Origin of the sequence: Paracoccus sediminilitoris (genome assembly GCF_003259195.1) — a bacterium.
Classification (GTDB): Bacteria; Pseudomonadota; Alphaproteobacteria; order Rhodobacterales; family Rhodobacteraceae; genus Paracoccus; species Paracoccus sediminilitoris.
On sequence record NZ_QJPK01000007.1, the window covers coordinates 1 to 55,458 of the forward strand.

A 55,458-nucleotide genomic window follows, 5' to 3' on the forward strand; every position below is an offset into this window, starting at 1 on the left:
TGTGCACCGGGCAGCAGGCCGACAGTGGAACGATGAGTAGGGCGCGTCAAATTGCACTGCCGTATTAAGCGTCCGATGAAACGTGGATCAGCTCAGCACCTATATCGCTTGTAACCATCTGGGGTGATGGGTCGTCTGGAGCCGTGGTCGTGGCGCTTCCGCGAAGATCCTTGCTCCCGCAGTCCCCCTTCTTTGAGAAAACGGGTCGCACCATCAAACCGTGGTGTCATACACCTCAGCATCCCACGGCTTCTGGGCTTTGGCTGAGTAATTAACCGCAGTATTTATTATGCCAATACTGGACAAGAAATGGTCTATCTACGGGGACGTTTTCGCGAACTTCTTGTTCCAGAGATATTTGGATCGAGAAGCGGAATGCGAGATGGGGAACTGTCTGATCCGGTCGAAAGTTATTCTGCCAGTTTGATACTGATGCAAAACAGAGAAAATTGTGAGAACGTCATGAAAAAACTGGCTGTTAGTACTACATTTGCTGCTTTGATGATTTCCGGAGCGGCATTTGCGCAAACGTCTGCGACCGTTTCCACCGATCTGAACGTCCGTTCCGGTCCCGGTGTTCAGCATGAGGTGATCGGTGCCATTACGACCGATGCAGATGTCATGGTCGAGGGATGTATCGATAGCGCGAATTGGTGCAAAGTGAGCTCGGGTGACCTGCAGGGTTGGGCCTATGGCGACTACCTGAACGTCAAGGCCGGAGATGAAGTGCTATCCCTTTACCCGAACCGCGAAACGGTAGGCGTCGCTGTGATCGAAGCACCGGTCGAAGAGAGCGATACCGGCCAGGATGTGGCCGTCGGCAGCATTGGCGGCGCAGCGATGGGTGCATTGATCGGTGGGCCGGTCGGCGCCGTGGCAGGGGCTGCCATCGGTGGAACCAGTGCATCGGCCGCCAATGTCGAGCCGACCGAAGAGGTGACAACTTATGTCACCACCAACTCTGTTGACCCCGTTTACTTGGAAGGTGAAGTAGTCGTCGGAGCGGGAGTTCCGGAGACTGTGACGGTCTACGATATTCCCGAGCAGCCTGACTATCGGTATGCCCAGATCAACGGGCAAACCGTTCTGATCAATCCCGAGAACCGCAATATCGTATATATTTACCGCTAAATCGCACGCTCAAAATTTGAGCTGAGGCGCAATCGCTCTCGCTCGGCGTTATTCGATCCTGTCAAATGGGATCTGAACGCCGGGCGTTTCCACACGTAGATCCAAATGGAAACCTGTGCTTTATCACCGTTCGAGCGGGTGCAAATTGCCCCGCCGCGAAAGGTTTGTTGTCCAGTGGTTTTTGCATAGTGAGCAGCGGGATTTTCTGTGACGATGTTTTCTTTTGGAAGCATCCTTCATTAGCCCAGCTCTCCTGGTCGGGCTTTTGTCGTTGCGAGGCCCATGCATGTTCGCACACCTCTCCGCCTACCTGATTTAGGTCCATTGCGGAAGGCTGTCTTCGACAAGCCGCGGCCTTCTTCCCGATCAGTCAAATGCGCTGTGTTTGCGGGGTCATCCAGAACGGCTTCTTCGCTTGGCAGAACCGCCCAGCCTGTGGTCGCCAGCAGCAGGACATAGCTTATCTTGCGCAAATCCGCACCATAACACCCCTTTACGATGCATGATCGGCGCCAAAGCTTTTACGCGCAGTGTCGGATGCTTCGGTGCTGACCCGCCAAGGTGAAGGCTCGGTCAGGATATCCCGATGATCGATGGACGATCTGGGAAAGGTCCGTGGCGGAACGTCGCGACCTGTCTTGACGTTACCTTGGCAAACAAAGGGTGGCTGACATGAAATCAATCTTGATGAGCGGTGCCTTGGCACTGTCACTGACCTCGGCTCCGGCGCTGGCAAATTCCTTTCACGTGCAGGCCGGATCGATATATGCCGGTAGCGGGCAGGGGCCGCAGCTTTGGCTGGTTCAAGGCAACGGGAACGGAAAGGGCAACGGTCAGAATGCTGGCAAGGGCAACGGCCATAAGCCCAAAAATGCCAAGGGAAACGGCCATGGCAAGTCCAACGCTGGCGGTGGCAAAAGTAAAGGCAAGCCAGGGAAGGGCCATGATCGCGCGGGCAACGGTGGTAAGCCTGAACACGCTGGCGGACCCAAAAGCATCAAAAAAGCAGCGACCGGCAACTCCGCCAAGGGCAATGGGCGTCGCGCCTTTACCGACGACGAGCGCAGAGCTGAGGTAAAACGCATTTCCTCCATCTCTGCACCTTCAGGGCGTGATATGGCATTGATCTTGGGAGGATCGGCCTTGGGTCTGGCCACACCGCAGTTGCTGATTGCCGAAACACCGCAAGACGAGCTGATCACCTATCGCAACTGCCCACCGGGCCTGGCCAAGAAGGACCCACCCTGCGTGCCGCCGGGTCTGGCAAAGAACGGTGTAGGTTATGACGAATGGGCGTCCTATGACGATGACCGCTATGACGATCTTTGGATTGAACGGCGAGAAGAATGGCTGCGCCGCGATCGTGAGATCGATCCGAACCCCAATCTGCTGTTATTGCAATCGGACGAGATCGAGATGCTCTATGGTCTGGACCCTGCACCCGAAGGCCAGCGCTATGGGCTGATCGACGGGATGCCCGTATTGCTGGATGATCAAGATTACAGATCACTTCTGTTGGTCAATCAAATGGCCAGGGTGACGGATGGCATGGTTGGTGCCCCGGTCGCTCCGACGGCGGCGCTGACACAAGATGAATTGGTGGAACTCTACCGCCTGCCTCGTCCCGGTGCGGATCAAAATTATGCGGTTGTGAACGGCCAGCTGGTCGAGTTGGACGACTCGGACTATGAACTTCTTCAATTGATCCGCGTCGCGCGGGCCATCTTGTAACGGTCGAGTTGCCCCAAGAACTGGCAGCCGCCGCGCGATGCGGCGGCTGTACCATTTCCCAATCGTTGTGTTCGCAATTCCAATATGAAAAATACTATTATCTTTCCCTGCAAATATGTCTGCTGCATGAAAACCCTTGCCGGGAACAACGGAATACCACCATTTATAGCAATGGCGGGCCTTCATAAATCCTGTTGCGAGGGGCTTTCTTGCAAGTCACTTGCTAGCTACGAGACATTATCATCGACGGGATGTCGCAAAGGGACGCAATTGTTTATGATTCCCAGCATGTCAGGGTCCGGTATTTTGGGGTGATAATTGCCAGCCACTACGCTCTGGTTGAAATAAATCAAAACTCCCGCCGACCTGAGACTTAGCCGCCCGATACCCAAGGCCCGCAGGTTTGACGCATATAACAGCGTTTCGCTATCAGATTTTGGAGGTTGCAATAGGCCAGCACCCCTCCATAACCAACGCGCCTGCGCATCTGACAAAGCTGTGCCAGCCCTGAAAGCTGACATTCTGCGCCTTTTTCCCTGCAGGCTTACGGATCAAATATGCTGATCTGGCGAGCCTACCAACCCCTGCATTCAGCAATCAAATGATGTCTGGTACGTGCAGGCTTGACTGGCCTACAACCCGACGAGGAACCAAATCTCTAGATCGGATTTGTTCAAGACAGAGTTTGGGCCTGGCATGGAAAAGCAGAAGGACGACTGGACACTGACCGAGGCCCTGCATTACGAGCATGGCCGCGGCGATCCGTTCGCTGCCGCAGTCCGTTCGACCCGTATGCCGATGATCATTACCGATCCCAATCAGCCCGACAATCCCATCGTCTTTGCCAATATGTCCTTTCAAGACCTGACCGGCTACGGACGTGACGAACTGATCGGCCGAAACTGTCGCTTCTTGCAGGGACCGGGAACGGATCGCCAAACCGTTGCGTCGGTTCGGAAAGCGATAGCGCAGGGCAACGATGCCTCGGTCGATCTGCTCAACTATCGAAAGGACGGCACACCCTTCTGGAATGCGCTTTATGTCAGTCCGGTGCGTGACACGGCGGGGACCATCCGATTTTTCTTTGCTTCGCAGATGGATATCACCGATCGCATCGATCGGCAGGATCGCGTTTCGCGAGAAAAGGCGGTTGTCGAGGCCGAGGTCGCAAAGCGGGTTTCCGAATTGCGAGAGGCAGTCGAGGCGCAGCAGTTGCTCTTGCACGAAGTTGACCACCGGGTGAAGAACAACATGACAATGATCGGCTCGATCCTGCGAATGGAGCTGAGGGCTGCCGGTGATGCCAAAACCGCGCGAATGCTGCGCCTGATGATGTCACGGGTTGATGCGATCTCGACTGTTCACCGCAATCTTTATCAAGACATCGATGTGACACGCTTCGACATAGGATCCTATGCCGTGGGTATCGCATCTGATCTGGCACAGCACTCTGCCGGATCGCACCTGCGGGTCCGGGCGGATCTTCATCGAGCCGAAATTCCGGCAGGACAGGCGTCGGCCTTGGGACTTGTCGTCAACGAGATCCTCAACCACATGGTTCAGGCCCGAAGTGAAGCGTCGGACAGATGTCTGGACGTGAGTGCCCAAGCCGAGGGCAGCCGAGTGCAGTTGACGTTTCGAATCTCGAATGCACAACTGGAACACACCGAAGATAGCTATTCACCAAGTGGCGTGGCCGAGCAGATCATCACGCGGCTGGCATCGCAGTCACATACCAGCGTCGATTGGAAGAAATCTGACGCGGGCGATCTTCAGGTTACGCTTTCCATTACCAGAGACCTCTCATGAACCTTCCCAATCGGCAGCTTTCAATCCTTGTAGTCGAGGATGAATTGATCATCGCGATGGATGTCGAGATGATCATCGAGGATGCCGGCCACCGAGTCGTGGCAAGCTGTACCTCGCTGAAAGATGTCCGCGCCCTTCCGATGGGTGACGTGCCAGACTTGGCATTGGTCGACATGCAGCTGGCAGGGGGGGCGACCGGACTGGAGGTCGGGCACGAAATTCGATCACGCTGGCCGCAGGCCGCCATCGTCTTCGTGACTGCCAATGCCAAAAAGGTTCCCGAGGAGTATGACGGCCTGCTTGGTACCATCGGCAAGCCTTTTTCAGCTTCGGGCTTCACAGCGGCGCTTGGCTTCATTCACGACCTGCTCTCAGGCCGGACAGAGGGGCAGATACCGTCCGAATTCACACCCGCTCGGCGCAGCGCTGACCGTCCAAGCCGCGGCTGAATTTTCTTATTCTCAGATCGGCCCGAAGATGGAAACACGCAGACCGGGATTGTTTTCCTCGACAGAGATGGTTCCGCCAAGCTGCGATGCCAGCGCCTCGATCATCCGCGTGCCGAAACCGGTGCCTTGCACCGTGCCGTCCGATCCGACCCCTCGATCGGTGACCTGAAGACGGAAGCCATCCCGCCATGTGGCCAAGGTGATGGAGATCGGCCCCGGTTCGCCAAGATAGGCGTATTTGATGGCATTCGCGACGATTTCGTTCGCCAGCAGCCCGATCGTCACCGCTGCATCCGCCGAGACAAGGATGGGCGCGAACTCGCCCTCGATCAATGTCCTCCAGCGCGCATCCAATGATGAACGCATGTCGCGCAAGAGATCGTCGAGATAGATCGACAGATCCACGATTTCCGCACGATCATCCTGATAGAGCCGACGATGCACCAGACTGACCGCCGTCAGGCGACCCTGAGCCTCCTCGAGCTGCGCGCGGACATCGGGTTGCGCACCGCGCGCCTGCAGCCGAAGGAACGATCCCACCAGAGAAAGGCTGTTCTGGACGCGGTGATTGACCTCCTTCAGCAGGAAATCCTTTTGTCGAAGCAGGCTTTCATTCTCCCGAATGACAAGCGACAGTTCGGCGTTCAGACGGCGGATGCGCAATGAGCTTCTGGCTTCCAGCAGCAGCCTGACCAGACGTCCGGCTGCTTCGATCTCGCCCGCGCTCCATGTGCGGGACCGGCCGCGCACCTGTTCTGACCAAGCCTCGAAAGAGACGCGTGGCTCCAGTTCGGCTCCGGGTTTGAGGGTGACATCCTTGTGTGGATTGCCGGCCCAAGTCAGCATCTGCAATTCCTCGGCCCGCAACCAGATCAGGACGGTCGGTATTTCAGTGGACATGGTCGCGGCCAGGACACCCGAAGCAATATCCTGCCTGATGGTCAGGCCGGGTTGATCAACCCCCAGACGGGACGTCGCATAGGGGCGCGCAGCCGCCGTTTCGCGAAGCTTGTCGGCAATGGCGCGCAGATCCTGAGGAGGAGGGCATTCGCCATGCGTAAACACCTCGGTCCCCTGAATTGCGGCAAATCCCGTGGCCCCGACCAGATCCGCCAGCACCGGTGCCGCGTTGGCGAAGAAGACAGGCAGATCCTCCTCGGGACCCAGTTTGGCCATGATCGCATCTTCGGCAGACCGCAGGCGAATCCGCTCACGGTAGAGAAGAGTTTCTTCACGCAGACGGATCTGGCGCGACAGGTTTTCCGCCAGACTGACACAGGCCAGTCGGGTGACGACCGAGAGGTTGCGCGGTTCGGGATCGTGGCATGCGATCAGTCCCCACAGCATCCCGTCCTGCACGATGGACATGGAAGCCGACGATCGAACCCCCATGTTTCCCAGATAACGCAGATGGATGGGCGACACGCTGCGCAGCATGGAGTCGCTGAGATCCACCGTCGCGATGCCGGGATCTTCTCCGGTGATCGGCTGCACGGGCGATTGCGCATCCGCAATCACCCTGATGCGGTTGCGAACATACAGGGCACGCGCCTGAACGGGAATATCGCTCGCTGGAAAATGGTGGTTCATGAAGCTGTCCGAATTCGCCGCCCGGCTTTCGCCGACGACCACTCCGGCATCTCCTTCGATGAAGCGATAAACCAGAACACGTGCATGTCCGGTCAACTGACGGAAAGCCTCTGCGGCGTTGCGATAAAGATCGGACAGGGATGCTGAACGCTCCAGCATGCTGTCGAGCGTCTGCATCCGGCTCAGGAATTTCGCGTCCAGCTGTCCGGAGTCGCTTGCCGGAACAAGCTCGAGCATCACGTAAGGTCCACTGAGATAGGCCAGCACGTCCCAGTGCTTTTCAAAGGCCTGCAGGCTTTGAATGGCTTGGGCGCCCGTACCGAATTCCATGTCGCCCAAGGGCAGGTCGGCAAACTTGCCGCCCAGGATCGCCTTCAGCGGAGTGTCAGGTGCGATCTCCGCAAGACCGGGTTCGCTGCTGGCAACGCCCTTCACGAGCAGATCGCGATCAAGGATCAGCAGATGGCCGTAAGACTGAATGGATCCGGGAATATGAATCGGTTCGCGATCACAGGCGGTCAATTCGAGGCTGGAGGCAGAGGCGCCGTGAACGGGGTTTTTTTCGATCATGCCAGATTATTTACGCAAATGGGAGAGCTGTGTCTAATTGCTAAAAGATGCTTGTCAGCCGGGGTTGGCAAGCGCGGGGTGCGGCACACGGAACGCGGTCAAAGCCAGGCTGAATACAGCGCGCGCTGCTTTGCAGGCAGCATCGGCATCAATGCCCGGCTGCTGCAAAAACGCCTGAAATCTGCTCCAGCGCCGCGGGTCGGATGTCTGGCGAGCAAGGTGCTTTGCTCCACTTTCAGGGTCGAAGCCCAAGGCTGCAGCTCTGCGCGCCAAGAGCACGGCCCCTAGCGACGATCCCTCCAACACATAAAGGGCCCCAAGCATGGAGGCGCAATCGCCAAGCTTTGGAGCCGTTGGCGGTGCCGATGCAGTCAAACCAAGCTGACGCATGTCCTGCGTCAGTTCTTTTGCCAAAAACAACGGCTGCCATCCTGTCAGAGCCTCGGCTTCGGCCATAGCCGGTTCCAGGGCAGAGCGGAAACAATGGCTTCCCGTGACATAGGCCTGATATGCCCTATGATCGGTCAAGGAGCCTATGCCGGTGTCCAGCGCCCAATGCAGATCAGCGCTTCTATTGCGCATAAGGGTCCGCAGATCTGAATGTGTCATCAAAATAGTCTCTGTATCGATCTGCATCCAATCATGTCCTTCCTAGCATCTTCCAAATTGCTTGGGCATCCTTGCCGGGGAAGCATGCAGTCTAACGGCATCGGCTCTGCGAACTTTCTACGGAGAGAGCGGGCATGTACTGGCTGAACGCGCGGTTCGCGATGCCTTTTATGGCCATGCTCGCGCATCGGGTCGTTTTGGTGCCATGCGCCTCAGGATATTCCGGGATGAGCGTTTTCCCATTCGCTCAGCTGCAGGCCCAACTGCATCGTGTAGCGGGCCACCGGACTGTTGATGTCATCCGATTGAAGGGATCTGTCCACTGCGACATAGGTGGCCTTGGCGATACGATAGTGGGCTTCTGAGGTGATCGGCGGTACGACATCGTGGATCAGAAATTGCTGCACTGCCTGATCGACCTGGGCCTCCGGGACACCTGCCGACAGGAACAGGCGTCGCAACACGATTGTCATCATTGGGCATCTGAAGCGGGCGGGGCATGTAAGTGCCTTTCGGCTTTCAGCCTTTCTTGCCGTGAGAAAAAGTAAAGTCTGCAGCTTCCAACCGTGACAAGGTCAAGCGGCTTTTGAGCTGCGCCGTGACCAATCGGTTCGCAGTTCCCGTCGCCCAGAACTGCATCCAAAGATTGATATGTGCATACATGACTCTTGTGTAGCGTGTCCATTTGGACAAGTTGTCGGGATTTGTTGCACAGGGCAGAAGGATACGGTCAGCTGGGCGGCTTTTTGATGTTTCCTGTTTTTTGTGGTCCGCCGCTCTGCTGTAACCCTGCCTACCGGCACTCGGCCAATTGCGCCCGGGATGTTGGATCGGGACAATGCTGATTCCTGCTTCGATGAAATCAGGCCATTGTCGTAGTGGTATTGCAGGCTCTGTAATTGTGGTGAAATCTGGTCTGCCCTTAGGCTCCAGCCTCATTGAGTCTCAGAGCCAGAAGAGGATTGTTGCTGCGAGAGCTATTGTGGAGAGGAAGGTCTCGGGGCATCGGTTGTATCGTGTTGCGTCGCGTCTGCAGTCTTTCAGGCGGCCGAACATGATCTTGATCCGGTTGCGTCGTTTGTACCGTCGCCTGTCATGTTTCACGGCTTTCTTGCGTGACTTTCGACCGGGGATGCAAACCTTTATCCCGTTGTCTTTCAACGCCTGTCGTCGCCAATCGGCATCCTATCCACGATCCCCCAAGAACCAATCCGCCTTCGGCAGGCTACTCAGCAGCGCGGCTGCACCGGTGTCATCGCTCACCTGTCCGGCCGACATGAAGACCTGGATCGGGCGGCCTTTCGCATCAGTGACGGCATGTAACTTCGTGTTCATGCCGCCCTTCGTGCGCCCGATTTGGCGAGCACGCCCCCCTTTTTGACTCGCAGGCTGGAGGCCGTGCGGTGCGCTTTCAAACAGGTCGCGTCGATGATGATGGTCTTGTGATCGGCGCCTTCGGCGGCCAGGCCCGCCATGATTCGGGCGAAGTCGCCCTTTTCACTCCAGCGTTTCCAGCGGTTGCAGAGAGTTTTGGCCGGACCATACTCCCCAGGCGCGTCGTACCAACGCAAACCATTGCGATTGATGAAGATTATGCCACGCAGAACCCTTCGATCGTCAACCCGGGGCTTGCCATGGCTCTTGGAGAAAACGGTTTCAAGCGCTCAATCCGCGCCTCGGCCAGCCAGTAAAGATTGCTCATAGATCAGGTCTCCTTGCGAAGCCTGAATCACCGCAACGGACTGAAATCAATGGGTCTGGAGCCTAGATAATGTCGTGCGTCGGGCGGGGGCCGTCTGCGGAGAATGGACTAACTAGGCTTCGGACACATTCAGGTTCAAAGTCGGAACAAGACGGTTGCGGTGAACACGGCTGCGGCCTTCTACGCGCAAGGAGGAAGTCGATGACCTTCGACTTCATCGAGGTGGAAAAGGCCAGCTTCCCGATCAGCCGGATGTGCCGCGTTCTTGGGGTCAGACAGAGCAGCTTCTCCGCCTAGCAGGACCATCGGCCTCTCGCCGCCAGCAGCAGGACATGGTTTATTTCGCGCATATCCGCACCGCATTCGCGCTATCGAACGGCACCTATGGCAGCCCGTGCTTGCAACCTGCAATTTCGTCAGTGAAGACCATGAGATCGGGCTGCATCGCAGGGTGCGGCCAATGCGTGAGAACCGTTTGATCCCGCGGTCCGACGCGGCGCTTCAAGAGCACGACGGACAGCGAACATGCCTGTCCCGTCGCGACCAACCTCGTGGCGCAGGACTCCACGGCAGATGGCCCTGACCGGAAATGGGGGGCCGACATCCTTTATATTTGGACGGTCGAGGGCTGGCTCCCCCTTGCCATCGTCTTGGACCTGTTGTCGCGACGCGTCGTCGGTTGGGCCACGAGTGATCGCCTGAAGCGTGATCTCGTTGCAGAGGCCCTGCGACGCGCCTTGGTGGCTCGCAACCCTGCGTCGGGACTGGTTCGCCATTCCGACCGCGGATCGCAATATTGCTCTGTCAACTATCAGGCCCTGCTCCGGAAAAGGGGCATTCTGATCTCGATGAGCGGGCGCGGGAACTGTTAGGACAATGCGATGGTCGAGATGTTCTTCAAGACCCTCAAGTCCGAGTTCGTTTGACCGGTCATCTGGCAACCCCGCCACCAGGCTAAAAACACCGTCGCCAGATACATCGACGGGTTCCATAACCCCGTCAGGCGATATTCATCGCTCGGCTTCCAAACCTTGATCGCCTTCGTGCGAAAGGCCCGGGAACTGAGCTAAACGCTCTCCACAAAAACCGGGCAGGTCCAATCATATTGCCGCTTGAAGTCGAAGCGGTCATCGGCACCCTGCGTCTCGACGCATAATTTGTGTCCCTGCCGCGCGTAGATGAGGGTTTGAGCCCGCCGGACGCGGGCGGGCGGCACCCCGCGCCGGCGCCGATGGATCCCTGCGCATCAGCTTGGCCGGCGCGGTGATCGCCGCCGCGCCGGGCCCGAACCGTGGCAGCGCGCCCTCCGCAAAATCTTTTCTACCGTATCTTCTGTGCACTGCCATTTCATCCCATCCTGCCGTATGACGGGGGAAACGGCAAAGGACTGACAATGCGACCTTATCTTGCAGCGCTCTGCTCCCTCGTGATCGCGACCGCGTGCACGGTCGGCTCGGGCGCGGTGGTCAAAGGTGTCGGAGCGGACGATCTTCTGAAACTTCGCAAGGGACCGGGGCTGGATCATGAGATCATCATCGGTCTTCCCGATGGTACGCGCCTGACCCGGCAGAACTGCGTGACGAATGCCGGAAAGGTCTGGTGCTGGGTGTACCTGACGGACCGGCCAAGCGTCGCGGGCTATGTCGCTGCGGATTATCTGGCGCATCGCTGAGGCGTCGGCAGATCGCCAGGCGACCGGGGCGCGCCTCAGGTCTGCCCGGCCGTAAAGGATTGCCGCGCCCAGAAGGGTTCAACCGCGCGCGTGGGGCGAGATGGCATTCGCCGTGTCCAGCAGCATCGGCAGGATCTTGCGTCGGATGCGCTCATCGTCCCAGGCATAGGCCGAGACCGAGCATTGCACCGCCGCCAGCGCCCGCCCGTCCGGCCCCATGATCGGCGCGGCAATGCCGATCTCGTTTAGGATCATCTGATCTCGCGAGATCGCGAAGCCCTGCGCGGCCGCGTCGGCGATGTTTGCGCGGATCTGGTCGCGATCCTGCGTGGTGCGCGGGGTGAAGACCTTCAGCGGCCAGGTCGTGATGGCAATCTCGCGTTCCTCCTCGGACCAAGTCGAGATCATCGCCCGCCCGACTGATGTCGACAGGGCCGGCAATCGCCGCCCGATGATCGACGCCGCGAAATAGGTACGGTGGCAGGGCAGGCGCGAGACATAGAGGATGTGATCGCCGGATATTTCTGCAAGGTTGATCGTCTCGCCCAGACTGCGCGACAATTCGATCAGCTTGGGCATGGCCGCGCCGACCAGCGGGTCGGACCAGTAATAGGCATAGGCCAGCTCCAGCCAGGCATGGGACGGCCGGAAGCGGCGCGTCGCCGGATCCTTGTTCAGCCATCCTTCGACATGCAGCGTGTTGGCAAGGCGCTGGACCGCGCTCTTGTCCATGCCCGTTCGCTCGGCCAAGGCGCCGAGGCTCATCTCGGTATTGCTCTCGTCAAAGGCGCGCAGCACCCGCAGCCCCTTGGCCAAGGTGCCCACGAAAAGCGAGTCACGTTTTTCAGCATCGGCCAATTTCTTCATCCCCTTCGTGACAGCAGGCTTGACGGATCGTTGATTCGCCTGATTACCTAAGTGCAATTCAATTAAGTGTATCGCATTGCGATACGACAAATAAGAAAAATCGGGGAGAAGATGATGAAACAAGGTTTTCTGACCGGAACGGTCGCGACGTTGGCCATCCTTGCCGCAGGCATGGCCCATGCCGACAAATCCGACGACACGCTGCGCGCCGCCTTCACCAAGGAGCTGGAAAGCGTCGACAGCTATTTCAACTCGGCCCGCGAAGGGGTGGTGCTGCAACGCGCGATCTGGGACGGGCTGATCTATGCCGATCCGCAGACCGGCGAATACAAGGGCAATCTTGCGACCGAATGGAGCTGGATCGACGACACCACGTTGGAGCTGAAGCTGCGCGAGGGCGTGAAATTCCACGACGGCAGCGATTTCACCGCCGATGACGTCGTCTATACCGTCGATTTCGTCGCGGATGAAAGCAACGGCGCCGTCACGCAGCGCAATGTCAACTGGATGGACCACGCCGAGAAGGTCGACGATTACACGGTGCGCATCATCACCAAGGAGCCTTTCCCCGCGGCGCTGGAATACCTCTCGGGTCCGGTCTCGATCTATCCGTCGGACTACTATGCCCAGGTCGGGCCCTCGGGAATGGGTCTCAAGCCCATCGGCACCGGCCCCTACAAGGTCGTCAGCGTCGATCCCGGCAAGCACTTCGTGCTGGAGGCGAACAAAGACTATTTCGACGGCCCCAAGGGCAAGCCGCAGATCGGCAATATCGATGTGCGCACCATTCCGGACGTGAACACCCAGATCGCCGAGCTGTTCAGCGGCCAGCTGGACCTGATCTGGCAGGTTCCCTCGGATCAGGCCGAACGCATGGCCCAGATGGACGGCTTCAACGTCTCGAACGAAAGCACGATGCGGGTGGGCTATCTGGCCATGGATGCCGCCGGTCGATCGGGCGAAGACAACCCTTTCACCAAGCTCGAGGTGCGCCAGGCCGTCAATCACGCCATCAACCGCGAGGAGCTGGTCAACCAGCTGCTGAAGGGCAAGTCGATCCCGATTCACACCGCCTGCTTTCCCAGCCAGTTCGGCTGCGCGCAGGACGTGACCGAATACGAGTACGACCCTGAAAAGGCGCGCGAACTGATGGCCGAGGCGGGCTATCCCGACGGCTTCACGACCGAGTTCTATGCCTATCGCGACCGTGAATACGCCGAGGCGATCACCAGCTATCTGAACGCCATCGGCATCCGGACCGATTTCAAGATGCTGCAATATTCCGCGCTGCGCGACCTGAACATGAAGGGCGAGGTGCCGATCTCGTTCCAGACCTGGGGGTCCTTCTCGGTCAATGACGCCTCGGCCATGGTCAGCCAGTACTTCAAGCATGGCGAACTGGACGACGCCCGTGACGATCAGGTCTTGGCCGATCTGGACATCGCCGACAGCTCGACCGATCCCGAGGTACGCAAGGAACATTACCGCACGGCCCTGCAGCGGATTGCGGATCAGGCCTATTGGGCGCCGATGTTCTCGTACAACACGAATTATGTCACCACGGACGAGGTCGCCTATACCCCGACCGCCGACGAGGTCCTGCGCTTCCACGCGATGACCTGGAACTGAGGCCACCAATCCGGCCCGACCGGGGCGGCATTCCTGCCGCCCCTTCCTGCCCGCAAGGAACCGACCCATGCTTCGCTTCATCCTCAGACGATCGGGCCTGGCGCTGCTTGTCGCGCTGACCGTATCCTTCATCAGCTTCAGCCTGCTGTTCCTCTCGGGCGATCCGGCCATCGCCATCGCGGGCGAAAGCGCCAATGCGCAGGATGTCGCCGCCATCCGCGAGCTTTACGGCTTCGACCGGCCCATGCTGGTTCAATACGGCGACTGGCTGTGGAGCGCGCTGCAGCTTGATTTCGGCGACAGTTACTATTTCCGCCTGCCCGTGGCCGATCTGATCGCAGATCGTCTGTCGGTCACCATGACGCTTGGCGTTTGCGGCATCCTCTTCGCGCTGCTGACCGCCGTGCCCTTGGGCGTCATTGCCGCGATCCGCCCCAATTCCATTATCGACCGGATCGCGCTGTTCCTCTCGGTCGCGGGGCAGGCCATGCCCAGCTTCTGGTTCGGGCTGATCCTGATCGTGGTCTTCGCCATCAAGTTCCGCATCTTGCCCGCATCGGGTGCTGACAGCTGGCGTCATTTCATCCTGCCGACCATCGTGCTGGGCTATTACGCCATGCCTGCCATCATGCGCCTGACCCGCGCCGGCATGCTCGAGGTACTGTCGGCCGATTACATCCGCACCGCCCGCGCCAAGGGCGCATCCGAGGGCAGGGTGCTGTTCAAGCACGCGCTGCGCAACGCGATCATCCCGGTGGTGTCGCTTGCCGCGGTCCAGATGGGCTTCATGCTGGGCGGCTCGATCGTGGTGGAATCGGTCTTCGCGCTGCATGGCGCGGGCTATCTGGCGTGGGAATCCATCGGGCGCAACGACCTGCCGACGGTGCAGGCGCTGATCCTGGTCTTCGCGCTCTTCTACATCGTCTTCACCTTCCTGTCGGACGTGCTGAACGCCTGGCTTGACCCCCGCATGCGGAGCAGCTGAGATGACCGCCATTCCCGATGCCTTCGAGATCGTTGGCCCCACGCCTGCCCAGCAGCTGCGCAAGCGCATGTTCGGCCATCAGGGCTTCCTGATCGGCGCGGTCATCCTGGTGGTGCTGGTGGCGATCGCGCTTTTGGCGCCCGTCCTGGCCCCCCACGACCCCTATGCCCAAAGCTTGGGCGACCGGATGCTGCGCCCGGTCTTCATGGGTGGTACCTGGGACCACCCGCTTGGCACCGACCATCTGGGCCGAGATTACCTGTCGCGGCTGATCTACGGCGCGCGGGTCTCGCTGCTGATCGGGGCGGTGGCGGCGGTGATCTCGGGGGTGATCGGCACCGCGCTCGGAGTTGCGGCCGGGTATTTCGGTGGGCGGGTTGATACGGTGGTGACCTTCCTGATCAACGTGCGCCTTGCCATGCCCGTGGTGCTGGTCGCGCTGGCCGTGGTGGCGATCCTCGGCGGGTCGCTGTCGGTTGTGATCGGGGTGCTGGGCCTGTTGCTGTGGGACCGTTTCGCGGTGGTGATGCGGGCCTCGACCTTGCAGATCCGGGGCCGCGAATTCGTGGCTGCCGCGCGGGCGGTGGGCTGTTCCACCCCGCGCATCCTCTTGTCCGAGATCATGCCGAACATCGTCAACAACCTGATCGTCGTCGTCACGCTGGAAATGGCCCACGCCATCCTGCTGGAGGCCGCACTGTCCTTTCTGGGCGTCGGCGTCCAGCCCCCCACCCCCAGCTGGGGTCTGATGGTGTCCGAGGGCAAGAACATGATGCTGTTCGAGCCATGGCTGGTCCTGATCCCCGGCGCGGTGCTGTTCGTGCTGGTGCTGGCCATCAACCTGATGGGCGATGGTCTGCGCGACGTGACCGCCCCCGAAAACCGCAACTGAGAGGCCCCTGATGACCGACGACCCCCTTCTGTCCGTCCGCGGCCTGACGCTGGACATCCCCACGGGCGGCGGCATGCTGCATGCCGTGCGCGGCATCGACTTTGACCTGAACCGCGGCGAGACGCTGTGCATCGTGGGCGAATCCGGCTCGGGCAAATCGCTGACCTCGCTGGCGCTGATGGGGCTTCTGGGTCCGAAGATCCAGCGCCGCGCGACGCGCATGAGTTTCGACGGCACCGATCTGCAGACCGCCTCGCGCCGCAGGCTGCGCCAGTTGCGCGGCGATCGCATGTCGATGATCTTCCAGGAACCGATGACCTCGCTGAACCCGGCCTATACCATCGGCGACCAGCTGGCCGAGACGCTGCGCCTGCACCGCCGCGTCAGCAAGGCCGAAGCCCGCGCCCGCGCGGTCGAGTTGCTGGAGAAGGTCGGCATCACCGCCGCCGAAAGCCGCCTGTCGCAATATCCCCATCAGCTGTCGGGGGGGCTGCGCCAGCGCGTGATGATCGCCATGGCGCTGATGTGCGAACCCGAACTGATCATCGCCGATGAACCCACCACCGCTCTGGACGTGACCATCCAGGCCCAGATCCTGCGTCTTTTGGTCGATCTGCAGCGCGAGATGAACATGGCGATGATCCTGATCACCCATGATCTGGGCGTCGTTGCCCGCGTCGCCGACAAGGTCGCCGTCATGTATGCGGGCGAACTGGTCGAGACCGGCCCCGCCGCAGCCATTTTCGGCAACCCCACCCATCCCTATACACGCGGCCTTCTGAACTGCATTCCGATCCCGGGCCGCAACGAGCGCGGCGCAAGGCTTGGCACCATTCCGGGCATCGTCCCCTCGCTGGTGGGCGAGGTGCGCGGCTGTCCCTTCCGCGGCCGCTGCGATCAGCGCATCGGTCCCTGCGACGAGGCGGCCCCCCTGCGCCATCTGCCGGGCGGCCACGACTTCCGCTGCGTCCACCCCGACGGACACCGCCACGAGGAGCTGACGGCATGAGCGACCATCCCGTTCTGGAACTGCGCGACGTCTCGAAGGTCTATACCATCAAGCAGGGGCTGTTCGGGAAACCGAAACCCCTGCGGGCGCTGAACGACGTGTCGCTGAAGCTGGCCCGTGGCGAGGTGCTGGGCCTTGTGGGTGAATCCGGCTGCGGCAAGTCCACGCTGGCCAAGATCCTGCTGGGGCTGGAACAGCCCACGACCGGTCAGGTGCTGGTCGACGGGCAGGCGCTTTCAGGCCAGGACCGCATCGCCCTGTCGCGCCGCATCCAGCCGATCTTCCAGGATCCCTATTCCTCGCTGAACCCGCGCAAGAGCATCGAGGATATCGTCACCCTGCCGCTGCGCGTCCATGGCATCGGCGATCACGCCAGCCGGGACCGCGACCTGCGCAGGATGCTGGACATCGTGGGCCTGCCCGCCCGCGTGGCACGCAGCTATCCCAGCCAGATGTCGGGCGGCCAGCGGCAGCGCGTGGCCATTGCCCGCGCGCTGATCATGAAGCCGGAAATCGTCATCTGCGACGAACCCACCTCGGCGCTCGACGTGTCGGTGCAGTCGCAGATCCTGAACCTTCTGGCCGACCTGCGCGAGGAACTGGGCCTGACCTATCTGTTCATCAGCCACAATCTGGCCGTGGTCGAGCATCTGGCGACGCGGGTGGCGGTCATGTATCTGGGCCGCATCGTCGAGGAGGCCGATGTCGCCACCCTGTTCGAGAACGCCCGCCACCCCTATTCGACGGCCCTGCTGCAATCGGTGCTGACGCCCGATCCGGGGATGGGCGTGCCCGACACGCAACTGGGCGCGGCCTATCCCAACCCGATCTCGCCGCCCTCGGGCTGCGCGTTCCATCCACGCTGCGGGCGGGTGATGCCGCATTGCGCCACCATCGCGCCACGACCCGTGCCGACGTCCGATGGCCACGTGGAATGTCACCTCTATGATGCCGAACCGGCCCATGCCGTCTGAAGGACATGCCATGACCTCATCGCTGTCGCGGACGCAGGTGGTCCGCAAGACCGTCATCGCCACGCAGGGCGGCGTCGTCGCCGCGCAGAATTCCCGCGCCGCCCAAGTTGGCGCCGATGTGCTGGCCGCGGGGGGCAATGCCGTCGATGCGGCCACTGCGGTTTCCTTCGCGATCGGCGTGCTGGAGCCGTGGATGAGCGGGCCTGCCGGCGGCGGTGCGATGATGCTGTGGCACGCCGATCAGGGCCGCGCCGAGGCGCTGTCCTATGGGATGCGCGCGCCGCAGGGGCTGGACCCTGCCGATTACCCGCTGGCGGGCACCGGCAAGGCCGGCGATCTCTTCCCGTGGGAGGCGGTCATGGGCGACCGCAACCTGCGCGGCGCGACGGCAGTGGCCGTGCCCGGCGTCGTGGACGGCATCGGGCAGGCGCATGCCCGCCATGGCCGCATGCCCTGGGCCGAGCTTCTGGCACAGGCCATCGCGCTGGCGCGGCAGGGCCTGCCCATCGACTGGTATGCCTCGCTGATGATCGCATCGGCCACGCGCAACCTGTCGGCCGACCCCGATGCGGCGGCGATGTTCCTTGAAGACGGCCAATGGCCCATGATCGCGGGCTGGACCAGCACCGCTTCGCGCAGCCTGTCGCTGGACGGCATGGCCGCGACCTTGGACCAGCTGGCCCGGAAGGGCGCGCGCGATTTCTATGACGGAGAGATCGGCGCGGCGCTGGCCGCCGACATGCAGGCCAAGGGCGGCTGCCTGAGCCATGAGGACCTGCGCAAATACCGGGCGCAGTTTCAGGACCCGCTGTCCTTCGCGCGTGGGTCGGCGCAGTTCCACGTCACGCCCCGGCTGACGGCGGGGCCCACCTTCCGCGACGTGCTGGCCGCCCTGCCGCCGCTGTCGGGCAGGCCCGGCCCGGATGCCTTCGTGGCCTATGCCGAGGCGCTTCAGTCGGCCTATGCCCGTCGTCTGGCGGGAATGGGCGATGATGGCGAAAGCCCCGACCAACCCGGATGCACGACACATTTTTCGATCGTGGACGCGGAGGGCAACATGGTCGCGATGACCCAGACCCTGCTGTCGGCCTTTGGTGCCCATGTCGTGTCGCCCTCGACGGGGCTGCTGATGAACAACGGCATCATGTGGTTCGACCCGGTTCCGGGCCGCCCCAACTCTCTGGCGCCCGGTCGCGACTGCCTGATGAACGTCTGCCCCGTGATCGGGGAGGACGGCCCCCGCCGCTTCGCCTTCGGGGCCTCGGGCGGGCGCAAGATCGTGGGGGCGGTGGCGCAGCTGTCCTCATTCGTGACCGATTTCGACATGGATCTGGAGACGGCCTTCCACCACGGACGCATCGACGTGTCGGGCGGCGACACGGTCACCGCGGACGCGATGCTGCCCGATACCGTCCATGACGCACTGTCGGCCCGCTTCGACGCAAGGCGCTTCCCGCGCACGGTCTTCCCCTATGCCTTTGCCTGTCCCGCGGGTGTCATGCGCGACGGAACGCGCAACACCGGCTGCACCGAGATCATGTCGCCCTGGGGCGATGCCATTGCCGAACCAAGGAGCTTTCCATGACCCGTGACGCCGCCATCGCCGCGACACAAAGCTATTTCGACAGCGGTCGCTTTCAGGCCGACCTGGCGGGGCTGGTCGAATATCCGACCGAAAGTCAGAACCCCGAGGCCCGCGCCGAGCTTTATCGCTATCTGCATGACGCGATGCTGCCACGGCTTGAGGCCTTGGGCTTCGACTGTTCCATCCACGACAACCCCGACCCGCGCGGCGGCCCGCTGTTGATGGGCAGCCGGATCGAGGATCCCGCGCTGACGACCGTGCTGACCTATGGCCATGGCGACGTGATCCGCGCGCAGACCGATCAATGGCGTCAGGGGCTGAAGCCTTTCCGCCTGATCGAGGAGGGCGACCGGCTCTATGGCCGCGGCAGCGCCGACAACAAGGTCCAGCACCTGATCAACATCGCCGCGCTCGAGGCGGTGATCGCGGCACGCGGCAGCCTTGGCTTCAACGTCAGGATCGTCATCGAGATGTCCGAGGAGGTCGGCTCCTCGGGGCTGGCCGATTTCTTCCGCGCCCATAAGGACGCCCTGTCGGCGGATGTGCTGATCGCCTCGGACGGGCCGCGGCTGCAGCCCGACGTGCCGACCATCTTCATGGGGTCGCGGGGCGGGGTGACCTTCGATCTGACGCTGGACCTGCGCGAGGGGGCGCATCATTCAGGCAACTGGGGCGGCCTGCTGGCCGATCCGGCGATGATCTTGGCCCATGCACTGACGACGATCTGCGATCGGCGCGGCCAGATCCGCATTGCCGAATGGCGCCCCGACAGCCTGACCCCCGCCATCCGGCAGGCGCTGGACGGGCTGCCCATCGAGGATGCCGCAGGCCCTGCCGTGGACCCTGACTGGGGCGAGGCCGATCTGACCCCCGCAGAACGCGCCTATGGCTGGAACAGTTTTGCCATTCTGGCGATGACCGCGGGCGTTCCCGAAGCCCCCGTCAACGCCATCGCCGCCCATGCCCGCGCCACCTGCCAGCTGCGCTATGTCGTGGGCACCGACCCGCAGGACATCCTGCCCGCCCTGCGCCGACATCTGGATGCGCATGGCTTCGAGGACGTGCAGATCACCCCGCATGACCGCGGCTTCTTCAACGCCACGCGGCTGGACCCCGACCACGAATGGGTGCGCTTTACCACCGCGTCGCTGGAACGCAGCGCCGGTCGCAAGCCCCATGTGCTGCCGAACCTGGCGGGATCGCTGCCCAACGACAGCTTCACCGATATCCTGGGTCTGCCGACGGTCTGGGTTCCCCATTCCTATCGCGGCTGTTCCCAGCACGCCCCGAACGAGCATGTGCTGAAATCGCTGTCGCGGGACGCGCTTGGGGTCATGGCGGGGCTGTGGTGGGACATTGGGGACCAGCCGCCGGCGGCATGATCTCGGCCGCGAACCGGGCGCCGACCCAATCAGCGGCGCTGGCTCGCGGGGGGGCGGGTTGCCCCATCGCCATGCGGCCGGCACGACGGATGACCTGATGCATTGGCGCGATCAATCACGTGCCGCGACAGACCGCGCGAGGGACGCGCGGTCCCTTCGCGGGCGTCGCCCTCCTCCCCCGTGCGATGAACCCGGAGGCCGGGGATCTGGGGATCGGGAGCCCCAACCTCAACGGTGACATAGTCCAATCCAGTGGTCCGGTGTACGCCATGCTTCACGGTGCGACGCACCTCATGTCCTGTTGCGCCGGGCTGAAGCTCGACTCCATCGTGGTCATGGGGCGTTCCTGCGTGATCGACCAGGCGTGGATATGATCGGCGCGGACCACGCTGGTCACCTTGGTCTACAGCTCCCCGCGTCAGCGTGGGCGTCAAAACCCGCGATCGGGCCATTTGGATAAGCTGATCCACCAGGGGCCGGGACTGAACACTCGGCACTTTGGGCGGCCAGGCCCACCATGATCCGGGCGAAGACACCGTGTTCGTGGCTGCACTCGGACCAGTGGTGTTTGCCACTCACCTCCAGCGCTTTTACCAGTCGAATGGGGTCTTGGCGGGACCACATTCATTCGGTCCGTCACACCAGCGCAAACCATTGCGATTGATGAAGATTATGCCGCTGAGGACGCGACGATCCTCAACGCGTGGCTTGCCATGGCTTTAAAAAAGAAGGGCTCAAACCGCGCCATCTGCGCCTCGCTCAGCCAGAAAGGGTTGCTCATCGATCAGATCTCCTCGCGGAGCCTAAATCACGCCAACAGCCTGAAATCAATGGCTCTGGAACCTAACTGTCAATAACAGGGTCCTGACTTAGCAGTGGTTGCAGTGGCTGTGATCGCGTTTTCCAAGCTGTCTAGCCAGTAACTCACGCGTTCCGAAGGCCAGCAAGGTGCCTGCGATCTTCCACGGTCGACAACAAGATTGCAGCGACCAAGCCGATACTGGCACCAAGCAGTGTGTCGATTATTCGTTCGGCAATGATGTGCGGACCTGCGCCGTTGGTGGCGGCAAGTTCAGTCATCAATAACGCCATCGGCGTGACAAAGATCTGACCGAAGACATAATTGACACCGATCGTGACCTCTGTGGCGATCTGCAGCAGCATGATTAGCCCGATAAGGAACCATGTCGACGGTTGCTGGCTCAAAAGCGCCCATGCAAGAAGCGCCCCGATCAACGTGCCTGCCATACGCTGCAATGCCCGGTGCAACCTGACATGTAAATGCGCGCCCTGCATAACGGCCAGCGCGCCCATCGCTCCCCATGCCGGATGCGTGGCTCCGGTCTGATGGCAGACAATGATCGCCGCACCGGCCGCGACGCTGGTCCTGCAAGCGGCACCGACATGTTCGCCAATTCTGATAAAGGAAGGGTCGGGGAAGGGATTGCGCGGCAGGGGGTGACGCTGTCTTTCCAAGAGGGCGCAGATCAACAGCGCCAAGGCGGCAACCGCTGCTGTCGCGCAAGCGCGTGCCACGCCATTCTCAAATGTCAGCGGGGCTCGCGACATCGAAGCGCCTGCGGCAAAAATGAAGATAAGCGGGCCGGGCGCGCCAATCCCGGTGATGGTCGTGACGAACAAATAGCCGCCGCAGGCAAGCGCTAAAAGCAACATCTGAAGCGGAAAACTGGCGCCGGCTGCCACGGCCGCCGACATTCCCAAGACTGCCAAGATCTGGCAAAATGAGCAGAGCAGCACAATCCGGTTACGTTCGCCTGGCGGCGCGAAGCGACCGAACAATGCGACCATGGCGCCGAGTGCGGCAAACCCGATCAGTTCGGGCCTTGATGACAGATGAACCAGCGGCAACGCGATCCCGGCGGTTATCGCCGCCTGTCCGCCAGCAAGCAGTGAGTTGCGCAAGGACGGCTGCGGTGCAAGGTGCAGGCTTTCCCGGAGGCGGCTGCGACATACGAGGTCGCGGGCCGCATCGCGCCGCCGCGGCGCATCATCGCTCCGATCGGTTTCGACTGTCCGCATCATCGTCACCAACCTTTCGTGTCATCAGCCGCCAGGCCGTCCAACTGCCGATCCAACCGGTCGATTGCATCAAGCAGTACGGCCAATTCCCCATCGTCCAGCGGCATCAATATCGCTTCTTCTGCGGCTGCAACTTCGCGTCGGATTTGCTCGACATGCGACTTGCCCTCCTGCGACAAGAAGATGAGCCGAAGGCGGCCATCCCGACTGTCACGGCGCCTGTCGATCAGGTTCCGCCTTTCAAGGATGTCCAGAACGCGCACGAGGCTGGAGCTGTCGACGCCCACCAGCGTGGCCAGTTCCTTCTGCGAGATGCCGCCTCCGGTCCGGTGCAGATGAACCAGCGGAATCCACGTCGCATCGGTCAAACCGACTGCCGTCAAACGTGCGTCGAGAAAACGCCGCCAGCGGCGAGCCAAGAGGGAAAAGCGGATGCCGAACAAGGCGCGAGGGTGGTCAGGTTGATGAGACATGCCCCACAAATAGAGGTTTATAGATTGGTTTGCAATTCAATCTACATTTAGACCCTTATGCCATTGACCTGAGCCCCGCATTCTCCTCCGGTTTGAGATAGAATCCGCTTCAAACCGAGGAGACGGAGGATGAAGCGATCGAGGTTCAGCGAGGAGCAGATCATTGCAATGCTGAAGGAGCAGGGTCGACGCACTGCGTCGACGGGCTGCCGTCGCATCCACATCATGCTCGAACGCCAGGGGATCGTGATGAACCTCAAGAAGCTCAGGCGGCTCTACCGCGAGGAGAAGCTTCAGGTGCGCCGCCGGGGCGGCCGCAAGCGCGCCCTTGGCACGCGTCGGCCGATGCTGCTGCCGGATGCGCCGAACATCGGCTGGAGCCTCGACTTCGTCAGCGACGCGCTGACGGACGGACGCCGGTTCCGGGTGCTGGCGGTAGTCGATGACTACAGCCGAGAGTGCTTGGCGCTGGTGGCGGACACGTCACTGTCGGGGCATCGCGTCGTTCGCGAGCTCGACGCCGTGATCGCCCGGCGAGGCCGTCCCGCCATGGTGGTCAGCGACAATGGCACGGAGCTGACCTCGATGGCGGTCCTGTCCTGGTGGCAGCGCACCGGGATCGAATGGCACGACATCGCGCCTGGAAAGCCGATGCATCGAGCCATGTGTTCGCCACCGGTCCGAGGACCATGGCGAGGGGCTTCGTCGAGAGCTTCAGCGGGCGCTTCCGGGACGAGTTGTTGAACGAGACGTTGTTCTCGACCCTCGGCGAGGCCCGGCAGCAGATCCGCTCTTGGCAGGACGATTACAATCACCTCCGCCCGCATTCCGGCCTCGGGAGCATGACCCCGGCCGAGTTTGTGGCAATGAAGGGGCTGGAAATGCGCGCCGCGCAGCCCCAGAAATCAACCCGCGGATTCTCCGAATGGCTGGAGGAGAGACGGGTCTCAGGTCAGCACAGCCGCACTGTCTTTGACGCGCAGGCGCATGGTATGGCGCTCCGCGTGATCGGATCGCTGGTGACCGACCCGCAGATGCGCCGCACTGTCGGCATCACCGAGGCGGAGCTGCGCGCCCTGGAGCAGGACGGCGTCCTGCAGCCCCGGACGCGCCTGCCCGGCGCGCGACTTCGCTGGCTGGAGGCGGATGGCCAGGCGCTCGTTGACGAGCTGAACGCGCTGGCCCACGCGAACCCCGGGACCGCCAAATGGGAAACCGTTCAGAAAGCACAGGCCAACAGCAAAGTCTCCGTGGGACGCATCATCGCCGCCATCCGGGCGCGGCAGATCCGCGTCCATGCCCTGCCAGGCAACACGTCCTATCATGGGATCAAGGTCTGCCGGAACGAATTCGGGGCAATCGAATAGAGACCGCGCCAGATTCATCTGCTGAGAACGTGCAGATGAGGCGGAGCAGAAAATAGAAAGACACCGCGAGACCCCCAAGCTGGTGCCGGATTATCCACAGGATAAAATTTTTGAGAATCATTACCTTACGGTGATTCTTCTATTATGCTGTAAAAACTTCTTGACGCAGGGTGTGCACAGGAATGGGAAAACGTGCACTCTTATGCTTTATCGTCAATTTGACTGTACTGGTGACCCCGACAGGACTTGAACCTGTAACCTGCCCCTTAGGAGGGGGCTGCTCTATCCAGTTGAGCCACGGGGCCGCCTTGCTGACCTTTAACGGGCGCCGCGGGGCTTTGGCAAGCGGCAGCTTGGTTATGGTTGTCGCTGCGCCATGGTTTCGCTAACATCGTCTGACCCATTTGAAGAACCGGTCCCATGATCCCGACACGCCCGCGCCGACCTCTGACCCTTCGTGATGTGTCCGAGGCATCGGGTGTCTCGGAAATGACCGTCAGCCGAGTGCTGCGCAACCGGGGTGACGTGTCGGCGGCGACGCGCGAAAAGGTGCTGACCGCGGCCAAGATGCTGGGATATGTGCCCAACAAGATCGCGGGCGGGCTGGCCAGCCAGCGGGTGAACCTGATCGCAGTCGTCATCCCGTCGCTGTCGAACCTGGTCTTTCCCGACGTGCTGGGCGGCATTTCGGCGGAACTGGACGATACCGGGCTGCAGCCGGTGATCGGCGTCACCAACTATTCCCCCGCACGCGAGGAGATGGTGCTTTACGACATGCTGTCCTGGCGGCCGTCGGGCGTCATCCTGGCAGGGCTGGAACACAGCAAGGCATCACGCGCCATGCTGCAGAACAGCGGCATACCCGTGATCGAGATCATGGATGTGGACGGCGAAGGCATCGATACCCTGGTCGGCATCAGCCATATCCGCGCGGGCCGGGAAATGGCTGATCGCATTCTGGCTGCCGGCTATCGCCGGATCGGATTCGTCGGGACGCATATGCCCGAAGATCACCGTGCGCGCAAACGCCTGCTAGGCTTCGAGGAAGGGCTGGCGCGCGCCGGCGTCCAACTGGAGGCGCGGGAATATTATCAGGGCGGATCGTCCCTGCTGAAGGGGCGCGAATTGACCGATCGGATCCTGACACGCGCGCCGGATCTGGATTTCCTCTATTTCTCAAATGACATGATCGGGGCGGGCGGGCTGCTGCATTGCATCGACAAGGGCTATGACGTGCCGGGCCGGATCGGGCTGGCGGGTTTCAACGGCGTCGATCTGCTGGACGGGTTGCCGATGCGGCTGGCCACGACCGATGCACGGCGCGTCGATATCGGGCGGCGCGCGGCGCGCCTGGTGGCGGGCAAGGATGCGGGCCCCGAGGATCGCATCATCGCGCTGAACCCGACCTTCATCCCCGGCGACACCATCCGCGATCCGCAGTCGCGCCGCCCCCTGGACCGCGACATTCCGGGTTGATCGCGACGGCTTGTGGTAAGGCCCGCACGCCCCTATCTGTCAGCCATGGATATTCCGTTTGTCAGCCGCCTGACGTCCCGCCGGCCGCGTATTGCGGTCATTCGCCTGTCCGGCACCATTGGTGGATCGGGAAGGGGGGGCGGTCTGAACGATGCGGCCCTGGCGCCGATGATCGAACGCGCCTTCCGCAAGGGCAAGCCCGTCGCGGTGGCGCTGATCGTGAATTCGCCCGGCGGATCGCCCGTTCAGTCATCCCTGATCGCCGCCCGTATCCGCCGCCTGGCGGATGAGCGCGACATCCCCGTCCATGCCTTCGTCGAGGATGTGGCCGCGTCGGGCGGGTATTGGCTGGCCTGCGCCGCCGACCAGATCTGGGCGGATGACAGCTCGATCCTGGGATCGATCGGGGTGATCTCGGCCGGGTTCGGTTTCAACCAGCTGATCGAACGATGGGGAATCGAACGGCGCGTCCACACGGCGGGGACGTCGAAATCGACGCTGGACCCGTTCCGCCCCCAGAACCCCGAAGATGTGGCGCGTCTGCATGCCATCCTCGAACCCATCCACGAAGCCTTCAAGGCCCATGTCCGCGACCGCCGCGGCATGCGCCTGGCCGCCGATCGCGACCTGTTCACCGGCGAGTTCTGGGCGGGACGCCAGGCGGTTGACCTGGGGCTGGCGGATGGCATCGCGCATCTGGTGCCCAAGATGAAGGCCCTTTACGGCGACAAGGTGGCCTTTCAAGTCCATGGCATCCGCAAGCCCTTGTTCCGCCGTCTTGGCCTGTCGGCCGAAGCGCTGATCGACGCCGCCGAGGAGCGCGCGGCCTTCCAAAGCTTCGGCACCCGCGGATGAGCATCCGCATCGTTCTTGTCTTTCTGCTGGTCATGGTGGCCATGGCACTTGTTCGCGGTCCGGCCTTTCGCCGGGCGCTGAGAAAATATCTGGGGATCGGACGTCGTGATCGTTGACATCTTGCTGGTGCTGGGCGGACTTGCCCTGCTTGTTCTGGGCGGTGACCTGCTGGTGAAGGGTGCTGTCAACCTGGCGCTGCGGCTGGGGATCACGCCTTTGGTCGTGGGCCTGACCGTGGTGGCCTTCGGAACCTCGGCGCCCGAACTTCTGGTGTCGCTTTCGGCGGCGCTTGGCGGGTCCAGCGGAATTGCCTTGGGCAACGTCGTCGGATCGAACATCGCCAACGTGCTGGTGATCCTGGGCTTTACCGCGCTGGTGTCGGTCGTGACGACCAAGGGTCATGACCTGCGCGAAAGCTGGGCGATGATGATGGGGGCCTCGGTCCTGCTGATCGGGCTGGCGGCGACGGGCCGCATCGGCATGTGGGGCGGCATCGTGCTGCTGCTGGCGCTGGTGGCGGTGCTGTGGCGTCAGCTGTCCACGGGCCGCGTCGACGAAAGTGACGAGATCGAGGGCGCCGAACCGGGCGCCCGCGGCTTGCGCATTGCCATCTGGCTGGGTTTGGGTCTGGTGCTGCTGCCCCTCGGGGCGAACCTGCTGGTGAACGGCGCCACCCAGATCGCGCAGGATTTCGGCATCAGCGACACGGTGATCGGCCTGACGCTGGTGGCGGTGGGGACGTCCTTGCCCGAACTGGCGGCCTCGGTCGCGGCGGCGCTGAAAGGGCGGGCCGACATGGCGCTTGGCAACGTGGTGGGGTCGAACATCTTCAACATCCTGGCGATCCTGGGCATCACTTCGATCGTGTCGCCCCTGCCGATTCCGCCGGAAATGCTGCGCCTTGACCTGTGGGTGATGCTGGCCACCTCGGCCCTGCTGGCGCCGTTTCTGTTCAAGGGCATCGCGCTGACCCGCCCCGTGGGGGGCGCGTTTCTGGCGGGTTACGCCGCCTATGTCTGGGTCCTTCTATGACGGTGGCGCTGGTCACCGGCGCGGCGAAACGGCTGGGTCGGCACATGGCGCTGTACCTGGCCGAGCGCGGTCGTGACGTCGCCATCCACTATGCCGGATCGCAGGAGGACGCCGAACGGACCGCCGCCGATGCCCGCGCCCTTGGCGTGCGGGCGCAGTTGTTCCAGGCCGATCTGCTGGACCCCGATGCCACGGCGGCGCTGGTCCCGCAGGTGGCGCAGGCGATGGGACAGCTGGGCGTGCTGGTCAACAATGCCTCGGTCTTTGACTACGACAACATCCACAGCGCCACGATGCAGGATTGGGACCGCAACATCGGGTCGAACCTGCGCGCGCCCTTCCAGCTGATCCAGGCCTTCGCGGCGCAGGCCCCCAAGGCCCAGCCCGACGAAAACGGCGAACCCCAGGCGCAGGCGCTGGTAGTCAACATGGTCGATCAGCGGGTGCTGAAGCCCACGCCGGAATTCATGACCTATTCGCTGGCCAAGGCGGGGCTGTGGGCGCTGACCCGCACCGCTGCGCAGGCGTTGGCCCCCGATATCCGCGTGAACGCCATCGGCCCCGGCCCGACCCTGATCGGCGCCCGCCAAAGCCAGGCCCATTTCGACGCACAGCGCGCGGGCACGGTGCTGAAGCGCGGGTCGGACCCCGCCGGCATCACCCAGGCGCTTGGCTATTTTCTGGATGCGCGGGCGGTCACGGGCCAACTGATTTGTGTGGACGGAGGGCAACATCTGGCATGGCAGACCCCCGACATCATCGGTCGCGATTAGGGCCGGAACGGGCCGGTCGCTGCATCTTGTCCACGCAACCCGGTCAAGCGCCTATATCTTGCGAATTCGGCATGCCATTTCTATCCACAACCGGCCTGAATAATAATTATCCAGCAAAATCAATGCCCTTTCAGTATGCCTAATTTGTGGGCAAGTTCACGGAACTGTAACGTTTGCTGGCCGACTCGGGCATCCCTCACAGGCGGCCCACAGAATTATCCACAGATTCCGTGGAAAGCTTTCACCTTGCGCCCGCAGCGCGGAACTTGCAGCAGCCCCCCAGAATCACTTTCTTAGCGACATGACCCAAAAAACCGGCCACGCCCTGATCCAGGATTACCTTCGCACACTTGACGGCAGCCCCGGCGTCTATCGGATGCTGGATGCCAGCCAGGCGGTGCTTTACGTCGGCAAGGCCCGCGACCTGAAGGCGCGGGTGTCGAACTATGCCCGGCCCTCGGGGCATTCGGGGCGCATCGCGCGGATGATCCGCGAAACCGCCAGCATGATGTTCCTGACGACGAACACCGAAACCGAGGCGCTGCTGCTTGAACAGAACCTGATCAAGCAGCTGAAGCCGCGCTACAACGTGCTGCTGCGCGACGACAAGTCCTTCCCCAACATCCTGGTGGCCAAGTCGCATGAATACCCGCAGATCAAGAAGCATCGCGGCGCGCGGTCCGAAAAGGGCGATTATTACGGCCCCTTCGCCAGCGCGGGCGCGGTGAACCGTACGCTGACCCAGTTGCAGCGGGTGTTCCTGCTGCGCAACTGCACCGACAGCACGTTCGAATCGCGCACCCGCCCCTGCCTGTTGTTCCAGATCAAGCGCTGCAGCGGTCCCTGCGTGGGTCGGATCAGCGCGCCCGATTACAACGCGCTGGTCAATGATGCGGAACGGTTCCTCCAGGGCAAGTCCACGACCATCCAGGCCGACCTCAAGACCGAGATGGCCGAGGCCGCCGAGGCCATGGAATACGAACGCGCCGCCGCGCTGCGTGACCGGATCAAGGCGCTGACCGCCGTGCAATCGGTGCAGGCCATCAACCCCAAGGGCGTGGCCGAGGCCGACATCATCGCGCTGCATATGGAAGGCGGGCAGGCCTGCGTTCAGGTCTTCTTCATCCGCGGCAATCAAAGCTGGGGCAATCGCGATTTCTATCCGCGCCTTGGCGGGGCCGAAAGCCCGGACGAGGTGATGCAGGCCTTCATCATGCAGTTCTATGATGACAAGCCGCCGCCGCGCCTGATCCTGTTGTCCCACCCGCCCGAAGACCCCGACCTGACCGCCGACGTGCTGTCCGACCGCGCCGGCCGCAAGGTCGAGGTGATGGTCCCGCAGCGCGGCGAGAAATCCGAGCTGGTCACCAATGCCACCCGCAACGCCCGCGAAAGCCTGGCGCGGCGCATGTCCGAAAGCGCCACCCAGATGCGCCTGCTGGAGGGCGTGGCCGAGGCCTTCGACCTGCCGACCACCCCGCGCCGTATCGAGGTCTATGACAACAGCCACATCATGGGCACCAATGCCGTCGGCGGAATGATCGTCGCTGGCCCCGAAGGGTTCATCAAAAGCCAGTACCGCAAGTTCAACATCAAGGGCACGGAGATTACGCCCGGCGACGATTTCGGCATGATGAAGGAGGTCCTGACGCGCCGCTTCGCCCGCCTGCTGAAGGAGGACCCCGACCGCCAGTCGGAGGCCTGGCCCGACCTGCTGCTGATCGACGGTGGCGCCGGACAGGTCAGCGCGGTCCATGAGATCATGGCCGAGATGGGCGTCGAGGACATCGCCATGATCGGCGTCGCCAAGGGCCAGGACCGCGACCACGGCAAGGAGGAATTCCACCGTATCGGCCAGCGCCCCTTCGCCCTGCGCATGAACGACCCGGTGCTCTATTTCCTGCAGCGCCTGCGCGACGAGGCCCATCGTTGGGCCATCGGCACGCATCGCGCCAAGCGCGCCAAATCGGCCATGTCGAACCCCCTGGACGAAATCGCGGGCGTGGGTGCGGCGCGGAAACGCGCGCTGCTGACCCATTTCGGCAGCGCCAAGGCCGTGGGACGGGCAGGGCTGGCCGATCTGCAGGCGGTCGAGGGAATTTCGGCGGCGATGGCGCAGAAGGTCTATGACCATTTCCACGTCAAAGGCTGACCGCACCATCGCGTTATCGGGCGACAAGTTGATGACGGGGCATGCCTTGCCCCTTTCAAACCGGCGCGACACGGACTAGCTTGCGGTCATGCGCTGGACCCTTCCCAATATCCTGACCCTTCTGCGTCTTTGCGCGGCCCCGGCCGTCCCATTGATGTTCCTGTATTTCCAACGCCCTTGGGCGGATTGGGCGGCGCTGACGCTGTTCCTGCTGGCGGCGATCACCGACTGGTTCGACGGCTATCTGGCCCGCGCCTGGAAACAGGAAAGCCGCTTCGGCGCGGCCATGGACCCCATCGCCGACAAGGCCATGGTCGTCATCGCGCTGGTCGTCATCACCGGCTATTCGGGCATGAACCCTTGGCTGATCCTGCCCGTGACCATCATCCTCTTTCGCGAGGTCTTCGTGTCGGGCCTGCGCGAATTTTTAGGCGACAAGTCCCGCAAGCTGGCCGTGACCAATCTGGCCAAGTGGAAGACCACCCTGCAGATGGTTGCCATTGCGGTCCTGTTCCTGGGCACAGGCCTGTCCTATGTCGCCCAAGGCCAGTCGCCGCGCGTCGGCGAGACCGGCATCATCTGGTCGGCCAGCCTTGACGCCTTGGCCACTCATGTGGGCCTGATCCTGATCTGGATCGCGGCCGGGCTGACGGCCTGGACGGGCTGGGATTATTTCATCAAGGCGCTGCCCTATCTTCGGGAACCGGCCAATGACGCTTGAGGTCCTCTATTTCGCTTGGCTGCGCGAACGCGTGGGACAGCCGCGCGAAACCGTCACCACCGATGCGGCGACGGTGCGCGACCTGATCGCCGAATTGAGGGCGCAGTCTGAGGGCCATGCGGCGGCCTTTGCCGACATGGCCTCGCTGCGCTGCGCGGTGGACCAGCAGCTGGCCGATCTGGAGAGCCCCATCGGTTCCGCACGTGAAATCGCCTTCTTCCCCCCGATGACCGGCGGCTGACCCCATGACCGCCCGCGTCCAGACCGCCCCCTTCGACCTTGCCGCCGAAATGGCAGGCTTCGGGCTTCGGGCAGGCGCCCTTGTGACCTTTACCGGCGTGGTGCGTGACGATACCGGCCTGATGGCGGCGCTCGAGATCGAACATTATCCCGGCATGACCGAACGCGCCCTGCAGGATTACGGCATGCAGGCGGCCGCGCGGTTCGATTTGACCGACTGGCGCATCATCCACCGCCATGGGCGCATCCCCGTGGGGGACCCGATCATGATGGTCGCCACCGCGGCCCGACACCGCCACGCGGCCTTTCAGGGCGCGGATTACCTGATGGATTGGCTAAAATCCCGCGCCCCTTTCTGGAAGCGCGAAATCGCCACTGACGGCACCGCCACATGGGTCACTGCAAAATCCAGCGACGAGGATGCGCTGAACCGCTGGTAAATTTCTTCTTTGCCCAAATACCCAAAATCCCGCCCCCTGCCACAAGGAATCCCGCCATCCGTCCCGAATTGCGCCAATGGGTTCGTGACCGGGCCGAGATGCTGGTCTTTGCCGCCGTCTTCCTTCTGGGATTGTATGTCGCGCTGCTGGGCGGCTGGTTCCTGGCGCTGGTCGGCGGCTGCGTCATGGTGATCGGGGGGGTGCTGGCCATCGGTGCATTCCGACGCAGCCCGTTCCGCCGCCCCATCGGCGCCCCCGGCGTGGTCGAGGTCGTCGAAGGCGCCATCCGCTATTACGGCGCGACCGAACGCGGCGGAGAGATCGCCCTGCGCGACCTCTCGGAGATCCGCCTGCTGCGGGTCGAGGGTCGTGCCCATTGGCGGCTGCGCAGCATCAGCGCCGAGGCATTGCTGGTGCCTGCGGATGCCGCAGGGGCTTCGGCGCTGGCGGATGCCTTCACCGCGTTGCCGGGACTGGACATGGGAATGGTCTCCCATGCCTTGGCGCAGGTGGCCGACAAGGATGACGCAATCCGCACCGTTTGGCGGAGGCCGGTCTGAGGCGGCTTGACTCGGCCCGTGACGATTGCCACCTGTGACCCACACGTAAACGCCAGAGAGGCCTCAGACCCATGTCCATTCCACAACAGGGCGGAGGCCCCATCGAACATCGCGACCAGCTGGCGGCCTATATCGCCAGCGGCGAAAAGCCCAAGGACCAGTGGCGGATCGGCACCGAGCATGAGAAGTTCGGCTATGACGATGCCAACAAGCTGCCGCTGCCCTACGAAGGCCGGGCCTCGATCATGGCGATGCTGGAAGGCCTTCGCGACCGGTTCAACTGGACCCCGGTGCTGGAAGCCGGAAACCTGATCGGGCTGGAACGCGACGGTGCCAATGTCAGCCTGGAACCGGGCGGCCAGCTGGAGCTGTCGGGCGCACCCCTGGAAACCATCCATCAGACCTGCGACGAGGTGAACCGCCACCTGGCCGAGGTCGAGGCCGTGGCCGCCGATATCGGCGCGGGCTTCATCGGCCTTGGCGCGGCTCCGATCTGGGGGCAGGATCAGATGCCGATGATGCCCAAGGGCCGCTATCGCCTGATGACCGACTATATGGGTCGCGTGGGCACCTTGGGCACGCAGATGATGTACCGGACCTGCACCGTGCAGGTGAACCTGGATTTCGCATCCGAGGCCGACATGGTCCAGAAGATGCGCGTCGCGCTGGCGCTGCAGCCGGTGGCCACCGCGCTTTTTGCCAATTCGCCCTTCCTGGACGGCAAGCCCAACGGCATGAAATCCTGGCGCGCCCATATCTGGCAGAACCTGGATGCGGCGCGGACCGGCATGCTGCCCTTCGTCTTCGAGGACGGTTTCGGATACGAGGCCTGGGTTGATTACGTCTTGGATGTGCCGATGTATTTCGTCTATCGCGATGGGAAATATATCGACGCGCTTGGCCAGAGCTTCCGCGATTTCCTGAAGGGCCAGCTGCCTGCCCTGCCGGGCGAGGTGCCGACCCTGTCGGATTGGGCCGACCACATGACCACAGTCTTCCCGGAAGCCCGAGTCAAGAAATACATCGAGATGCGCGGTGCCGATGGCGGCCCGTGGCGTCGCCTTTGCGCACTGCCCGCGCTGTGGGTCGGCCTGACCTATGACCAGCAGGCGCTGGATGCGGCGACGGACCTGATCAAGGGCTGGGACGCGGAGACCCGTGAAGGGCTGCGCATCGCTGCAGGTCGCGAGGGATTGCAGGGGCAGGTGGGCAAGATCAACCTGCACGACCTGTCGCGCGAGCTGCTGGCCATCGCCGAGCAGGGCCTGAAGAACCGCGCCCGCCCCGGCAATGACGGCCTGGTCCCCGATGAGACGCATTTCCTGAACGCGCTGAAGGAAAGCGTCGACAGCGGCAAGGTGCCTTCGGATGAGCTGCTGGAGAAGTACCGTGGCGAATGGGCCGGCGATCTGACCCGCATCTATGACGAGTATTCCTACTGACGCGCTGATTGCGTCCCGCGACGGCCGGGGGCGCTGCGCCCCCCGGACCCCCCGCGCGGCCGGTCCGGTGCAGTCGGATGCACGGGAAGGTGAGCGGGGCGCGGCTTGAAACGGCCGCGGCTTGGTGGCACCCGTGGGGTTGATGATCTCAACAGGATATGGGGCAAGGCGATGCGCGCAGATGGGATGCAATGGATTGGGCGGTTGGTCGCCGCAGTCTTCGCGCTTGGTGTCCTGGCGCTGGTGGGCGGGATCGCAGTCCAGTTGAACCAGGCCGAAGGCGTTCCCCCCCTGCCGGTCTTTCTGGGCGTCGTCGGGTTGGCGGTACTGATCCTGATGGCGGGGGCCTGCCTTGCGCTGATCTCGATGGCCTCCTCGGCCCGTCAAGGCGCCGAGGCGCTGCGCCGCATGTCCCTGCGCGGCGGTGAACTGCGCGCCGTCGGTCCCGCAACCGAAGCGCCCGCACCCTTTACACCGACGAATGTCGCCGAGCCGCAGCCGCAACCGGCGTCGGCCAAGCCTGCACCCATCCGGCCCGCCCGGCCCGCAGGACGGTCGCTGGTAGCCGAACGCTGATCCCTATTTGCGGCCGATGCGGGGTTCCGTCCCGGCCATCAGGCGGCGAATATTGGCGTGGTGACGGATGAAGATCAGCGCCGTCATGAAGCAGGTGACGGCGACCAGATCGCCCCGTCCCGTCAACAGCGCCACGACCGGAACGGCCAGCGCCGCGACCAGCGCGCTGAGGCTGCTGATGCGGGTGACGGCCGCTGTTGCAGCCCATGTCGCGCAGGCGATCAGACCGAGGGGCCAGTGCAGCGCCAGCACCGTCCCCAGAAAGGTCGCTACGCCCTTGCCGCCTTTGAAGCCCAGCCAGACGGGAAAGCAATGCCCCAGGAAGGCCGCGCCCCCCGCCAGCATCGCCGCGCCGTCGCCCGCGAAATGACGCACCAGCAGCACCGCGATCGCCCCCTTGCCGCTGTCCAGCAGCAAAGTGGCCAAGGCGGCGGGCTTGTTTCCGGTCCGCAGCACGTTGGTCGCGCCGATATTGCCCGATCCGATCTGGCGCAGATCGCCCAGGCCCAGGGCGCTCGTGATGACAAGGCCGAAGGGCACCGAACCCAGCAGATAGCCGAACAGGGTCCACAGGATCAGGGTCATGTGTTTTCTCCGAAGACGCGGCGGCCCGCCACCCATGTGCCGATCACGCGACCCTGCATGCGGGCGCCGTCGAAGGGCGTGTTCTTGGATTTCGACAAAAGCGCGAAACGGTCCATCAGGAAGGGCGCGTCGGGATCGAACAGGATCAGATCGGCAGGGGCGCCATCGGACAGGCGGCCCGCGGGCAGGCCCAGCCTGCGTGCGGGGTTCAGCGACATGGCGCGGACCAGCTGCGGCAGGGACAGCCCGCCCTGATGATACAGACGCAGCGCGGCGGGCAGCAGGGTCTGCAACCCGACGGCGCCGGGGGCGGCGGCCTCGAAGGGCAGGCGCTTGGATTCCTCGTCCTGCGGGGTGTGGAAGCTGGCGATGACGTCGATCACGCCATCGGCCACGGCCTGCACCATTGCCTGACGGTCGTCCTCGGACCGCAGGGGCGGGGTGAAGCGGAAGAAGGTGCGGTAATCGCCGACGTCGAATTCGTTCAGCGTCAGGTGATGGATCGAGATCCCCGCCGTCACGTCCATCCCCGCCTTGCGCGCCCGTTCCAGCGCCGGCAGCGACGCCGCCGTGGTGATCTGATCGGCATGCCAGCGACAGCCGGTCATGGCCACCAGCGCCAGGTCGCGGTCAAGACCCATCACCTCGGCCATGGGGGACACGGCCGGGATGCCATAGAGCGAGGCGAACTTGCCGCTGGTCGCTGCTGCCCCTGCGGACAGGCCGGCCTCTTGCGGATGGCCGACGATCAGGGCGTTCAACCCGCGCGCATAGGTCATGCAGCGGGTCAGCAGCTTGGTGTCGCGCACCACGCGCACACCATCGGTGAAGGCCACCGCACCCAGATCGGTCAGAAAGCCGATCTCGACCATCTCGCGGCCTTCGCGCGACTTGGTCAGGGCGGCCATGTGGTGGATGTTGACGGGCGCGTCCGCAGCACGGCGGGCGACGAATTCCAGCGCCTCGGGGGTGTCGATGGGGGGCAGGGTGTCGGGGCGGGCGATGATGGTCGTGACGCCGCCAGCGGCTGCGGCCAGACCGGCGCTGCGGAAGCTTTCCTTGTGGCGTTCGCCGGGTTCGCCGATCTTGACGCCCCAGTCGACGATGCCGGGGGCCAGCGCCCGCCCATTGCAGTCGATGACGGTCGCGCCTTCGGGTGCGGCATCGCCCGGCCCGCCGCGTCCGACGATGACGCCATCGCGGACCAGCAGGCTGCCGATGTCGTCGGTCTGGATTTCAGGGTCGATCAGGCGGGCATTGGTGAAGAACTGGTCCATGATCACGCCTCGCCCTCGGCAATGCGGCCGCGTTCGGCGCGCAAGTTTCGTGCCAGCAGGTCCAGCGCCGCCATGCGGACGGCGACGCCCATCTCGACCTGGTCCTGAATGACGCTGCGGTTGATGTCGTCGGCAATGGTGCCGTCGATCTCTACGCCGCGATTCATTGGCCCCGGGTGCATCACGATGGCATCGGGGGCAGCCAGCGCCAGCTTTTCGGCATCCAGACCCCAACGGTGGTAATATTCGCGTTCCGACGGGATGAAGCCCCCGTCCATGCGTTCACGCTGCAGGCGCAGCATCATGACGACATCGGCACCCTTCAGCCCCTCGCGCATGTCCTCGTACAACTCGACCCCCATATCCGCCGCGCCCGAGGGCATCAGCGTTCTGGGCCCGATCAGGCGGATGCGGTTTTCCATCTTGCCCAGCAGGATCAGGTTCGACCGCGCCACGCGGCTGTGTGCAATGTCGCCGCAGATGGCGATGGTCAGGCGGTGCAGCCGGCCCTTGGCGCGGCGGATGGTCAGCGCGTCCAGCAGGGCCTGGGTCGGGTGTTCATGCCGCCCGTCGCCCGCGTTGATGACGGCGCAATTCACCTTTTCAGCCAACAGGTTCACCGCACCGGAATTGGGGTGGCGCACGACCAGCAGGTCGGGCTGCATCGCGTTCAGCGTCAGGGCGGTGTCGATCAGCGTCTCGCCCTTCTTCACCGATGACTGGCTGACGGCCATGTTCATCACATCCGCCCCAAGCCGCTTGCCCGCCAGTTCGAAGCTGGCCTGGGTGCGGGTCGAGTTCTCGAAGAACATGTTGATCTGGGTCATGCCCGCCAGCGCATCGGAATGCTTGACGGTCCTGCGGTTCAGCGCGGCATAGTCCTGGGCAAGGTCCAGCAGCGACACGATCTCGGCGGGTTTGAGATGGTCGATGCCCAGCAGGTGACGGGCGCGAAAGCTCATATTCAGCCTTTCAGTCGGGGGTGGGCGATCTATCGCAGATGGCGGGCCGTGCGGCAAGCGGGCAGGGAATTGCAGGTGGTGCAAAGATCGCTTGCCCGGTTGGCCCCGCGCGGATATTGGCAGAGCCATGCAGATGTCCCGTTATCGCCCCCATATCCTTGCGACGCTGTCGCTTGGCCTGCCGCTGATCGGCAGCCATCTTGCCCGCATGGCCATCGGCGTGGGCGATACAATCATGGTGGGCTGGTACGGGGTTGAACCCCTTGCCGCGCTGATCATCGCGGGGTCGTTCTTCCACATCCTGTTCTTCCTGGGGATGGGCTTCGGGACCGGCGTGATGGGGCTGATCGCCAGCCATATCGCCAGCGGCAACCAGACCGAGGTCCGCCGCGGCGCCCGCATGGCCCTGTGGCTGTCGGCTGGCTTTGCGCTGGCCGTCATGCCGCTGATGTGGTTTTCCGAACCGATTCTGCTGTCGCTGGGCCAGACGCCCATGGTCTCGGCCCTGGCTCAGGATTACCTGCGCATCGCGGGATGGGGCCTGGGGGTCTTGTTGGGCCAGCTGACGCTGAACAGCTATCTGGCGGCGCTGGAACGCACGCAGGTGGTGATGTGGGTGACGCTGGCAGGGCTGCCGCTGAACGTGGCGCTGAACTGGGTGCTGATCTTCGGCAACCTGGGCGCGCCCGAACTGGGCGTGCAGGGCGCGGCCATCGCCAGCCTCAGCGTGCAAATCATCCAGCTGGCGCTGCTGGTTCTCTACGCCCGCTGGCTACCCATCGCGCGGCATTACCACCTGTTCCAGCGCTTCTGGCGCCCCGACTGGCAGGCCATGGCCCAGATCGCCTGCATCGGCTGGCCGATCGGCATCACCATGGTGGCCGAAGGGGGGCTGTTCGTCGCTTCGAACATCATGATGGGCTGGATCGGCATCCCACAGCTGGCCGCCCATGGGATTGCGCTGCAGATCACCTCGATCACCTTCATGGCGCATCTGGGGCTGTCCAATGCCGCCACCGTGCGGGTGGGGCAGGCCAAGGGGCGGGGCGACCGCGCCTGGATGCGCGATGCCGCCATCACCGTCATCTGGATGTCGCTGGTCTTCGCGGCCATCGCCATCTCGATCTATCTGCTGTTCCGGCATCAGCTGGTGCGGATGTATCTGGACCCCGATGACCCGCAGGCGGCGCTGATCGTCACCATCGGCGCCAGCCTGCTGCTCTATGCGGCGCTGTTCCAGCTGACCGACGCGTTCCAGGTCATCGCCCTTGGCTTCCTGCGCGGGGTGCATGACACGAATGTGCCGATGTGGATGGCGGGGTTCAGCTATTGGGGGGTCGGCATGCCGGTCGCCTATCTGCTGGCCTTCCCGTTGGGCTTCGGGCCCGCGGGGCTGTGGCTGGGGCTGTGCGTGGGGCTGACGCTGGCCTCGATCCTGTTGATGTGGCGGTTCTGGCGCGGCCATGCGCGGGGGGACTGGACCCTGCCGCGCGCCGCGGTCTAACCTGCCGCGACACGACCCACCGGAGGATATCATGCGCCCCGTCTTCGTCCAGTTCCGCTGCGAGCCCGGCCGGACCTATCAGGTCGCCGAAGCCATCTATGACCGAGAGATCGTGTCCGAGCTCTATTCCACCTCGGGCGATTACGACCTGATGGCCAAGGTCTACATCCCCGAGGATCAGGATGTGGGCCGCTTCCTGTCGGACAAGCTGTTCGACATTCCCCATATCAGCCGCACCCTGACCACGATGACCTTCCGGGCCTTCTGACCCCCCTTGCGGGTCGGGGCGGGTTGCGGGCATCAATCAACCATGATCCGATTTGCCACCATCCCCGCCTCACTGCCCGCGACCGTTCCCTTCGTCGGCCCTGAAACGCTTGAACGCCAGCGCGGTAAGCCCTTCGGCGCGCGCCTGGGCGCGAATGAAAACGGCTTCGGCCCCAGCCTCCGCGCCATTCAAGCTATGCAGGATGCCGCAACGCAGGTCTGGAAATACGGCGACGCGCCCAGCCACGACCTGCGCCACGCCCTGGCGGCCCGGTTGGGTGCCGCGCCCGAAAATATCGTCATCGGCGAAGGCATCGACGGGCTGCTGGGCGTGCTGGTCCGGCTGATGATCGCGCCGGGCGACGCGGTCGTGACATCCGAAGGGGCCTATCCGACTTTCAACTATCACGTGACGGGCTATGCGGGTGTGCTGCACAAGGCACCCTATCGCGACGACCGCGAAGACCCGCAGGCGCTGATCGACCTGGCCCACCGGACGGGCGCGCGGATGGTCTATCTGGCCAATCCCGACAACCCGATGGGCAGCTGGCATTCGGGTCCCACGATCGCCGCGATGCTGGATGCGCTGCCCCGCGACTGCCTGCTGGTCTTGGACGAGGCCTACGTGGAATTTGCCCCCCGCGACGCCATCCCCGACATCGCCCCCAACGATCCTCGCGTCATTCGCATGCGGACCTTCAGCAAGGCTTACGGCCTGGCGGGCGCACGCATCGGCTATGCCATCGGCGCGCCGGACCTGATCGCGGGCTTCGACCGCATCCGCAACCATTTCGGTGTGAACAGCATCGCACAGGCGGGCGCCTTGGCAGCCCTTGCCGATACCGATTGGCTGACCCATGTGCAGGATCAGGTGGCGACTGCGCGCGACCGCATCGGCCAGATCGCCCGCCAGAACGGGCTGACGGCACTGCCCTCGGCGACCAATTTCGTGGCGGTGGATACCGGCCGCGACGGCAGTTACGCTGCAAATCTGGTCAAGGCATTGCAGGACCGCGGCGTCTTCATCCGCATGCCGGGAGTCGCGCCCCTGAACCGCTGCATCCGCATCAGCTGCGGCCCCGCCCAGGAACTGGACCTGATGTCGGTGGTCCTGCCAAAGGCGCTGGACGACCTGAAAGCCGGCTAGCCCTTCTCTTTTGTCCCAATACCCCCGCCGGAGGCACCTGTCATCAAGACGGGCGCCCCGCAAAAGAGGTTGTGATCACATCGCCGCCAGCTGGTCCAGCGCCGCAGCCAGCCGCGCGATGTCGTCTTCCAGCGCCGCCAGCTTGGCGCGGGTTTCCTCGATCACCTCGGCTTCGGCATTCTCGGCGAATTTGGGGTTCGACAGACGCTTGCGCAGCCCTTCAGCATCCTTCACCGATTTCGTCTGCGACTTCTGCAGGCGTGCGGTCTCGGCCGCCACGTCGATCACGTCGCCGATCGGCAGCGCGAAACTGGCCCCTTGGGCCGACACGGCGATCATGCCCTTGCCTGCCTCGCCATCGACCGGCGTGTTGACCCTCGCCAAGCGTTCAATCAGCGGGCCATTGGCTTGCAAGGCTGCTCGGGCGGCGGCGTCGGCCTCGGTCACGACCAGGTCCAGCTTCGCCCCCGCGGGAACGCCCATCTGCGACCGGGCGGACCGCACGGCCTCGATCAGGGCGATGACCCAGTTCATCTGGCAGTCCGCATCCGCGTCGATCAGATCGGCCCCCAGTTCGGGCCAGTCGCCGTGGACCAGCATGCCTTTGCGGTCGCCGGTCAGCGCCCACAGCTCTTCGGTGACAAAGGGCATGATCGGGTGCAGCATCAGATAGCACTGATCCAGCACCCAGCCCATCGTGGCACGCGTTTCCTCGGCATGTTCGCCGTCGAACAGCGGCTTGGCAAATTCCACATACCAGTCGCAGACCTTGCCCCAGACAAAGGCGTAAAGCCCCGTCGCCGCATCGTTGAAGCGATAGGATGCCAGCGCCTCGTCGGTTGCCATCAGTATGCGGGCGGTCTCGCCGATGATCCAGCGGTTCACGGTGTGGCTGGGCGCGGGGCGGGCCGCGCCGCCGCGCACGCCGTTCATTTCCGCGAAACGTGTGGCGTTCCAGATCTTGGTGACGAAGTTGCGGTTCACCTCGACATGCTTCGGGCCCAGCTTGGGGTCGCGGCCCATCGCCGCCATGCCGGTCAGGGTAAAGCGCAGCGCGTCGGCGCCGAAATCATCGACCAGGGTCAGCGGGTCGATGACATTGCCCTTGGACTTGGACATCTTGGCGCCCTTTTCGTCGCGCACCAGACCGTGGACATAGACGGTGTGGAAGGGAATGTCCTTCACCACCTCCAGCTGCATCATCATCATGCGGGCGACCCAGAAGAAGATAATGTCGAAACCGGTGACCAGCACGTCGGTCGGGAAATACTTCTTCAGCGCCTCGGTCGGCTCGGGCCAGCCGAGTGTGCCGATGGGCCACAATCCGCTGCTGAACCAGGTGTCCAGCACGTCGGGGTCGCGGGTCAGCACCTTGCCCGGCGCCTTGGCCTGCGCCTCGGCCTCAGTGGGCGCGCAATACTGGTTGCCGTCCTCGTCGTACCAGACGGGGATCTGGTGGCCCCACCACAGCTGGCGCGAGATGGTCCAGGGCTCGATGTTCTCCAGCCAGTTGAAATAGACCTTCTTGTGCTGTTCGGGCAGGATCTGCGTGCGACCCGACCACACGGCGTCCAGCGCGGGGCCGACGATGCGTTGGGTGTCGACGAACCACTGGTCGGTCAGCATCGGTTCGATCACCACGCCCGAACGGTCGCCGAAGGGCTGCATGATCGGTTTGTTGTCGATGACCGGGCGGCGTTCCAGATGCTCGGCCCCGGTTTCCTTGTCGATTTCCTTGTGCAGATAGGTCACGGCCAGACCGTCGCCGGTGATCTGGTCGATGACGCGCTTGCGGGCCTCGAACCGGTCCAACCCGCGCAGGTCGTCGGGCACAAGGTTCACTGCCGTTACGTCGCCCACATCCTCGCCGCGCGCCGCGCGCGATGCGATGGCGGCGCTTTCGGCATAGGACAGCCCGTCGCTGCGCATCGCGCCCTTGGTGTCCAGCAGCGCATACATGGGGATGCCGTTGCGCTGCGCCACGCCGTAATCGTTGAAATCATGCGCGCCGGTGATCTTGACCGCGCCCGATCCGAAATCGGGGTCGGGGTATTCGTCGGTGATGATCGGGATCAGGCGGCGCTGTTCCTTGGGACCGACGGGGATCTCGACCAGCTTGCCGACGATGGGGGCGTAACGCGCATCGTCCGGATGCACGGCCACCGCGCCGTCGCCCAGCATGGTTTCGGGGCGGGTCGTGGCGATGCTGATATAGTCGCGCGTTTCGCGCAGGGTGACGGTGCCATCCTCGTCACGTTCGACGTATTCATAGGTCTCGCCGCCCGCCAGCGGATACTTGAAATGCCACATGTGGCCGGGGGTCTCGCGGTTCTCGACCTCCAAGTCGCTGATCGCGGTCTCGAAATGCGGGTCCCAGTTCACCAGCCGCTTGCCGCGATAGATGATGCCCTTGTCATAAAGGTCCACGAAGACCCGGATCACCGCATCGTGGAAATTGCCCTCCTGACCGGCAGGCGCGCCCGGCGCACCCGACATGGTGAAGGCATTGCGCGACCAGTCGCAGGATGCGCCAAGGCGCTTCAGCTGGTTGATGATCGTGTCGCCCGATTCCTGCTTCCAGGCCCAGATCTTTTCAACGAAGGCCTCGCGGCCGATCTCGCGTCGACCCGGTTCGCCGCGCTGCGCCATCTGCCGTTCCACGACCATCTGGGTCGCGATGCCCGCGTGGTCCTGACCGGGCTGCCACAGCGTGTCGAAACCGCGCATCCGGTGCCAGCGGACAAGGATATCCTGCAGCGTGTTGTTGAAGGCGTGGCCGATATGCAGGCTGCCGGTGACGTTGGGGGGCGGGATCATCACCGTGAAGGTTTCACTGCGCTTGGCATTGGCCCCTGCCGCGAAGGCATTCGTCCGTTCCCATTCGGCGCTGATCCGGGCCTCGGCGGCCTTGGCGTCAAAGCTTTTGTCCATCGTCATCGTCGCGATCCCCTTTGTTGAGGGTGGATTAGCGAATGCGGGGCGAAAGGCCAAGTCCAACCCATCCTGCAGGTCGCGCGAAATCCGGCCGCCCGGCACCTGCAACTGTTGATTTCGGGCAACCACCGTGATTGTCATCGTCACATCTGCGCCAAGGCGCGTTTCGGGCTTTGCAAGAACGGGTCCGGAACCTTAAGGCGCGACCTAGGGTTTTGAATCACTGATCCGCAACTGCCTGCCTGTGCGAAAGGAACCGCAATGGGACAACAGAAGACCGTCTGGGACAATCCGGCGGATGTCATTCGCCATCTTGCCCCGGAACATCCGGTCATGGTCTTCGCGCCGACGGTTCTGCAGGACCGCGCGCGGCAATTCATCGACGGCTTTCCGGGCCTGGTGACCTATGCGGTCAAGTCGAACCCCGACGAGGTTGTCATCCAGAACCTGGTCGCGGCCGGCATCAAGGGCTTTGACGTGGCGTCCCCGTTCGAGATCGACCTGATCGGCCGCATGGCCCCCGATGCCGCGCGCCATTACCACAACCCCGTGCGCGGTCGTTCGGAAATCGCCCATGCGGTGCAGCAGGGCATCACGTCCTGGTCGGTGGACAGCCGGTCCGAGCTGGACAAGCTGTTCGACCAGCTGCCGACCCATGTCGAGGGGCAGGGGGTCGAGATCTCGCCCCGGTTCAAGCTGCCGGTACTGGGGGCAGCCTATGATTTCGGGTCAAAGTTCGGCGCCAGCCCGGAACTGGCCGCCGAGCTGCTGTCCGAGGTGGCGCGCCGCGGTTATGTCGCGTCGCTGACCTTCCATCCTGGCACGCAATGTACCGACCCGATCGCCTGGGAAAGCTATATCCGCGTCGCGAAAGACATTTGCGACCAGGCCGGGGTGCGGGCCGTGCGCCTGAACGTGGGCGGCGGCTTCCCCTCGCACCGCGTGGTGGGGGTGGAGCCCGATCTGGCCTCGATCTTCCAGGAAATCGGCGACACCACGACCGAGATGTTCGGCAATGACGCCCCCGCGCTGGTCTGCGAACCGGGTCGCGGGCTCTGCGCCGATGCGTTTTCGCTGATCACCCGCGTCAAGGGCATCCGCGACGGCGGCGACGTCTTCCTGAACGACGGCGTCTATGGCGGTTTGGCCGAACTGCCGATCATCGGCAATATCGACCGGATCGAGGTGCTGGATCCGCAGGGCAATCCGCGCGGGGCCGATGCCTCGGGGCGGGTCATCTTCGGCCCGACCTGCGACAGCGTCGACCGACTGCCGGGCGAACTGGGCCTGCCTGCCGATACGCAGGAAGGCGATTACGTCATCTTCCACGGCGCCGGTGCCTATTCGACCGTCACCAACACCCGCTTCAACGGTTTTGGGGCCATGACGCGCGCGACCGTGATGCGACTGTCCTGACATTTGCTTAATGCCCCCATGCTAGGCTTGGGGGCATGAGCACGATTCGCCCCGCCACGACCCATATCCTGCTGATGGACGGCACCTTCGCCTCGCTGGCCGAGGGACGGCGCAGTTCCATCGGCCGCATCCACCGCCTGCTGACCGGCCAGCTGGGCCTGCCCGCCATCGGGGGGCGCAGCCGCATCCATTACGTGATGGGCCAGCAGTGGAATCACTGGCGCACTCTGCATGAACTGGCGATGGGGACCACGCTGGAATCGCGCATCACCCGGGCCTATGGCTGGCTTGCCACCGCCTATCAGCCCGGTGACCGGATCTTTCTGATCGGATATTCGCGGGGCGCCTTTTCCGTGCGCAGCCTTGCCGGCATGATCGGGCGGCTTGGCCTGCTGACGCCCTATCACGCGACCGAACGCAATATCCGTCTGGCCTGTCGATTCTATCAGCGCGGCGCGTCCGACAAGGCGCTGTTGGCCTTTGGGCGGCGATGCCATCCGGCCGCGCCGATCCGCATGGTCGGCTGTTTCGACACGGTCATGGCGCTTGGCATCCGTCTGCCACTGTTGTGGATGCTGACCGAGCCGCGCTTCCGCTTTCACAACGCCCATCTGGGCGAGGGGATCGAACATGCCTTCCAGGCGCTGGCGTTGGACGAAACCCGCGCCGCCTTCGCGCCGATGCTGTGGGATGACGACCATGCCGCCGGGCGGATCGAACAGATGTGGTTCCACGGCGCCCATCCCGATATCGGCGGCCAGCTGTCGGGTTTCGAATTTGCGCGACCGCTGGCGAACATTCCCCTGACCTGGATGCTGGAGCGGGCCGAAAGCGTGGGGCTGGATCTGCCGGTCGGCTGGCGGGGGCTGTTCGCCTGCGATGCGGACGCGCCCGCCATCGGGTCGTGGCGGAACTGGGGCAAGGCGTTCCTGGCCCGCACGCCGCGCCTGGTCGGCCGCTATCGGACCGAGGCGCTGCATCAGACCGTGCCGCTGCCCTATCGCGGACCCGCGCAGCTGGTCGACCATCTGGCACCCACGTCAGGCGTGGCGCCGGTTCCGGTCCGGCACGACCATCTGCCCCATGACATCAGGCCCGCCCGCTGAGAACGGGCCGGGATATCCTTCAGGCGACGGCTTCCAGCCCGCCCTTGGGGCGGATGCCAAGCGCGGCGCAGACATCGCGGGTCAATTCCGGGCGGTTCAGCGTATAGAAATGCAGCCGGTCCACGCCGCCCGCGATCAGCTTTTCGCACAGATCGACGCAGATGCCGGTGGCCAGCTGGCGTTCGGCCTCCGGTCCGTCCAGCGCGGCCAGATCAAAGGCCTCGTGCGCCCAATCGGGGACCGTGGTGTTGCACATCGCGGCAAAGCGCTTGGTGCCCGCCCAGCTTTGGACCGGCAGGATGCCCGGCACGATGGGCGCATCGATGCCGGCCGCCGCGCATTTGTCGCGGAAGCGGAAGAAGGTGTCGGGGTCGAAGAAGAACTGGGTGATGGCGCTGCTGGCCCCTGCCTGGATCTTGCGCTTCAGCCAGGCCACGTCGGCATCGGTATCGGCGCTGTCGGGATGGGGTTCGGGATAGGCGCCGCAGCGGATGGTCATGTCGCCGCGCGCCGCGATCGCCTCGATCAGCTCGACCGAATTGGCAAAGCCGTCGGCATGGGCGCTGAAGCCGTCGCTGCCTTTCGGGGCATCGCCACGCAGGGCCACGATCTCGCGGATGCCGGCATCGGCGTAATCCTGGACGATCTTCATCGTCTCTTCGCGGGTGGCCTCGACGCAGGTCAGGTGCGCCGCGACGTTCAGGCCGAACTGGCGGTTGATGGTGGTAACGGCCTCGTGGGTCAGCTTGCGGGTGGTGCCGCCCGCGCCATAGGTGACGGACACGTATTCCGGCCCCAAGGGCGCCAGCGCCTGCGCGGTTTCCCACAGCCGGAACGAGGCATCCAGCGTCTTGGGCGGGAAGAACTCGAAGCTGATCTTGGGGGTCTGGCGGCTCATGTCGGTATCCTTTCGGTTCGCAGGACTTGTGCCACGATGCAGCGCGTGAGACAAATTCATAATCCTCAAGATAAACCTGAGCGGAATTCATCATGCATCTGGAGCTGCGCCATCTGCGCACCGTTCACGCCATTCATGCCCAAGGCGGCCTGGCCCGCGCGGCCGAGGTTCTGAACATCACCCAAAGCGCGTTGTCGCATCAGGTCAAGGCGCTGGAGGAGCAGGCCGGGGTCGAGCTGTTCGTCCGCCGCGCCAAGCCGATGCGCCTGTCGGCCGCCGGCATGCGCCTGCTGCGGCTGGCCGAACAGGTGCTGCCGCTGGTCGCCGCCACCGAGGCCGAGTTCAAGGGCGTCGAGGCGGGGCGTATCGGCCGCCTGCACATCGCGATGGAATGCCACGCCTGTTTCGACTGGCTGCTGCCGGTGCTGGACATCTTCCGCCGCGCCTGGCCCGATGTGGACGTGGACATCCGCCAGCGCCTGGCCTTCGGCGCGCTGCCCGCGCTGGTGCGCGAGGAGGTGGACCTGGTGATATCGTCGGACCCCGAGGATCTGCCGGGCATCACCTTCCAGCCGCTGTTCGATTACGCGCCGACGCTGATGGTGTCCGCCGGGCATCCGCTGGTCGCCAAGGGCTTTGCCGAACCTGCCGATCTGGCCGGTGAAACGCTGATCCACTATCCGATGGACCGCGCGCGGCTGGATGTCTTCAGCCAATTCCTGACGCCCGCGGGCATCGAACCCGCACGCACCCGCATGGTGGAACTGACCGCCGTGGCCGTGATGCTGGTTGCATCGGGGCGCGGTGTGGCGGTGATGCCGGACTGGGTCCTGCGACGCGAAAGCGCCAATCCCGAACTGGCCATGCTGCCGCTGGGGCCGGACGGCATCCGCCGGCGGCTCTATGCAGCGGTGCGCGAAGACGACCTGTCGCAGCCCTACATGGCGCATGTGTTGCGGCTTTCGCGCACCGAACCCCTGCGGATGCTGCGCGGTCCGGCGGCGTGACGACCCTTTCGCTTCACATTCCGCGCGCCAGCCTCTATGACGCGCCAACCCCTTTTTCCGGAGCATGTGATGGCAAGCGCCAATCTGAACGTCATGGTCAAGGCCGCCCGCAAGGCCGGGCGCGGCCTCGTCAAGGACTTTCGTGAAGTCGAGAACCTGCAGGTCAGCGTCAAGGGCGCCGGTGATTTCGTCACCCGCGCCGACCGCGAGGCCGAACGCCAGATCAAGGAAGAGCTGCAGAATGCACGCCCCAGCTATGGCTGGCTTGGCCAGGAAACCGGGCGCGAGGACGGCGAAGACCCCACCCGCCGCTGGATCGTCGATCCGCTGGACGGGACCTCGAACTTCCTGCACGGCCTGCCCCATTGGGGCGTCAGCATCGCGCTGGAGCACAAGGGAGAGATCGTGGCCGCGGTCATCTTCGACGCGGCCAAGGACGAGTTGTTCATCGCCGAAAAGGGCGGCGGGGCGTTCATGAACGACCAGCGCCTGCGCGTCTCGGGCCGCACGCGGATGGCCGAATCGGTTTTTTCCACCGGCATCCCCCATGCCAGCAGCGGTCCCTTGCCCGCATCCCTGCAGGATCTGGCCCGCCTGATGCCCGTGGCGGGCGGGGTGCGCAGCTTTGGCGCGCCGTCGCTGAACCTCTGCTATGTCGCGGCCGGTCGCTTTGACGGCTATTGGGACCGCGGCACCAAGCCCTGGGAGGTCGCAGCCGGCATCCTGATGGTCCGCGAGGCCGGCGGCTTCGTCGAAGGCATCCGCGAGGGTGACAGCCCGCTGGAATCGGGCCGCATCATCGCCGCCAACCCGACCCTGCTGGAACCTTTCGCCAAGGTCGTGCGCAGCCGCGACTGATCGCGACTGATCGCGACGGGTGCAGACATGACACGCAGGCGGGATTGCAGTTTGTGCAGACCTGCCCGCGCTTGACCTTGGGTCGCATGGGGCGCAACAGGGGGCGGTGTTCCTGAAAGCGATTACATGCCCGAAGATCATTCCCGGCCCCCGTATGCCGCATCCGCCGCCACCGCATCGGCGCCGCCGCCCTTGCCGCCCGTGACGGCGCGGCCCGCGCAGGACCGCACCGGGCTGGCCATTTTTCTGATGTGCGCGGTCAGCTTCATCTTCGCCTTGCAGGACGGTTTTTCGCGCGTCTTGGGGACGGAATACCCGCCGGTTCTGATCGTGATGATCCGGTACTGGGTTTTCGCGCTTTTCGTCATCGCGCTGGTGTCGCGCCAGCCGGGCGGGCTGAAGCGTGCGATCCGCACCAAGCGTCCTCTGACCCAGATTGCCCGCGGCGTCATCCTGGCGCTTGAGGTGCTGCTGATGGTCGAGGCCTTCGTCCGCCTTGGCCTGATCGAAACCCACGCCGTCTTTGCCGTTTATCCCCTGTTGGTCGCGGCCCTGTCTGGACCGGTCCTGGGCGAAAAGGTCGGATGGCGGCGCTGGACCGCCATCGCCTTGGGCTTTGCGGGCATCATCGTCATTCTGAATCCTGGCGGTGGCGTCATCTCGCTGGCCGCATTGCTGCCCTTTGCGGCGGCGGGGATGTTCGCGCTCTACGGGCTGTTGACGCGGCATGTGTCGCGCGACGATCCGGCGATGGTCAGCTTTTTCTGGACGGGGATTTCCGGGGCGGTCGCCATCACGCTGGTCGGCATCTGGGACTGGCAATGGCTGGCGCCCACGGACTGGATCTGGATGGGGTGCCTGTGCGTCTGCGGGATGACCTCGCATTACCTGATGATCCGCAGCTATGAAATGGCCGAGGCATCGGCGCTGCAGCCCTTCGCCTATACGCAGCTGGTCTGGGTCAGCTTCATCGGCGTCTGGGTCTTTGGCGAAACGCTGCGCCAGAATGTGGTGATCGGCGCCGCCATCGTCGTGGCGGCGGGCATCTTCACCTTGTGGCGCCAGCGGCAGAAGGCAGGTTAGGTCCGAACACGGGCTGGCGCGGACCAATGACGGGCCGCAGGGGCGGACGCCCCGACAGCGCCAGCGTCAGGCGCAGCGGCGGCGGCGGGATCAGCCCACCTCCCGACAGGTCCCACCGGGTCACCACCGGCGCGGGCTTGCCGTGGATGCGGGCGCGATAGACGGGCAGGGCCTCGGCCACGCGCATGACATAGTTGCGGGTTTCGTCAAAGGGGATCAGCTCGACCCATTCCACCGGATCGGCATCGCGTCGCAGGTCGCCGAAATCGTCCAGCCAACGCGCCGGACGGCCGGGCCCGGCATTGTAACCCGACGCGATCAGCGCCACCGACGACCCGAACCGTTCCGCCAACCCGACCAGGTATTCCGACCCTAGGCTGGCGTTATAGGTGGCATCCGAGGACAGCCGCGCCAAGTCATAGGGCTGGCCCGTCTTGCGCGCCATCTGTTCGGCGGTGCCCGGCATCAGCTGCATCAGGCCTTGGGCGCCGACATGGCTGCTGGCGGCAAAGTTGAATTCCGATTCCTGCCGCGCGATCGCCATGACCAGTTCCGGCGGCGGCCCCAGGTCCAGCTGTTCCAGCCCCGTCAGGGGAAATTGGGCGGCGGGCCAGATGACGCCCTGATTGGCCGATTGCTTGGCCAGGCGCAGGGCATGCCAAGGGGCGCCCGCCTCGAACATCAGGCGGGACATGCGGGCGATGTCTTCGGGGGTGGCACTTTGGGCCAGGTGCAGGAAAAAGCGCTGCGCCTCGTCGCGCCTGCCCGATGCGATCAGCCACAGCCCGGCGCGAAAGAGGCCGTTTTCGCGCAGATCGCTGCCCCGCCAGTCGGGCAGGGTGTCGATGGCCGGGCCGCGGACGGCATAGCCGGGCGGCAGGGTCGCACCCACCTGCTCCATCGCCAGCTGTCCGTAATAGACGCCGGGAAAGGTGGCGGCATCCTGAAAGGCGCGCGTCGCGGCCCGCGTGTCGCCAAGCGCCTGATGCGCGCGACCCTGCCAGTAGAAGGCGCGGGCCTTGCTGATTGCCGATCCGACGACGGTTTCCAGATGCAGGAAATGCTCCAGCGCCAGTTGGGGCTGATCGGTCTTCAGCGCGGCAAATCCCGCCAGCCATTCCAGGTCCGAATAATGGCGGTTCTCCGGGCCCAGGTGGTGGGGCGCGGCCAGATCCAGCGCCCGCTGCCAATCGCCGCGGCGCATGGCCAGCCGCGCGTAATCGACGCGCATCTGCGCCCAACGGTCGGGGTTGCGCAGATCATCCGCCGAGGATGCCTGCAGCATCAGGTCCTGCGCCGCGTCATGCATCTTGGCCCGGACCCGCCACAGGAAACGGTCCATCGTCAGGCCCGGATCGGCGCGCTGACTGTCCGGCAGGGCCAGGATCAGGTCGTCCACACCCTCGCGGCCCGATTGCAGGGCGACGCGCGCGCGGACCAGCGGCTGCAGGGCGGGCGACAGGCGCGGGATCAGGCGTTCGGCCTGCTGCCATTCGCCCGCATCCAGCATGGCGGTGGCCCGCGCGGGGATCAGTGGCGTCAGTTCGGTCTGCGGGTCGTCCAGAAGGGCGGTTTCCTCGGCGGCGGTCATGGGCGCCAGGGTGAAGAACAGCGCCCGTTCCTCGCGCGCCTTGCGGGTGGACAGAACGGCGGTCAGGGCGTTCAACCCGGTCAGCGTCGCGGGATGGCGGTTTTCGAAGAAGTCGCGGATGTCGTCGGGATCGTCGCCCGCGCGCAGCTTGGCCTCGCCCTGGCGGTGAAGCACCTCCAGCCCCGGCCAGCCGGGATTTTCGCGCAGGAAGGCGGCGTAATCGGCAAAGCTGCCCCGCCCTTCGCGCAGCGCCTGCCAGCCGACCATGGCCTGCGCCAAGGGGCCTGCGCGCGCGGCGGCGTCGCGGGCGGTGACCCAGTCGCGGCTGTCGGCGGCGGCCAGGGCCAATGCCATGGCGCCCGCATCCTCGGCCTGCGCGGGGGCGCAGGCAAGGGGAAGGGCCGCGAACAGCCCCGCATACAACATGTCACGCATAAGTCGCATCGGCATCCTGTCTGGTTCGCATTCCGTCGCGGTGCAATTCACAACCTTGGCAATTTCCCCGACCGGGGATAGTGAGGACCGCGAAAACCCACTTCCGGCCTTGCAGCCAACCACCAAGGAGCGTGTCATGTTCAAAGGGTCACTGCCAGCCCTCGTCACGCCGTTCGACCAGGACGGCGAACTGGATCTGGTCGCGCTGAAGAAGCTGGTCGAATGGCATATCGATCAGGGCAGCCATGGCCTGGTGCCCGTCGGCACCACCGGCGAAAGCCCCACGCTGACCCATGCCGAACACCGCCTGGTCATCGAGGAGGTCGTCCGCATAGCCGATGGCCGCATCCCTGTCATCGCCGGCGCGGGGTCGAATTCGACGCGCGAAGGCATCGGCCTGCTGCAGCACGCTGCCGAAGTGGGCGCAAACGCCGCACTGGTCGTCACGCCCTATTACAACAAGCCGACCCAGTCGGGGCTGATCGCGCATTACACCGCCCTGACCGAGGCCTGTGACCTACCGATCATCATCTATAACATTCCTGGCCGTTCGGTCGTCGACATGATGCCCGAAACGATGGGCGTGCTGGCGCAGATCCCCTCGATCATCGGGGTTAAGGACGCGACCGGCAAGCTGGAACGTGTCAGCAGCCAGCGTCTGACCTGTGGCAAGGATTTCGTCCAGCTGTCGGGCGAGGACGCGACGGCGCTGGGCTTCAACGCGCATGGCGGCGTGGGCTGCATCAGCGTCACCGCGAACGTCGCCCCCAAGCTCTGCGCCGAATTCCAGGATGCGACGCTGCGTGGCGATTACGCCTCGGCGTTGGAATATCAGGACCGGCTGATGCCGCTGCACATCGCCATCTTCATCGAGCCTGGGCTGGTCGGCGCGAAATACGCCATGTCGCGCCTGGGCCTGTGCGATGAACGCGTGCGCCTGCCGCTGACGCCTCTGACGGAACCGACGCGCCGCCTGATCGACGCGGCGCTGGTTCATGCCGGCCTGATCTGACGCCTGATCGGACGGGCGCAACATGGGGCGTTGCCCCCATGCTGCGCCGACAAGCAAGTGCTGTTCTTTGGAAACCTGCGTGTCACGGTGTAACGCATGGGCCTCGGCATGCGTAAGGACGATCGATGACGGTCAAGGACGGCGGGCAGTGCGACGAGTGGTCCGTATTGATGCGGGCCGCCCTTGCGGGCGACCAGCTGGCCTATCGCCGGTTCCTGACGGCCATGACGCCGATTTTGCGCGGCATCGTCCGGGCAAAGGCCGATGCCATGGATTCAATCTGGTGCGAGGATGTGGTACCGCAAACCTTGTTGGCGATTCACGTGAAGCGGGCGACCTGGGATGCGGCGATGCCGTTGCGGCCCCGGGTCTATGCGATCGCGCGGCACAAGCTGATCGACGCCTATTGCAGGCGCGGTGGCCGTGCATCTGCCCGTCGATGATTGCGCCGAGGTCCTACCCGCCGATCAGGCCCCCGACAGGTTCGAGATGCGCGATGCGATATCGCTGATCGACCGACTGCAGGAACGCGACGCGGCCCTGCTGCGCTGTCTGGCCATCGAGGCGCGGGGCCAAGACGAATGCGGCCATCGGCTGGGTATGACGCCCGGCACTTTGCGGGTGGCTCTGCACCGCGCCCTACAGCGCCTGGCTAAACTGAGACAGGACAGCGGGTTATGAGAACCGATGAACTGGTCGAACTGATCGCGCTGGATTCGGTTTCCGAAGGGCGTCTGTCACCGCTTGTCCTTGCGACGGGGCTGCTGTCGCTGTCGGGGCCGTGGTCATCGGGATCCTAGGCATTCGCGTCGACCTGATTCAGGCGATGGTCGATCCGGTGACGGTGATGAAATGGCTGATCCCGCTGGCGCTGATGGCGGTGGCGGGCTTTGGCACCGTCCGCCTGACGCATCCTGAAAGATCGACGCCCGTCACGGCGCGGGTCTGCCTGGTCTCGATCACTGCCATTTCCGCCCCTGCGCTGGGGGGCTGTTCGCGTGGCGTCGGGGGGCCGGCACGTCGCCGGTGACCAGCGGCGCCTTGGCGGGACTGGCCGTGTCGGGGGCGGCAACCGCCATCTATGCCCTGCATTGCGACGAGGATGCGCCGCTGTTCTTCATCCTGTGGTGTGGGCTGGGAATGGGTCTGGTGACGGCGGCGGGTGCCATGGCGGGGCGTCGCCTGCTGCGCTGGTGAATGACGCCGCGACGAAGTGCCCGCAATCTTATGCACGGGCTTTTCAAGCCGGTCGATAGGTCCCATATTGATCGCAAGGAGAGGAGTGTCCCATGCCGTTGACCCATTTCCTGCTGCTGATCGCCGCGGTGATCACCGGGGCCGCACTGACCTTGTGGGTCAGCATCGCATCGGGCTGGTCGCCCATGGCGGTGCCGCTGCTGGCGCTGAGCGCGGCGCTGCTGGTGCATCTGAACCATCGCAGCGGGCACGACCACGAGGGTTGATGTCCACGGCTGATCAGCTGTCCAGTTCGGCATCCCAGTACAGGAAATCCATCCAGCTGTCATGCAGGTGATTCGGCGGGAAACGCCGTCCGATCGCGTGCATTTCCTCGGCGGTGGGCTGCTTGGCGGGTTTGCGCAGATGCATGCCGGAATGGCGCAGGCTGCGGTTGGCCTTGCGCAGGTTGCAGGGCGAACAGGCCGCCACCACGTTTTCCCAACTGGTCACGCCGCCACGCGACCGTGGCACGACGTGATCGAAGGTCAGGTCGCCCTTGCCGCCGCAATACTGACAGCAGAATTCGTCCCGCAGGAATAAATTGAAGCGCGTGAATGCCACGCGCTTCTGAGGTCGGACATAATCTTTGAGGACGACGACGGAAGGAATCCGGAAGGCTTGTCGCTGACTTCGGACCTCTTGGTCGTATTCGGCGATGATCTGGACCCGATCCAGGAAGACCGCCTTGATCGCCTCCTGCCAAGGCCAGAGCGACAGGGGGTAATAGCTGAGCGGCCGATAATCCGCATTCAGCACCAGCGCCGGAAAGTGACGCAGATTGGCCGGTTCACGCACGAATTGCGTCCGGAATTCGGTGTGGTGATGATCGTCCAGCATGTCGCCCTTCCACCTGCGCGGTGGTGATATGACCAGCGCGCCCGTCAAATCCATGGCTCGACTATATATCGCGACGGGCATCTGACAAGTCTGCGCGTCCAATCGGGCCCCGGGGCGCAGGTTAGACGCAAGGGGTGACGGCAACGTGACGGTGAAAGGGCAGGAATTGCCTAGCGCGGCAGCCGTTCATGCAGGAAGGACAGCGCCGCCGACAGCCCGTCCTGTGAAATCCCATGCGCGGTGCCCTTCATGACATGGCCATAGACGGTGAAGCCCGCCTGCTGCAGGGCGGTGCCGGCCAGGTCCATGTCGGCGAAGGGCACGACCGGGTCCTGATCGCCGTGGATCAGCAGCACCGGCGGCTTGACGCGGGTTTGGGCCTCCAGTGTTTCGGGCGTCAGCAGCCGGCCCGAAAAGCCGACGATGCCCGCGATTTCCGCGTCGCGGCGGGGCGCCACGTGCAGCGACATCATCGTGCCCTGCGAAAAGCCCACCAGAGCCAGCCGGTCGGGGGTCAGGCCTTCATCGGCCAGCACGCTGTCGATGAAGGCGTTCAGGGCCTTGGCG

54 protein-coding genes, 1 tRNA gene and 3 pseudogenes (1 of these 58 only partly in view) are annotated in these 55,458 nt (G+C 63.9%); 40 read left to right on the forward strand and 18 right to left on the reverse strand.

All coding sequences use genetic code 11. The features are described 5' to 3' along the window. The first annotated feature begins 309 nt into the window (after nucleotides 1-309). The 4 genes from DKT70_RS08980 (at nucleotide 310) to DKT70_RS08995 (ending at nucleotide 5,120) form a co-directional block, all read left to right on the forward strand. Nucleotides 310-1,131, forward strand: a complete 822-nt coding sequence (locus DKT70_RS08980) for a DUF1236 domain-containing protein (RefSeq protein WP_199559559.1) — start codon at nucleotides 310-312, stop codon at nucleotides 1,129-1,131. A gap of 672 nt (nucleotides 1,132-1,803) precedes the next feature. After that, on the forward strand, nucleotides 1,804-2,862 hold the full coding sequence (locus tag DKT70_RS08985; RefSeq protein ID WP_111558832.1) for a hypothetical protein: 1,059 nt from the start codon (nucleotides 1,804-1,806) through the stop codon (nucleotides 2,860-2,862). Nucleotides 2,863-3,558: 696 nt separating this feature from the next. Next, nucleotides 3,559-4,671 (forward strand): PAS domain-containing protein, encoded by a 1,113-nt coding sequence (locus DKT70_RS08990; protein ID WP_111558833.1) that lies wholly within the window; start codon nucleotides 3,559-3,561, stop codon nucleotides 4,669-4,671. After that, nucleotides 4,668-5,120: a response regulator gene (locus DKT70_RS08995; protein ID WP_111558834.1), complete on the forward strand. Its 453-nt coding sequence runs from the start codon at nucleotides 4,668-4,670 to the stop codon at nucleotides 5,118-5,120. Before DKT70_RS08990 ends, DKT70_RS08995 begins: the two co-directional genes overlap by 4 nt. Nucleotides 5,121-5,132: 12 nt before the next feature. Here DKT70_RS08995 and DKT70_RS09000 read toward each other — a convergent pair whose 3' ends face one another. From DKT70_RS09000 to DKT70_RS09015, 5 genes and pseudogenes are all read right to left on the reverse strand, one after another. Continuing rightward, entirely contained in the window at nucleotides 5,133-7,280 is a 2,148-nt protein-coding gene (locus DKT70_RS09000; protein ID WP_111558835.1) for a histidine kinase dimerization/phosphoacceptor domain -containing protein, read from the reverse strand. 54 nt (nucleotides 7,281-7,334) lie between these two features. Beyond that, entirely contained in the window at nucleotides 7,335-7,916 is a 582-nt protein-coding gene (locus DKT70_RS09005; protein ID WP_111558836.1) for a biliverdin-producing heme oxygenase, read from the reverse strand. A 185-nt stretch (nucleotides 7,917-8,101) separates the two neighbouring features. Further along, nucleotides 8,102-8,365, reverse strand: coding sequence for a hypothetical protein (locus DKT70_RS09010; RefSeq protein WP_111558837.1), 264 nt, complete (start codon nucleotides 8,363-8,365; stop codon nucleotides 8,102-8,104). Nucleotides 8,366-8,408: 43 nt separating this feature from the next. After that, nucleotides 8,409-8,552, reverse strand: coding sequence for a hypothetical protein (locus DKT70_RS18020; RefSeq protein ID WP_158529985.1), 144 nt, complete (start codon nucleotides 8,550-8,552; stop codon nucleotides 8,409-8,411). Nucleotides 8,553-8,834: 282 nt separating this feature from the next. Beyond that, nucleotides 8,835-9,591 (reverse strand): annotated as a pseudogene (locus DKT70_RS09015) (IS5 family transposase). A gap of 551 nt (nucleotides 9,592-10,142) precedes the next feature. Between DKT70_RS09015 and DKT70_RS18810 the strand changes: the two are divergent. Together DKT70_RS18810 and DKT70_RS09025 are read left to right on the forward strand one after the other, a co-directional pair. Then, the gene (locus DKT70_RS18810; protein WP_111558838.1) at nucleotides 10,143-10,463 is read left to right on the forward strand and encodes a DDE-type integrase/transposase/recombinase; all 321 of its coding nucleotides are present in this window, start codon (nucleotides 10,143-10,145) and stop codon (nucleotides 10,461-10,463) included. 521 nt (nucleotides 10,464-10,984) lie between these two features. Further along, nucleotides 10,985-11,263, forward strand: coding sequence for an SH3 domain-containing protein (locus DKT70_RS09025; protein WP_111558839.1), 279 nt, complete (start codon nucleotides 10,985-10,987; stop codon nucleotides 11,261-11,263). 78 nt (nucleotides 11,264-11,341) lie between these two features. Here the strand turns inward: DKT70_RS09025 and DKT70_RS09030 are convergent, their stop codons facing one another. Beyond that, entirely contained in the window at nucleotides 11,342-12,130 is a 789-nt protein-coding gene (locus DKT70_RS09030; RefSeq protein WP_111558840.1) for an IclR family transcriptional regulator, read from the reverse strand. 114 nt (nucleotides 12,131-12,244) lie between these two features. On the opposite strand from DKT70_RS09030, the gene DKT70_RS09035 reads away from it, so the two are divergent. The 7 genes from DKT70_RS09035 to DKT70_RS09065 all read left to right on the forward strand — a co-directional run bounded on the left by DKT70_RS09035 (nucleotide 12,245) and on the right by DKT70_RS09065 (nucleotide 20,586). Continuing rightward, nucleotides 12,245-13,759 (forward strand): ABC transporter substrate-binding protein, encoded by a 1,515-nt coding sequence (locus tag DKT70_RS09035; protein WP_111558841.1) that lies wholly within the window; start codon nucleotides 12,245-12,247, stop codon nucleotides 13,757-13,759. Between the two features lie 67 nt (nucleotides 13,760-13,826). Further along, nucleotides 13,827-14,744, forward strand: a complete 918-nt coding sequence (locus tag DKT70_RS09040) for an ABC transporter permease (RefSeq protein WP_111558842.1) — start codon at nucleotides 13,827-13,829, stop codon at nucleotides 14,742-14,744. Nucleotide 14,745: 1 nt separating this feature from the next. Continuing rightward, nucleotides 14,746-15,636 (forward strand): ABC transporter permease, encoded by an 891-nt coding sequence (locus DKT70_RS09045; protein ID WP_111558843.1) that lies wholly within the window; start codon nucleotides 14,746-14,748, stop codon nucleotides 15,634-15,636. Nucleotides 15,637-15,646: 10 nt separating this feature from the next. Beyond that, a complete protein-coding gene (locus DKT70_RS09050; RefSeq protein WP_111558844.1) occupies nucleotides 15,647-16,645 on the forward strand; it encodes an ABC transporter ATP-binding protein in 999 nt (332 codons plus the stop codon). Then, nucleotides 16,642-17,619, forward strand: a complete 978-nt coding sequence (locus DKT70_RS09055; protein WP_111558845.1) for an ABC transporter ATP-binding protein — start codon at nucleotides 16,642-16,644, stop codon at nucleotides 17,617-17,619. Before DKT70_RS09050 ends, DKT70_RS09055 begins: the two co-directional genes overlap by 4 nt. Before the next feature lie 10 nt (nucleotides 17,620-17,629). Continuing rightward, complete coding sequence (locus DKT70_RS09060) at nucleotides 17,630-19,204, forward strand: gamma-glutamyltransferase (RefSeq protein ID WP_111558846.1); 1,575 nt, start codon at nucleotides 17,630-17,632, stop codon at nucleotides 19,202-19,204. Continuing rightward, the gene (locus tag DKT70_RS09065; protein WP_111558847.1) at nucleotides 19,201-20,586 is read left to right on the forward strand and encodes a M20 family metallopeptidase; all 1,386 of its coding nucleotides are present in this window, start codon (nucleotides 19,201-19,203) and stop codon (nucleotides 20,584-20,586) included. Before DKT70_RS09060 ends, DKT70_RS09065 begins: the two co-directional genes overlap by 4 nt. A 489-nt stretch (nucleotides 20,587-21,075) precedes the next feature. On the opposite strand, the pseudogene DKT70_RS09075 reads toward DKT70_RS09065, so the two are convergent. The 3 genes and pseudogenes from DKT70_RS09075 to DKT70_RS09085 form a co-directional block, all read right to left on the reverse strand. Continuing rightward, nucleotides 21,076-21,367 (reverse strand): annotated as a pseudogene (locus tag DKT70_RS09075) (transposase); the annotation flags it as partial. A 143-nt stretch (nucleotides 21,368-21,510) separates the two neighbouring features. Next, the gene (locus DKT70_RS09080) at nucleotides 21,511-22,509 is read right to left on the reverse strand and encodes an FUSC family protein (RefSeq protein ID WP_233490506.1); all 999 of its coding nucleotides are present in this window, start codon (nucleotides 22,507-22,509) and stop codon (nucleotides 21,511-21,513) included. Nucleotides 22,510-22,631: 122 nt separating this feature from the next. Beyond that, nucleotides 22,632-23,069, reverse strand: coding sequence for a MarR family winged helix-turn-helix transcriptional regulator (locus tag DKT70_RS09085; RefSeq protein WP_233490507.1), 438 nt, complete (start codon nucleotides 23,067-23,069; stop codon nucleotides 22,632-22,634). A gap of 201 nt (nucleotides 23,070-23,270) precedes the next feature. Between DKT70_RS09085 and DKT70_RS09090 the strand changes: the two are divergent. Further along, nucleotides 23,271-23,959: pseudogene (locus tag DKT70_RS09090) on the forward strand (IS3 family transposase); the annotation flags it as partial. 735 nt (nucleotides 23,960-24,694) lie between these two features. On the opposite strand, the gene DKT70_RS09100 reads toward DKT70_RS09090, so the two are convergent. Continuing rightward, nucleotides 24,695-24,771: transfer RNA gene (locus DKT70_RS09100), tRNA-Arg, on the reverse strand. A gap of 115 nt (nucleotides 24,772-24,886) precedes the next feature. Between DKT70_RS09100 and DKT70_RS09105 the strand changes: the two genes are divergently transcribed. From DKT70_RS09105 to DKT70_RS09155, 11 genes are all read left to right on the forward strand, one after another. Next, nucleotides 24,887-25,942 carry a LacI family DNA-binding transcriptional regulator gene (locus tag DKT70_RS09105; RefSeq protein ID WP_111558851.1) on the forward strand — a complete coding sequence of 352 codons (1,056 nt, stop codon included), beginning with the start codon at nucleotides 24,887-24,889 and terminating at the stop codon, nucleotides 25,940-25,942. A 45-nt stretch (nucleotides 25,943-25,987) separates the two neighbouring features. Then, nucleotides 25,988-26,797 (forward strand): S49 family peptidase, encoded by an 810-nt coding sequence (locus DKT70_RS09110; RefSeq protein WP_111558852.1) that lies wholly within the window; start codon nucleotides 25,988-25,990, stop codon nucleotides 26,795-26,797. A gap of 105 nt (nucleotides 26,798-26,902) precedes the next feature. Beyond that, a complete protein-coding gene (locus DKT70_RS09115; protein WP_233490508.1) occupies nucleotides 26,903-27,829 on the forward strand; it encodes a calcium/sodium antiporter in 927 nt (308 codons plus the stop codon). After that, nucleotides 27,826-28,602, forward strand: coding sequence for an SDR family oxidoreductase (locus tag DKT70_RS09120; protein ID WP_111558853.1), 777 nt, complete (start codon nucleotides 27,826-27,828; stop codon nucleotides 28,600-28,602). The genes DKT70_RS09115 and DKT70_RS09120 overlap by 4 nt, the downstream gene beginning before the upstream one ends. Nucleotides 28,603-28,903: 301 nt before the next feature. Next, nucleotides 28,904-30,754: an excinuclease ABC subunit UvrC gene (gene uvrC / locus DKT70_RS09125; RefSeq protein ID WP_111558854.1), complete on the forward strand. Its 1,851-nt coding sequence runs from the start codon at nucleotides 28,904-28,906 to the stop codon at nucleotides 30,752-30,754. 88 nt (nucleotides 30,755-30,842) lie between these two features. Further along, the gene (gene pgsA / locus DKT70_RS09130) at nucleotides 30,843-31,475 is read left to right on the forward strand and encodes a CDP-diacylglycerol--glycerol-3-phosphate 3-phosphatidyltransferase (RefSeq protein WP_111558855.1); all 633 of its coding nucleotides are present in this window, start codon (nucleotides 30,843-30,845) and stop codon (nucleotides 31,473-31,475) included. After that, entirely contained in the window at nucleotides 31,465-31,716 is a 252-nt protein-coding gene (gene moaD, locus DKT70_RS09135; protein ID WP_111558856.1) for a molybdopterin converting factor subunit 1, read from the forward strand. The genes pgsA and moaD overlap by 11 nt, the downstream gene beginning before the upstream one ends. A gap of 4 nt (nucleotides 31,717-31,720) precedes the next feature. Then, on the forward strand, nucleotides 31,721-32,155 hold the full coding sequence (locus DKT70_RS09140) for a molybdenum cofactor biosynthesis protein MoaE (RefSeq protein WP_111558857.1): 435 nt from the start codon (nucleotides 31,721-31,723) through the stop codon (nucleotides 32,153-32,155). Nucleotides 32,156-32,223: 68 nt separating this feature from the next. Then, on the forward strand, nucleotides 32,224-32,715 hold the full coding sequence (locus DKT70_RS09145) for a hypothetical protein (RefSeq protein ID WP_233490509.1): 492 nt from the start codon (nucleotides 32,224-32,226) through the stop codon (nucleotides 32,713-32,715). A 71-nt stretch (nucleotides 32,716-32,786) separates the two neighbouring features. Beyond that, on the forward strand, nucleotides 32,787-34,157 hold the full coding sequence (locus DKT70_RS09150; RefSeq protein WP_111558858.1) for a glutamate--cysteine ligase: 1,371 nt from the start codon (nucleotides 32,787-32,789) through the stop codon (nucleotides 34,155-34,157). Between the two features lie 204 nt (nucleotides 34,158-34,361). Continuing rightward, entirely contained in the window at nucleotides 34,362-34,733 is a 372-nt protein-coding gene (locus tag DKT70_RS09155; RefSeq protein ID WP_146612612.1) for a hypothetical protein, read from the forward strand. A gap of 3 nt (nucleotides 34,734-34,736) precedes the next feature. Here DKT70_RS09155 and plsY read toward each other — a convergent pair whose 3' ends face one another. The 3 genes from plsY to DKT70_RS09170 are packed head-to-tail and all read right to left on the reverse strand — an operon-like array spanning nucleotide 34,737 to nucleotide 37,557. Further along, nucleotides 34,737-35,318, reverse strand: a complete 582-nt coding sequence (gene plsY, locus DKT70_RS09160; RefSeq protein ID WP_111558860.1) for a glycerol-3-phosphate 1-O-acyltransferase PlsY — start codon at nucleotides 35,316-35,318, stop codon at nucleotides 34,737-34,739. Further along, nucleotides 35,315-36,595, reverse strand: a complete 1,281-nt coding sequence (gene pyrC / locus DKT70_RS09165; RefSeq protein WP_111558861.1) for a dihydroorotase — start codon at nucleotides 36,593-36,595, stop codon at nucleotides 35,315-35,317. The genes plsY and pyrC overlap by 4 nt, the downstream gene beginning before the upstream one ends. A gap of 2 nt (nucleotides 36,596-36,597) precedes the next feature. Further along, nucleotides 36,598-37,557 (reverse strand): aspartate carbamoyltransferase catalytic subunit, encoded by a 960-nt coding sequence (locus tag DKT70_RS09170; protein WP_111558862.1) that lies wholly within the window; start codon nucleotides 37,555-37,557, stop codon nucleotides 36,598-36,600. A 127-nt stretch (nucleotides 37,558-37,684) separates the two neighbouring features. On the opposite strand from DKT70_RS09170, the gene DKT70_RS09175 reads away from it, so the two are divergent. From DKT70_RS09175 to DKT70_RS09185, 3 genes are read left to right on the forward strand one after another with little or no spacing between them, the layout of a single operon-like run. Then, nucleotides 37,685-39,061, forward strand: coding sequence for an MATE family efflux transporter (locus tag DKT70_RS09175; RefSeq protein ID WP_111558863.1), 1,377 nt, complete (start codon nucleotides 37,685-37,687; stop codon nucleotides 39,059-39,061). Nucleotides 39,062-39,092: 31 nt separating this feature from the next. After that, nucleotides 39,093-39,329: an Lrp/AsnC ligand binding domain-containing protein gene (locus tag DKT70_RS09180; RefSeq protein ID WP_072296492.1), complete on the forward strand. Its 237-nt coding sequence runs from the start codon at nucleotides 39,093-39,095 to the stop codon at nucleotides 39,327-39,329. 42 nt (nucleotides 39,330-39,371) lie between these two features. Then, nucleotides 39,372-40,475 (forward strand): pyridoxal phosphate-dependent aminotransferase, encoded by a 1,104-nt coding sequence (locus DKT70_RS09185; RefSeq protein ID WP_111558864.1) that lies wholly within the window; start codon nucleotides 39,372-39,374, stop codon nucleotides 40,473-40,475. 75 nt (nucleotides 40,476-40,550) lie between these two features. Here the strand turns inward: DKT70_RS09185 and DKT70_RS09190 are convergent, their stop codons facing one another. Then, nucleotides 40,551-43,412, reverse strand: a complete 2,862-nt coding sequence (locus DKT70_RS09190; protein ID WP_111558865.1) for a valine--tRNA ligase — start codon at nucleotides 43,410-43,412, stop codon at nucleotides 40,551-40,553. Between the two features lie 258 nt (nucleotides 43,413-43,670). Here DKT70_RS09190 and DKT70_RS09195 point away from each other — a divergent pair, with 258 nt between their 5' ends. After that, complete coding sequence (locus DKT70_RS09195) at nucleotides 43,671-44,825, forward strand: type III PLP-dependent enzyme (protein ID WP_111558866.1); 1,155 nt, start codon at nucleotides 43,671-43,673, stop codon at nucleotides 44,823-44,825. Nucleotides 44,826-44,860: 35 nt separating this feature from the next. Beyond that, nucleotides 44,861-45,931 (forward strand): DUF2235 domain-containing protein, encoded by a 1,071-nt coding sequence (locus tag DKT70_RS09200; protein ID WP_111558867.1) that lies wholly within the window; start codon nucleotides 44,861-44,863, stop codon nucleotides 45,929-45,931. A gap of 19 nt (nucleotides 45,932-45,950) precedes the next feature. On the opposite strand, the gene metF is transcribed toward DKT70_RS09200, so the two are convergent. After that, on the reverse strand, nucleotides 45,951-46,829 hold the full coding sequence (gene metF, locus DKT70_RS09205; protein ID WP_111558868.1) for a methylenetetrahydrofolate reductase [NAD(P)H]: 879 nt from the start codon (nucleotides 46,827-46,829) through the stop codon (nucleotides 45,951-45,953). Between the two features lie 92 nt (nucleotides 46,830-46,921). Here metF and DKT70_RS09210 point away from each other — a divergent pair, with 92 nt between their 5' ends. The 3 genes from DKT70_RS09210 (at nucleotide 46,922) to DKT70_RS09220 (ending at nucleotide 49,777) form a co-directional block, all read left to right on the forward strand. Continuing rightward, nucleotides 46,922-47,836: a LysR family transcriptional regulator gene (locus DKT70_RS09210; protein ID WP_111558869.1), complete on the forward strand. Its 915-nt coding sequence runs from the start codon at nucleotides 46,922-46,924 to the stop codon at nucleotides 47,834-47,836. A 66-nt stretch (nucleotides 47,837-47,902) separates the two neighbouring features. Further along, on the forward strand, nucleotides 47,903-48,694 hold the full coding sequence (locus DKT70_RS09215) for an inositol monophosphatase family protein (RefSeq protein WP_199559562.1): 792 nt from the start codon (nucleotides 47,903-47,905) through the stop codon (nucleotides 48,692-48,694). Between the two features lie 126 nt (nucleotides 48,695-48,820). After that, the gene (locus DKT70_RS09220) at nucleotides 48,821-49,777 is read left to right on the forward strand and encodes a DMT family transporter (protein WP_111558871.1); all 957 of its coding nucleotides are present in this window, start codon (nucleotides 48,821-48,823) and stop codon (nucleotides 49,775-49,777) included. Here the strand turns inward: DKT70_RS09220 and DKT70_RS09225 are convergent. Beyond that, on the reverse strand, nucleotides 49,743-51,803 hold the full coding sequence (locus DKT70_RS09225; RefSeq protein ID WP_158529989.1) for a lytic transglycosylase domain-containing protein: 2,061 nt from the start codon (nucleotides 51,801-51,803) through the stop codon (nucleotides 49,743-49,745). The two genes, DKT70_RS09220 and DKT70_RS09225, sit on opposite strands and share 35 nt — an antisense overlap. Before the next feature lie 136 nt (nucleotides 51,804-51,939). Between DKT70_RS09225 and dapA the strand changes: the two genes are divergently transcribed. From dapA to DKT70_RS18175, 7 genes are all read left to right on the forward strand, one after another. Then, nucleotides 51,940-52,815 carry a 4-hydroxy-tetrahydrodipicolinate synthase gene (dapA, locus tag DKT70_RS09230; protein WP_111558873.1) on the forward strand — a complete coding sequence of 292 codons (876 nt, stop codon included), beginning with the start codon at nucleotides 51,940-51,942 and terminating at the stop codon, nucleotides 52,813-52,815. A 125-nt stretch (nucleotides 52,816-52,940) separates the two neighbouring features. After that, nucleotides 52,941-53,258, forward strand: a complete 318-nt coding sequence (locus DKT70_RS09235; protein WP_111558874.1) for a hypothetical protein — start codon at nucleotides 52,941-52,943, stop codon at nucleotides 53,256-53,258. Continuing rightward, a complete protein-coding gene (locus tag DKT70_RS09240; protein WP_111558875.1) occupies nucleotides 53,239-53,496 on the forward strand; it encodes a hypothetical protein in 258 nt (85 codons plus the stop codon). Before DKT70_RS09235 ends, DKT70_RS09240 begins: the two co-directional genes overlap by 20 nt. Beyond that, nucleotides 53,493-53,615: a hypothetical protein gene (locus DKT70_RS18640; protein WP_267895646.1), complete on the forward strand. Its 123-nt coding sequence runs from the start codon at nucleotides 53,493-53,495 to the stop codon at nucleotides 53,613-53,615. Before DKT70_RS09240 ends, DKT70_RS18640 begins: the two co-directional genes overlap by 4 nt. Beyond that, the gene (locus DKT70_RS18815; RefSeq protein WP_111558876.1) at nucleotides 53,597-53,845 is read left to right on the forward strand and encodes an NrsF family protein; all 249 of its coding nucleotides are present in this window, start codon (nucleotides 53,597-53,599) and stop codon (nucleotides 53,843-53,845) included. The genes DKT70_RS18640 and DKT70_RS18815 overlap by 19 nt, the downstream gene beginning before the upstream one ends. Further along, a complete protein-coding gene (locus tag DKT70_RS18820; protein ID WP_407672202.1) occupies nucleotides 53,842-54,012 on the forward strand; it encodes an NrsF family protein in 171 nt (56 codons plus the stop codon). Before DKT70_RS18815 ends, DKT70_RS18820 begins: the two co-directional genes overlap by 4 nt. Nucleotides 54,013-54,104: 92 nt before the next feature. Then, nucleotides 54,105-54,278, forward strand: coding sequence for a hypothetical protein (locus DKT70_RS18175; protein WP_199559561.1), 174 nt, complete (start codon nucleotides 54,105-54,107; stop codon nucleotides 54,276-54,278). 13 nt (nucleotides 54,279-54,291) lie between these two features. Here DKT70_RS18175 and DKT70_RS09255 read toward each other — a convergent pair whose 3' ends face one another. Together DKT70_RS09255 and DKT70_RS09260 are read right to left on the reverse strand one after the other, a co-directional pair. Beyond that, a complete protein-coding gene (locus DKT70_RS09255; protein WP_072296854.1) occupies nucleotides 54,292-54,891 on the reverse strand; it encodes an HNH endonuclease in 600 nt (199 codons plus the stop codon). Nucleotides 54,892-55,061: 170 nt separating this feature from the next. Continuing rightward, nucleotides 55,062-55,458 carry the 3' portion of an alpha/beta hydrolase gene (locus tag DKT70_RS09260; protein WP_111558878.1) on the reverse strand. It continues 260 nt past the right edge of the window, so only the last 397 of its 657 coding nucleotides appear in the window; its start codon lies off the right edge, out of view — the gene reads right to left on this strand; its stop codon occupies nucleotides 55,062-55,064.

Excerpts from the sequence above, each read along its gene's own strand:
- DKT70_RS08980 (WP_199559559.1), top strand. The coding sequence starts at position 310 with ATGGTCTATCTACGGGGACGTTTTCGCGAACTTCTTGTTCCAGAGATA.
- DKT70_RS08985 (WP_111558832.1), top strand. The coding sequence starts at position 1,804 with ATGAAATCAATCTTGATGAGCGGTGCCTTGGCACTGTCACTGACCTCG.
- DKT70_RS08990 (WP_111558833.1), top strand. The coding sequence starts at position 3,559 with ATGGAAAAGCAGAAGGACGACTGGACACTGACCGAGGCCCTGCATTAC.
- DKT70_RS08995 (WP_111558834.1), top strand. The coding sequence starts at position 4,668 with ATGAACCTTCCCAATCGGCAGCTTTCAATCCTTGTAGTCGAGGATGAA.
- DKT70_RS09000 (WP_111558835.1), bottom strand. The coding sequence starts at position 7,280 with ATGATCGAAAAAAACCCCGTTCACGGCGCCTCTGCCTCCAGCCTCGAA.
- DKT70_RS09005 (WP_111558836.1), bottom strand. The coding sequence starts at position 7,916 with ATGCAGATCGATACAGAGACTATTTTGATGACACATTCAGATCTGCGG.
- DKT70_RS09010 (WP_111558837.1), bottom strand. The coding sequence starts at position 8,365 with ATGATGACAATCGTGTTGCGACGCCTGTTCCTGTCGGCAGGTGTCCCG.
- DKT70_RS18020 (WP_158529985.1), bottom strand. The coding sequence starts at position 8,552 with ATGTATGCACATATCAATCTTTGGATGCAGTTCTGGGCGACGGGAACT.
- DKT70_RS09025 (WP_111558839.1), top strand. The coding sequence starts at position 10,985 with ATGCGACCTTATCTTGCAGCGCTCTGCTCCCTCGTGATCGCGACCGCG.
- DKT70_RS09030 (WP_111558840.1), bottom strand. The coding sequence starts at position 12,130 with ATGAAGAAATTGGCCGATGCTGAAAAACGTGACTCGCTTTTCGTGGGC.
- DKT70_RS09035 (WP_111558841.1), top strand. The coding sequence starts at position 12,245 with ATGAAACAAGGTTTTCTGACCGGAACGGTCGCGACGTTGGCCATCCTT.
- DKT70_RS09040 (WP_111558842.1), top strand. The coding sequence starts at position 13,827 with ATGCTTCGCTTCATCCTCAGACGATCGGGCCTGGCGCTGCTTGTCGCG.
- DKT70_RS09045 (WP_111558843.1), top strand. The coding sequence starts at position 14,746 with ATGACCGCCATTCCCGATGCCTTCGAGATCGTTGGCCCCACGCCTGCC.
- DKT70_RS09050 (WP_111558844.1), top strand. The coding sequence starts at position 15,647 with ATGACCGACGACCCCCTTCTGTCCGTCCGCGGCCTGACGCTGGACATC.
- DKT70_RS09055 (WP_111558845.1), top strand. The coding sequence starts at position 16,642 with ATGAGCGACCATCCCGTTCTGGAACTGCGCGACGTCTCGAAGGTCTAT.
- DKT70_RS09060 (WP_111558846.1), top strand. The coding sequence starts at position 17,630 with ATGACCTCATCGCTGTCGCGGACGCAGGTGGTCCGCAAGACCGTCATC.
- DKT70_RS09065 (WP_111558847.1), top strand. The coding sequence starts at position 19,201 with ATGACCCGTGACGCCGCCATCGCCGCGACACAAAGCTATTTCGACAGC.
- DKT70_RS09105 (WP_111558851.1), top strand. The coding sequence starts at position 24,887 with ATGATCCCGACACGCCCGCGCCGACCTCTGACCCTTCGTGATGTGTCC.
- DKT70_RS09110 (WP_111558852.1), top strand. The coding sequence starts at position 25,988 with ATGGATATTCCGTTTGTCAGCCGCCTGACGTCCCGCCGGCCGCGTATT.
- DKT70_RS09120 (WP_111558853.1), top strand. The coding sequence starts at position 27,826 with ATGACGGTGGCGCTGGTCACCGGCGCGGCGAAACGGCTGGGTCGGCAC.
- uvrC (WP_111558854.1), top strand. The coding sequence starts at position 28,904 with ATGACCCAAAAAACCGGCCACGCCCTGATCCAGGATTACCTTCGCACA.
- pgsA (WP_111558855.1), top strand. The coding sequence starts at position 30,843 with ATGCGCTGGACCCTTCCCAATATCCTGACCCTTCTGCGTCTTTGCGCG.
- moaD (WP_111558856.1), top strand. The coding sequence starts at position 31,465 with ATGACGCTTGAGGTCCTCTATTTCGCTTGGCTGCGCGAACGCGTGGGA.
- DKT70_RS09140 (WP_111558857.1), top strand. The coding sequence starts at position 31,721 with ATGACCGCCCGCGTCCAGACCGCCCCCTTCGACCTTGCCGCCGAAATG.
- DKT70_RS09150 (WP_111558858.1), top strand. The coding sequence starts at position 32,787 with ATGTCCATTCCACAACAGGGCGGAGGCCCCATCGAACATCGCGACCAG.
- plsY (WP_111558860.1), bottom strand. The coding sequence starts at position 35,318 with ATGACCCTGATCCTGTGGACCCTGTTCGGCTATCTGCTGGGTTCGGTG.
- pyrC (WP_111558861.1), bottom strand. The coding sequence starts at position 36,595 with ATGGACCAGTTCTTCACCAATGCCCGCCTGATCGACCCTGAAATCCAG.
- DKT70_RS09170 (WP_111558862.1), bottom strand. The coding sequence starts at position 37,557 with ATGAGCTTTCGCGCCCGTCACCTGCTGGGCATCGACCATCTCAAACCC.
- DKT70_RS09175 (WP_111558863.1), top strand. The coding sequence starts at position 37,685 with ATGCAGATGTCCCGTTATCGCCCCCATATCCTTGCGACGCTGTCGCTT.
- DKT70_RS09180 (WP_072296492.1), top strand. The coding sequence starts at position 39,093 with ATGCGCCCCGTCTTCGTCCAGTTCCGCTGCGAGCCCGGCCGGACCTAT.
- DKT70_RS09185 (WP_111558864.1), top strand. The coding sequence starts at position 39,372 with ATGATCCGATTTGCCACCATCCCCGCCTCACTGCCCGCGACCGTTCCC.
- DKT70_RS09190 (WP_111558865.1), bottom strand. The coding sequence starts at position 43,412 with ATGACGATGGACAAAAGCTTTGACGCCAAGGCCGCCGAGGCCCGGATC.
- DKT70_RS09195 (WP_111558866.1), top strand. The coding sequence starts at position 43,671 with ATGGGACAACAGAAGACCGTCTGGGACAATCCGGCGGATGTCATTCGC.
- DKT70_RS09200 (WP_111558867.1), top strand. The coding sequence starts at position 44,861 with ATGAGCACGATTCGCCCCGCCACGACCCATATCCTGCTGATGGACGGC.
- metF (WP_111558868.1), bottom strand. The coding sequence starts at position 46,829 with ATGAGCCGCCAGACCCCCAAGATCAGCTTCGAGTTCTTCCCGCCCAAG.
- DKT70_RS09210 (WP_111558869.1), top strand. The coding sequence starts at position 46,922 with ATGCATCTGGAGCTGCGCCATCTGCGCACCGTTCACGCCATTCATGCC.
- DKT70_RS09220 (WP_111558871.1), top strand. The coding sequence starts at position 48,821 with ATGCCCGAAGATCATTCCCGGCCCCCGTATGCCGCATCCGCCGCCACC.
- DKT70_RS09225 (WP_158529989.1), bottom strand. The coding sequence starts at position 51,803 with ATGCGTGACATGTTGTATGCGGGGCTGTTCGCGGCCCTTCCCCTTGCC.
- dapA (WP_111558873.1), top strand. The coding sequence starts at position 51,940 with ATGTTCAAAGGGTCACTGCCAGCCCTCGTCACGCCGTTCGACCAGGAC.
- DKT70_RS09235 (WP_111558874.1), top strand. The coding sequence starts at position 52,941 with ATGACGGTCAAGGACGGCGGGCAGTGCGACGAGTGGTCCGTATTGATG.
- DKT70_RS18640 (WP_267895646.1), top strand. The coding sequence starts at position 53,493 with ATGAGAACCGATGAACTGGTCGAACTGATCGCGCTGGATTCGGTTTCC.
- DKT70_RS18175 (WP_199559561.1), top strand. The coding sequence starts at position 54,105 with ATGCCGTTGACCCATTTCCTGCTGCTGATCGCCGCGGTGATCACCGGG.
- DKT70_RS09255 (WP_072296854.1), bottom strand. The coding sequence starts at position 54,891 with ATGCTGGACGATCATCACCACACCGAATTCCGGACGCAATTCGTGCGT.